This window comes from Soonwooa sp. T0.1_25 (assembly GCF_057652215.1).
Genome location: NZ_JBYFBZ010000002.1, coordinates 230,687 through 288,357 on the forward strand (window position 1 = coordinate 230,687; position 57,671 = coordinate 288,357).

At 34.7% G+C, this 57,671-nt stretch carries 50 protein-coding genes (1 of these 50 cut by a window edge); 18 read left to right on the forward strand and 32 right to left on the reverse strand.

The annotated features are described in order from the left end of the window. From gyrB to AC23MB_RS04200, 4 genes are all read right to left on the reverse strand, one after another. On the reverse strand, positions 1-1,464 hold the 5' portion of the coding sequence (gene gyrB, locus AC23MB_RS04185; protein WP_487786592.1) for a DNA topoisomerase (ATP-hydrolyzing) subunit B. The gene continues 471 nt to the left of window position 1, outside the view; only the first 1,464 of its 1,935 coding nucleotides appear in the window; its start codon is at positions 1,462-1,464; its stop codon lies off the left edge, out of view. A 193-nt stretch (positions 1,465-1,657) separates the two neighbouring features. Next, the gene (locus AC23MB_RS04190) at positions 1,658-2,416 is read right to left on the reverse strand and encodes a LytR/AlgR family response regulator transcription factor (RefSeq protein ID WP_487786693.1); all 759 of its coding nucleotides are present in this window, start codon (positions 2,414-2,416) and stop codon (positions 1,658-1,660) included. After that, the gene (locus AC23MB_RS04195; RefSeq protein ID WP_487786593.1) at positions 2,409-5,252 is read right to left on the reverse strand and encodes a sensor histidine kinase; all 2,844 of its coding nucleotides are present in this window, start codon (positions 5,250-5,252) and stop codon (positions 2,409-2,411) included. Before AC23MB_RS04195 ends, AC23MB_RS04190 begins: the two co-directional genes overlap by 8 nt. A 352-nt stretch (positions 5,253-5,604) precedes the next feature. Next, complete coding sequence (locus AC23MB_RS04200) at positions 5,605-7,785, reverse strand: LamG-like jellyroll fold domain-containing protein (protein WP_487786594.1); 2,181 nt, start codon at positions 7,783-7,785, stop codon at positions 5,605-5,607. 344 nt (positions 7,786-8,129) lie between these two features. Here AC23MB_RS04200 and AC23MB_RS04205 point away from each other — a divergent pair, with 344 nt between their 5' ends. Both AC23MB_RS04205 and AC23MB_RS04210 read left to right on the forward strand, forming a co-directional pair. After that, complete coding sequence (locus tag AC23MB_RS04205; protein ID WP_165137298.1) at positions 8,130-9,473, forward strand: cytochrome ubiquinol oxidase subunit I; 1,344 nt, start codon at positions 8,130-8,132, stop codon at positions 9,471-9,473. Then, a complete protein-coding gene (locus AC23MB_RS04210) occupies positions 9,470-10,468 on the forward strand; it encodes a cytochrome d ubiquinol oxidase subunit II (protein ID WP_374330881.1) in 999 nt (332 codons plus the stop codon). The genes AC23MB_RS04205 and AC23MB_RS04210 overlap by 4 nt, the downstream gene beginning before the upstream one ends. Before the next feature lie 46 nt (positions 10,469-10,514). Here the strand turns inward: AC23MB_RS04210 and lysS are convergent, their stop codons facing one another. From lysS to AC23MB_RS04225, 3 genes are all read right to left on the reverse strand, one after another. Further along, positions 10,515-12,209, reverse strand: a complete 1,695-nt coding sequence (gene lysS / locus AC23MB_RS04215; RefSeq protein WP_374330879.1) for a lysine--tRNA ligase — start codon at positions 12,207-12,209, stop codon at positions 10,515-10,517. 87 nt (positions 12,210-12,296) lie between these two features. Next, positions 12,297-13,226 (reverse strand): 23S rRNA (adenine(1618)-N(6))-methyltransferase RlmF, encoded by a 930-nt coding sequence (gene rlmF / locus AC23MB_RS04220; protein WP_487786595.1) that lies wholly within the window; start codon positions 13,224-13,226, stop codon positions 12,297-12,299. 4 nt (positions 13,227-13,230) lie between these two features. Beyond that, on the reverse strand, positions 13,231-13,620 hold the full coding sequence (locus tag AC23MB_RS04225; protein ID WP_312322248.1) for a c-type cytochrome: 390 nt from the start codon (positions 13,618-13,620) through the stop codon (positions 13,231-13,233). A gap of 279 nt (positions 13,621-13,899) precedes the next feature. On the opposite strand from AC23MB_RS04225, the gene dusB reads away from it, so the two are divergent. From dusB to AC23MB_RS04240, 3 genes are all read left to right on the forward strand, one after another. Continuing rightward, positions 13,900-14,889, forward strand: coding sequence for a tRNA dihydrouridine synthase DusB (gene dusB / locus AC23MB_RS04230; protein WP_313027944.1), 990 nt, complete (start codon positions 13,900-13,902; stop codon positions 14,887-14,889). Between the two features lie 328 nt (positions 14,890-15,217). After that, positions 15,218-16,126, forward strand: coding sequence for an ABC transporter ATP-binding protein (locus tag AC23MB_RS04235; protein WP_487786596.1), 909 nt, complete (start codon positions 15,218-15,220; stop codon positions 16,124-16,126). A 21-nt stretch (positions 16,127-16,147) separates the two neighbouring features. Continuing rightward, complete coding sequence (locus tag AC23MB_RS04240; RefSeq protein ID WP_313027941.1) at positions 16,148-17,461, forward strand: ABC transporter permease; 1,314 nt, start codon at positions 16,148-16,150, stop codon at positions 17,459-17,461. A gap of 180 nt (positions 17,462-17,641) precedes the next feature. Here the strand turns inward: AC23MB_RS04240 and prmA are convergent, their stop codons facing one another. The 3 genes from prmA to AC23MB_RS04255 form a co-directional block, all read right to left on the reverse strand. Next, the gene (gene prmA, locus AC23MB_RS04245; RefSeq protein ID WP_487786597.1) at positions 17,642-18,469 is read right to left on the reverse strand and encodes a 50S ribosomal protein L11 methyltransferase; all 828 of its coding nucleotides are present in this window, start codon (positions 18,467-18,469) and stop codon (positions 17,642-17,644) included. Positions 18,470-18,665: 196 nt separating this feature from the next. Beyond that, positions 18,666-20,357, reverse strand: a complete 1,692-nt coding sequence (ggt, locus tag AC23MB_RS04250; RefSeq protein ID WP_487786598.1) for a gamma-glutamyltransferase — start codon at positions 20,355-20,357, stop codon at positions 18,666-18,668. 399 nt (positions 20,358-20,756) lie between these two features. Then, positions 20,757-21,317 carry a pentapeptide repeat-containing protein gene (locus AC23MB_RS04255; RefSeq protein WP_487786599.1) on the reverse strand — a complete coding sequence of 187 codons (561 nt, stop codon included), beginning with the start codon at positions 21,315-21,317 and terminating at the stop codon, positions 20,757-20,759. A gap of 117 nt (positions 21,318-21,434) precedes the next feature. Here AC23MB_RS04255 and AC23MB_RS04260 point away from each other — a divergent pair, with 117 nt between their 5' ends. Together AC23MB_RS04260 and AC23MB_RS04265 are read left to right on the forward strand one after the other, a co-directional pair. After that, entirely contained in the window at positions 21,435-22,745 is a 1,311-nt protein-coding gene (locus AC23MB_RS04260; RefSeq protein WP_487786600.1) for a glycosyltransferase, read from the forward strand. A 332-nt stretch (positions 22,746-23,077) separates the two neighbouring features. After that, a complete protein-coding gene (locus AC23MB_RS04265) occupies positions 23,078-23,314 on the forward strand; it encodes a YtxH domain-containing protein (protein WP_312324381.1) in 237 nt (78 codons plus the stop codon). Positions 23,315-23,365: 51 nt separating this feature from the next. Here AC23MB_RS04265 and AC23MB_RS04270 read toward each other — a convergent pair whose 3' ends face one another. After that, positions 23,366-24,070, reverse strand: coding sequence for a DUF1835 domain-containing protein (locus tag AC23MB_RS04270; RefSeq protein WP_374329030.1), 705 nt, complete (start codon positions 24,068-24,070; stop codon positions 23,366-23,368). A gap of 5 nt (positions 24,071-24,075) precedes the next feature. Further along, positions 24,076-25,434, reverse strand: coding sequence for a histidine--tRNA ligase (gene hisS / locus AC23MB_RS04275; RefSeq protein ID WP_374329031.1), 1,359 nt, complete (start codon positions 25,432-25,434; stop codon positions 24,076-24,078). A 179-nt stretch (positions 25,435-25,613) separates the two neighbouring features. Here hisS and AC23MB_RS04280 point away from each other — a divergent pair, with 179 nt between their 5' ends. After that, the gene (locus AC23MB_RS04280; RefSeq protein ID WP_312324379.1) at positions 25,614-26,021 is read left to right on the forward strand and encodes an acyl-CoA thioesterase; all 408 of its coding nucleotides are present in this window, start codon (positions 25,614-25,616) and stop codon (positions 26,019-26,021) included. A gap of 21 nt (positions 26,022-26,042) precedes the next feature. Here AC23MB_RS04280 and AC23MB_RS04285 read toward each other — a convergent pair whose 3' ends face one another. After that, entirely contained in the window at positions 26,043-26,372 is a 330-nt protein-coding gene (locus tag AC23MB_RS04285) for a single-stranded DNA-binding protein (RefSeq protein WP_079667109.1), read from the reverse strand. Positions 26,373-26,866: 494 nt separating this feature from the next. Between AC23MB_RS04285 and AC23MB_RS04290 the strand changes: the two genes are divergently transcribed. The 3 genes from AC23MB_RS04290 to AC23MB_RS04300 are packed head-to-tail and all read left to right on the forward strand — an operon-like array spanning position 26,867 to position 27,589. Further along, positions 26,867-27,034: a hypothetical protein gene (locus AC23MB_RS04290; protein WP_487786601.1), complete on the forward strand. Its 168-nt coding sequence runs from the start codon at positions 26,867-26,869 to the stop codon at positions 27,032-27,034. Next, on the forward strand, positions 27,006-27,200 hold the full coding sequence (locus AC23MB_RS04295) for a hypothetical protein (protein WP_487786602.1): 195 nt from the start codon (positions 27,006-27,008) through the stop codon (positions 27,198-27,200). Before AC23MB_RS04290 ends, AC23MB_RS04295 begins: the two co-directional genes overlap by 29 nt. Positions 27,201-27,205: 5 nt before the next feature. Next, complete coding sequence (locus AC23MB_RS04300; RefSeq protein ID WP_487786603.1) at positions 27,206-27,589, forward strand: GNAT family N-acetyltransferase; 384 nt, start codon at positions 27,206-27,208, stop codon at positions 27,587-27,589. Between the two features lie 114 nt (positions 27,590-27,703). On the opposite strand, the gene AC23MB_RS04305 is transcribed toward AC23MB_RS04300, so the two are convergent. The 3 genes from AC23MB_RS04305 to AC23MB_RS04315 form a co-directional block, all read right to left on the reverse strand. Continuing rightward, positions 27,704-28,225, reverse strand: a complete 522-nt coding sequence (locus AC23MB_RS04305; protein ID WP_487786604.1) for a hypothetical protein — start codon at positions 28,223-28,225, stop codon at positions 27,704-27,706. Between the two features lie 2 nt (positions 28,226-28,227). Next, on the reverse strand, positions 28,228-28,365 hold the full coding sequence (locus tag AC23MB_RS04310; RefSeq protein WP_312324650.1) for a hypothetical protein: 138 nt from the start codon (positions 28,363-28,365) through the stop codon (positions 28,228-28,230). Positions 28,366-28,645: 280 nt separating this feature from the next. Then, complete coding sequence (locus tag AC23MB_RS04315) at positions 28,646-30,295, reverse strand: dipeptidyl-peptidase 3 family protein (protein ID WP_487786605.1); 1,650 nt, start codon at positions 30,293-30,295, stop codon at positions 28,646-28,648. A gap of 154 nt (positions 30,296-30,449) precedes the next feature. On the opposite strand from AC23MB_RS04315, the gene AC23MB_RS04320 reads away from it, so the two are divergent. Genes AC23MB_RS04320 through AC23MB_RS04330 form a run of 3 tightly spaced genes read left to right on the forward strand, consistent with a single transcriptional unit; the run spans position 30,450 to position 35,947 of the window. Then, on the forward strand, positions 30,450-30,800 hold the full coding sequence (locus tag AC23MB_RS04320; protein WP_079665837.1) for a hypothetical protein: 351 nt from the start codon (positions 30,450-30,452) through the stop codon (positions 30,798-30,800). A 3-nt stretch (positions 30,801-30,803) separates the two neighbouring features. Beyond that, on the forward strand, positions 30,804-31,895 hold the full coding sequence (locus AC23MB_RS04325; RefSeq protein ID WP_487786606.1) for an MBL fold metallo-hydrolase: 1,092 nt from the start codon (positions 30,804-30,806) through the stop codon (positions 31,893-31,895). 47 nt (positions 31,896-31,942) lie between these two features. Beyond that, a complete protein-coding gene (locus tag AC23MB_RS04330; protein ID WP_487786607.1) occupies positions 31,943-35,947 on the forward strand; it encodes a DUF7948 domain-containing protein in 4,005 nt (1,334 codons plus the stop codon). Between the two features lie 63 nt (positions 35,948-36,010). On the opposite strand, the gene purF is transcribed toward AC23MB_RS04330, so the two are convergent. The 5 genes from purF to AC23MB_RS04355 form a co-directional block, all read right to left on the reverse strand. Next, the gene (gene purF, locus AC23MB_RS04335) at positions 36,011-37,399 is read right to left on the reverse strand and encodes an amidophosphoribosyltransferase (protein WP_312323210.1); all 1,389 of its coding nucleotides are present in this window, start codon (positions 37,397-37,399) and stop codon (positions 36,011-36,013) included. 139 nt (positions 37,400-37,538) lie between these two features. After that, entirely contained in the window at positions 37,539-38,258 is a 720-nt protein-coding gene (gene purC, locus AC23MB_RS04340; protein ID WP_312323207.1) for a phosphoribosylaminoimidazolesuccinocarboxamide synthase, read from the reverse strand. A gap of 61 nt (positions 38,259-38,319) precedes the next feature. Next, complete coding sequence (locus tag AC23MB_RS04345; protein WP_313027912.1) at positions 38,320-39,021, reverse strand: DUF3307 domain-containing protein; 702 nt, start codon at positions 39,019-39,021, stop codon at positions 38,320-38,322. Beyond that, on the reverse strand, positions 39,018-39,623 hold the full coding sequence (locus tag AC23MB_RS04350) for a SatD family protein (RefSeq protein ID WP_312322167.1): 606 nt from the start codon (positions 39,621-39,623) through the stop codon (positions 39,018-39,020). The genes AC23MB_RS04345 and AC23MB_RS04350 overlap by 4 nt, the downstream gene beginning before the upstream one ends. 137 nt (positions 39,624-39,760) lie before the next feature. Beyond that, the gene (locus AC23MB_RS04355) at positions 39,761-41,593 is read right to left on the reverse strand and encodes an endonuclease (protein WP_487786608.1); all 1,833 of its coding nucleotides are present in this window, start codon (positions 41,591-41,593) and stop codon (positions 39,761-39,763) included. 187 nt (positions 41,594-41,780) lie between these two features. Between AC23MB_RS04355 and AC23MB_RS04360 the strand changes: the two genes are divergently transcribed. The 4 genes from AC23MB_RS04360 to AC23MB_RS04375 all read left to right on the forward strand — a co-directional run bounded on the left by AC23MB_RS04360 (position 41,781) and on the right by AC23MB_RS04375 (position 44,719). Then, the gene (locus tag AC23MB_RS04360; RefSeq protein ID WP_374330764.1) at positions 41,781-42,920 is read left to right on the forward strand and encodes an acyl-CoA dehydrogenase family protein; all 1,140 of its coding nucleotides are present in this window, start codon (positions 41,781-41,783) and stop codon (positions 42,918-42,920) included. A 151-nt stretch (positions 42,921-43,071) separates the two neighbouring features. Next, positions 43,072-43,536, forward strand: coding sequence for a nucleoside triphosphate pyrophosphohydrolase family protein (locus AC23MB_RS04365; RefSeq protein WP_312322164.1), 465 nt, complete (start codon positions 43,072-43,074; stop codon positions 43,534-43,536). A 15-nt stretch (positions 43,537-43,551) separates the two neighbouring features. Further along, positions 43,552-44,124, forward strand: a complete 573-nt coding sequence (locus AC23MB_RS04370; RefSeq protein ID WP_313027904.1) for a TlpA family protein disulfide reductase — start codon at positions 43,552-43,554, stop codon at positions 44,122-44,124. After that, positions 44,111-44,719 (forward strand): DUF4230 domain-containing protein, encoded by a 609-nt coding sequence (locus AC23MB_RS04375; protein ID WP_487786609.1) that lies wholly within the window; start codon positions 44,111-44,113, stop codon positions 44,717-44,719. Before AC23MB_RS04370 ends, AC23MB_RS04375 begins: the two co-directional genes overlap by 14 nt. Before the next feature lie 53 nt (positions 44,720-44,772). Here the strand turns inward: AC23MB_RS04375 and AC23MB_RS04380 are convergent, their stop codons facing one another. From AC23MB_RS04380 to AC23MB_RS04430, 11 genes are all read right to left on the reverse strand, one after another. After that, positions 44,773-45,075, reverse strand: a complete 303-nt coding sequence (locus tag AC23MB_RS04380; RefSeq protein WP_487786610.1) for an ATP-dependent Clp protease adaptor ClpS — start codon at positions 45,073-45,075, stop codon at positions 44,773-44,775. Between the two features lie 31 nt (positions 45,076-45,106). Next, positions 45,107-46,453 carry a CNNM domain-containing protein gene (locus AC23MB_RS04385; RefSeq protein ID WP_409508219.1) on the reverse strand — a complete coding sequence of 449 codons (1,347 nt, stop codon included), beginning with the start codon at positions 46,451-46,453 and terminating at the stop codon, positions 45,107-45,109. 199 nt (positions 46,454-46,652) lie between these two features. Then, a complete protein-coding gene (locus AC23MB_RS04390) occupies positions 46,653-48,071 on the reverse strand; it encodes a hypothetical protein (protein ID WP_487786611.1) in 1,419 nt (472 codons plus the stop codon). Between the two features lie 43 nt (positions 48,072-48,114). Next, positions 48,115-48,591, reverse strand: coding sequence for a T9SS type A sorting domain-containing protein (locus AC23MB_RS04395; protein ID WP_313027892.1), 477 nt, complete (start codon positions 48,589-48,591; stop codon positions 48,115-48,117). 206 nt (positions 48,592-48,797) lie between these two features. Beyond that, positions 48,798-50,090, reverse strand: coding sequence for a cellulase family glycosylhydrolase (locus tag AC23MB_RS04400; protein ID WP_487786612.1), 1,293 nt, complete (start codon positions 50,088-50,090; stop codon positions 48,798-48,800). Positions 50,091-50,215: 125 nt separating this feature from the next. Continuing rightward, positions 50,216-50,956 carry a LytR/AlgR family response regulator transcription factor gene (locus AC23MB_RS04405; RefSeq protein ID WP_487786613.1) on the reverse strand — a complete coding sequence of 247 codons (741 nt, stop codon included), beginning with the start codon at positions 50,954-50,956 and terminating at the stop codon, positions 50,216-50,218. Beyond that, positions 50,949-53,858: a sensor histidine kinase gene (locus AC23MB_RS04410; RefSeq protein ID WP_487786614.1), complete on the reverse strand. Its 2,910-nt coding sequence runs from the start codon at positions 53,856-53,858 to the stop codon at positions 50,949-50,951. The genes AC23MB_RS04405 and AC23MB_RS04410 overlap by 8 nt, the downstream gene beginning before the upstream one ends. Before the next feature lie 208 nt (positions 53,859-54,066). Continuing rightward, entirely contained in the window at positions 54,067-54,927 is an 861-nt protein-coding gene (gene atpG, locus AC23MB_RS04415; protein ID WP_374330776.1) for an ATP synthase F1 subunit gamma, read from the reverse strand. An 82-nt stretch (positions 54,928-55,009) separates the two neighbouring features. Next, positions 55,010-56,587: a F0F1 ATP synthase subunit alpha gene (gene atpA, locus AC23MB_RS04420; RefSeq protein ID WP_487786615.1), complete on the reverse strand. Its 1,578-nt coding sequence runs from the start codon at positions 56,585-56,587 to the stop codon at positions 55,010-55,012. 17 nt (positions 56,588-56,604) lie between these two features. Then, on the reverse strand, positions 56,605-57,144 hold the full coding sequence (gene atpH, locus AC23MB_RS04425; protein WP_313215975.1) for an ATP synthase F1 subunit delta: 540 nt from the start codon (positions 57,142-57,144) through the stop codon (positions 56,605-56,607). A gap of 5 nt (positions 57,145-57,149) precedes the next feature. After that, complete coding sequence (locus AC23MB_RS04430) at positions 57,150-57,644, reverse strand: F0F1 ATP synthase subunit B (protein WP_313215974.1); 495 nt, start codon at positions 57,642-57,644, stop codon at positions 57,150-57,152. Between the last annotated feature and the right edge of the window lie 27 nt (positions 57,645-57,671).

The following is a 57,671-nucleotide window of genomic DNA, read 5'->3' on the forward strand; positions in this document are numbered from 1 at the left end:
ATCTTCCTCCGTACCCACGCTTACACCTAATGCTGTATAGATATTTTTAATTTCGTCGTTGTCATATACTTTGTGAAGCATCGATTTTTCAACATTCAAAATTTTACCTCTCAAAGGAAGAATAGCTTGGAAATGACGGTCACGACCTTGTTTAGCTGTTCCACCCGCAGAATCTCCCTCCACTAGGAATAATTCTGATTCTGCTGGATCTTTCGAAGAACAATCTGACAATTTTCCTGGAAGTCCAGAACCGCCCATTGGCGATTTACGTTGAACCATTTCACGAGCTTTCTTAGCTGCTTGACGTGCTTTTGCTGCCAAAACAACTTTCTGAACGATTGTTTTAGCTTCAGATGGGTTTTCTTCTAGGAAGTTCGTTAGCATTTCACCAACAATCTTATCTACAGCACCCGAAACTTCTGAGTTTCCTAGTTTCGTTTTCGTCTGACCTTCAAATTGAGGTTCCATAACTTTAACAGAAACAACTGCTGTAAGTCCTTCACGGAAGTCATCTCCTGTTACTTCTACTTTTTCTTTTGCTGGTAAACCAAGTTCATCAGCATATTTTTTCAAAGTTCTTGTTAATGCTCTACGGAAACCTGCTAGGTGTGTTCCTCCTTCGTGTGTATTAATATTGTTAACATACGAGTGAAGGTTTTCGTTAAATGACGTGTTATAACGCATCGCCACTTCTACAGGAATCCCTTCTCGATCACCTTCCATGTAAATAACGTGTTCCATTATCGATTCACGATTTCCATCGATATATTCAACAAATTCTTTAAGACCACCTTCAGAATGGAAAACTTCATATTTGAAACTTCCATCTTCTAAAACTTGTCTTTCGTCTGTTAAAGTGATTGTAATTCCTTTATTTAAATAAGAAAGTTCTCTTAAACGATTTGCTAATGTATCGTAATTGTAAACCAAATCAGTGAAAATTGTATCATCCGGCTGGAAGAACTGCATTGTTCCACGCTTGTCTGTATTTCCTACTTGCTTAACATCTTCTAGAGCTTTTCCTCTTTGATAATGTTGTTGATACACATTTCCGTCACGGAAAACCGTCGTAATCATGTCGTTAGAAAGTGCGTTAACACACGATACCCCAACACCATGTAAACCTCCCGAAACTTTATACGAATCTTTATCGAACTTCCCTCCTGCTCCAATTTTGGTCATTACAACCTCCAAAGCTGATTTTTGCTCCTTTTCGTGAAAATCAACTGGAATACCACGACCGTTATCGGTCACCTCAATTCCGTTGCCTTCTTTGATGGTTACCGTAATTGTATCACAATAACCTGCCAAAGCCTCATCAATAGAGTTGTCCACTACTTCATAAACCAAATGGTGAAGACCTCTCGTGCCCACATCACCAATGTACATCGAAGGACGCATACGTACGTGCTCCATTCCTTCTAATGCCTGAATACTACTTGCTGTATATTGTTTTTGACTCATATAAAATTTTTAATTTTTGCGCTGTGCAAAGACCTACAAATATCGTGAAAATTTTCGGGTTTTGAAAGTTTTTAGCATCCAAAAATTAGTTAAATAATATAGTCAACTTGCATAAATAAATTATATTTTAATAGATGAAATTTGACTTCAAAGTTATTCGATAATACCTTAAAATATCCCTTAGCATTATAAATTATTTCTTCATGAAATTCACTTTATTTAGTATTTCTTGTAACTTATCATTAGCAATGGGAATCCAATCGCCATTCAGAAATTCGATATATGCACCATCTTTTTTTCCCAAACTTCCTATATGGCTAAGATTAGCAATATAAGACCGATGGACACGCATCAAGCTGTTATTATCTTTAAAAAAGTCTTCAAAATATTTAAGATTACGGGAGACCAACAAATTTGTTCTGTCAGTTTTATTAATTGTCGTATAAGCTCCATCCCCTTTTAGATAGAGTATATCTTCGATATTCATAAAGATAATTTTTCCGGAAACTGGAATTGCAATCTTGTTATTAAAAGAATGTTCTAAATTGGTTTTGAGCGCAATCAAATTATCTGTTTGATTTTTTCGTTTCTGAAATAAAGCAACGGCGTTTTGCAAATCTTGCGGATTGATTGGTTTTAGTAAATAATCTACAGCCGATAATTTGAAGGCATTAATGGCGTAATTATTATAAGCAGTCACAAAAATAATTGAAAAATTAACTTCGGATTCATTAAAAAAATCTAAAAGTTCTAATCCACTATGACCAGGCATTTCGATATCTAGAAAGACCAGCGCAGGATTTTCTTTGCGAATAGTTTTCACACCTGCGGAAAGGCTTTTACATTCGGCAAGAATTTTAATCTCAGGACAGAATTCTTCGACTAAAAGTTTTAGATTCATCCGAGCCCTTTCTTCGTCGTCAATTATTATTGCATTAATATCGTTACACATCACTTGATTTTATTTTTAAAAGGACTATGGTTCCTCGATTGTCATTTTTGTCAATATATTGTATGTTAATTTGGTATTGCTCGCTATGGTTAATCAACATTATTCGCTCTTCTAAGGATTGTGTTGCAAAAGATTTATGGTTTTTATTTTTTATAGCATTCAGTTCCATACTTCTTTTTCTTCCAATTCCGTTATCCTCAATTTTAATCATTAACATATCATTAAATTTATCAAAAGTAACTTCTAAATTCTTATTCGCATTTTTGTGTAAAAGCCCATGTTTTATGGCGTTTTCTACATAAGGCTGAATAAGCAAGGTAGGAATTGTAACATCTGAATTTTCCAATTGCTCATCTACAAAAATACTATACTGAAAATCATTATCGAATCTAGCTTTTTCCAAATCGAGGTAGACTTTTAGAGTTTCAATTTCTTCTTTTAAGGAGATGTTATCTCGGTCACTCATATCAAGGATAGATCGAGTTAATGTTGAAAATTTAGACAGATAGAATACGGCTTCCTTCTTTTCATTAGCCACAATATAAGATTGTAAAGTATTGAGTGCATTAAAGAAAAAATGAGGATTCATCTGGGATTTCAGAGATTTAAGTTTATTCTGATTGACTAATTTTTCTAAGTTTAGTTTTTCTATTTTTTTTGAATTTTCTAAGTTGATTCGTTTAATAATTGTTTTAAAAATGAAATAAATTCCAAAAATCAAAGCTATTCCCAAAAGTGCCAAAAACCACCATGTAAGATAAAAAGGAGGCGAAATATAAAATGAAATCTCTTTGCTAATAACTTCAGAATCTCGAACTATTTTTAAAACAACGTGGTGTTTGCCGCTAGAAATCGATGAAAAAACCAGACGTCTGTTAAGATTAGAAATCTTTTGCCAGTTAGAGTCGTCCATTTTATAATAAATTTCATATTGTGCATTGGGTGCTTCTGACTGAATATCAAAATTAATTTCAATATTATTTTGAGATGATTTCAGTTGGTCAAAATCCTTGTTGTGGATAATTTTGCCATTTGCCGTTATGTTATTTACAAATAATTTTAAAGGTTGAAAACCAAATGTATTAGTATAAGGAATATGAATAATCCCTTTATTAGTCGAAAAAAATAAACGATGCTGGAACTTTGCAATATCATTAATTTCTACATCTTTTGGGATGTGTAACGCCGGAATTATCTTTTGTTGTTGTGGCAAATAATTATAAACCACATTGTCTTTTATTAAATAAATGCTATCATCAATAATTTTAAATTTCTGAATTTTCGCATTTTCAAACTTATTAGGAAGTTTAATTTTATGAACTTTTCCTGAGCTTAACTCATATAAATTTTCATTTTGAGAAAGTAGATAGATTTTACCATCCAGATTTTCCATTTGGATAAAAACACTCTTAGTATCATTCGGAATATCTTTGGTAATGCCTTTATGATAACGTCTTATACCATAATTAGTCAAAAAATAAATGCTATTGTCTTTAGTATCTACAAAACAATTTTTACCGTTTTCTGAAGTCACCAATGGTATAAAGTAGATCCCATCTTGCGAATGTTGCTTTAATGCTCCGAACTCTTTGTCCCACTCACTTTTAAGTTTTGGATCGGTATAGATGATGCCATTCCAAGTACTGGCGCTAATCACATAATATTTGGCATCCAACTGCGCAATTTGCTTTACCGCAATAATATGTTCTAAAGTAGCGTGTTGAGATTTAATTATAAATTTTGAAGATGCAAAAAGAAGTCGGTTATTATTACGATCAACAAACAAAGGTGAAATCACATGATCTGTCTTACCTTTATAAATCCTTTGCACATTAAACAATTCATCTACACTAAAAATCTCATCGCGATTGGAGGAAAACAACAAGTTGTTTTTCTCATTTACCAAACGTATAGGAATCGTTGGTGTTGCAATAAAACCAGAGTTAAAATCCTCTACATACAACGCACCATTGGTTAATGTAGAAATCCAGAAATTACCGACTGCCGTTTTGGTAATAAAAGATATATTTGTTTCTGAAAAATAGTGTTTATAAGTATTATTCTGAGGATTGAATCGATATAAACCTTTGGTAGAACACAGCCAAATATCCTGATCGATAACATTGGCGTTTTGAGTAAATACGACATTAAAAGGCAAAGTCTTAAGACTATTTTCTCCGTTATTAATAACTAAATAACTTGGATCAAATTTAGAAAAAACATAAAGCTTTTTCCCATCTGTTGTGATTATTGGAGCTGTAATCTTTTTGGTGTAATCTGCGGGCAAAGTCAATTTCCTTAATTGATTTTGTGGATTAACCACGTGGATTTCTTCTCCAATCGTATAAAAACTATCTTCCAAAGCAACAGTTTGGATAGTTGTATGAAGATCTAACGGAATCTCTTTAAGCAACCGAAAACTGCTAATATCATAAATCCTAATGCCTTTTTTTCCCGCAATGTAAAGTTTATCATGAATTAGAGCGTACTTAAGAAAACCATTTGCTTTATAAGCCTTAAAGCTCTGTATCCGATTATCCTCTACAAAGAAAATATTGCCGTTAAAATCTTGAAACCAAATTCTTCCTTTTTTATCTTGATTAATATTTGAAACCGATTTTACCGTTACATCCACACTAGTAAAAGATTTGACCTCAACACCGTCATATCGAAAAATGCCTTTGGCAGTCCCCAACCAGATAAAACCTTGCCTATCCTGCTTAACATCAAACACCATATCTGATGGCAAACCAGAGATTTTGTTGAGCGTAAAAGCATAAGGATTGGATTGTCCAAATAAGTATAAGGAGCAAAACAGAAAAAATAGAAATTTCAAGGCAATTGTTTTTCTCAAAATTATGAATTTTACTCAAACTTGATGGGATGATAATTTTAGGCTTAAATTAAATCTTTTTTTAGAAAAGACTGTTCAACTTTCGTTGGACAGTCTTCCAAAAAATATAAAAAAGTTATTAACTATTACCCGTTGTGCATTTTGAGGTGTTTTCGTCACTTCGAGTAGATTTTTTTAAAAAAATCGTATCGAGAAGTTTGTAATTTTGAAGATAAATCTATTCTCGATACATTTTTTCTCCACTCTGTTACGAAAAAACACTCGAATTGACGAATCAAATATTAAAATGTTTCAAAATGCACAACGGGTTAACTATTATTAAAGTATGATTAGCTTAGTCTTTAATAATTTTTATTAGTTTTTCAGACGTTTTAGTTTTAATAAAATAAACGCCACTTTTCAGATATGTTAAATCAACTTCTTTGGTTTTATCTTTTGTCAGAATTAATCTTCCGCTAGCGTCAAAAACCTGTATATCTGCAACTTCGCTTAATTGTGCAATTCCTTTTGTCGGATTTGGATACACTGCTATTTTTGCTTTTGATCCGATATTATTAGTTCCTAATGTAGAGCTACAATCTTCACTGAAATTAGCAATGCTGTCTTTTATGTAAGAAGTAGGATCTGTCCAGTTTGCATTACTGTAAGCAACATTATCAACTTGAACGCAGGTAAGATTTGGATTATTTTGAATGTAAAGATCTGTTATGATGCTGTTATTTCCATTCGCTAAATTTAAACTTGATAATTGCGAATTCTTACTGTCTATAACATATAATTGTGGATTTGAACTTAGATCTAAACTTGTTATCGGATTATCACTTGTCACCAATATATTTAAGGCTGAGTTTGCGCTTAGATTAATTTGGCTGATTTGATTTCTCGAAAAACCTAGATTGGATAACGCTGTATTTGAACTTACATCTAAATTGGTTAAATTATTATCGTTCAAAACCAAATTGCTTAATCCCGTATTTGCACTTACATCTACACTTGTTAATTGGTTCTCTTGAATGTACAAATTCCTCAAAGCTGTATTCGTACCCAAGTTAATGCTGGTTAATTGATTACGTGAGCAATCAACATTTGTCAAAGCTGTATTCGCGCTTAGGTCTAAAGTTGTTAAATTATTATCACTTAAAAATAATTGTTTAATATTTTTAAAAGCTTCAATTCCTGTCATATTGTTGATGCCTTTTAACGAAAGTGCTAAATTTTCAGTAACTGCTTCCGCTTCCGTACATTGTATTTTGCCATCACCATTGGTGTCAATTGTAGGAGTATGGTTTAATAGTGCAAATTTAAAATTACCATCAGGAATATTCACCTCACAAGTAGCTGGTGCGCAATTGGTACTGTATGAAGCTCCCGCAGGAATGCTAAAATAAGTTCCTACCCAACTGGCTTGACTGTAATTAGGATTATCTACCTGAATGCACGTAAGATTGTTATTTAACCCCGCTAGCATTGCAACAAAATTCGTGTTGTTTCCGTTGGCAACATTCAAAGAAGTCAATTGATTACCTGACACCCAAATTTCATTCAATCTTTTGTGATTGCTTACATCCACTTTGGTTAAATTGTTTTCAGCAACCTGCAGTCCACCAAGATTTTTAAATGCCTCCAAACCTGTAAGATCGCTAATGTATTTATTATTGATTTTAAGGATCCCTTGAAAAGCTTCCGCTTCCAAACATTGAATTTTTCCGTCGTTATTAACATCTATTTTTGGAGTATTATAATTTAATAATGCATTTTTGAAATTAGCATCAGGAATATTGACTACACAATTGGTAGGAAGCTCAGTTGAAAATAGTGATAAAATCTGTGCGTCCGAAAGTTGTTCAGTATATACTTTAATTTCATCGATGCTGCCGTAAAGCGAACTAGGGAAATTAGCATTAAATCCTGTAAAAAAAATGTCCGACGATGATGTAGATGGAAGACCTTGGAATGGACTTTTAGCATTGATCACTTCAACACCGTTAAGGTAAACTTTCATCCTATGACTAGAACTCGGTCCATTCGTCCAACTGATTGCTATGTGATTCCAACCCGAAGTTGGGAAGTTGATAAAACTTTGTCCATACGCAGAATTATTTGCATTGTTACCAAGATAAGACAAAAGCTGAATTCTTCCAGCGCTATTGAGCCCTAACATTATTCCTTCTGAATAACTGTATCCACCATTGGACCAAAAAATCAGAGGTTTGTTAGTTCCAAAAGCACTTTGTCCTGTGCCTTCATGCTTGTACCAAAGCGATATAGTTCCGTTGGATAATAAAGCATTTTTTTGAGCAGTTGTTAAAGTAACTTTAAAAAAATCATGACCAGCAGCTAATTTGGCAGCTTTTGCTGCGTCATAACTTCTGTCTTCATCTAAACCAATTCCATTGTTTCCCATAGAAAAACCTGGAGAAACCAAAGTATTCGTAAATGAATGACTTAAAGCAGGAATTTGAGCCAAGGACATCTGCGCCAAGCAAGATCCAAAAATGAGTAATAGTTTTTTCATTGTTAAAATGTTTTAAATTTTGCCACAAAGAAAAAAACACCCTTACTATTTTATGCTTGTCACTTTACGAATGTATCATTTTATTTCACTAAACTAAGAAAAGAATTCACGAAGCATTTTTGAATTTATATTTTTTACTCTTTCATTATACAAAAACATAGAGATATGGAAAAAATATCAGATTTTGAAAGTTTTTAGCATTAAAAAATTAGTTAAATAATATAGTCAACCTGCTTAAACAAATTAATTTTTAATAGATGAAATTTATCATTAAAATTAACCATAATAATGTAAGTATGAATAAGTTATAATTCTTATCTTTAATCATTCAAAACAGTAACAGGATGGATGATTTTATCGCGGCTCGGTCGCAAATGGCTCTATCATTAGGTTTCCACATCATATTCGCTTGTGTTGGGATGGTAATGCCTTTTCTTATGGCCTACTCTCATTGGAAATATCTAAAAACGGGAAGCGAAATCTACAAAGGCCTCACCAAAGCTTGGAGTAAAGGTGTTGCAATACTTTTTGCGACAGGTGCAGTTTCAGGGACGATGCTTTCTTTCGAGTTAGGTTTATTGTGGCCAAAATTTATGGAACATGCAGGTCCCATTTTCGGCATGCCTTTCTCACTTGAGGGAACGGCATTTTTTATTGAAGCCATCGCTTTAGGTTTCTTCTTATACGGTTGGGACCGATTAAACAAATGGTTTCATTGGGTTTGCGGACTAATTGTTGGGATTAGCGGTTTAGCATCAGGAATTCTTGTTGTAGCCGCCAATGCTTGGATGAATAGTCCTGCTGGTTTTGATTTTGTGAATGGTGAATACATCAACATTGATCCCATAAAAGCGATGTTTAATGAAGCTTGGTTTCCGCAAGCTTTCCACATGACTGTTGCTGCATTTTGCGCGACTGGATTTGCGGTTGCTGGTGTTCATGCTTATTTAATTTTAAAGAAGAAAAATATCGAGTTTCACACCAAGGCGTTCCGAATTGCAATGGGATTTGCATTGATTGGAGCTTTTGGAGCGCCGTTAAGTGGTGATATCGCGGCGAAGTCAGTTACCAAAAGACAACCTATCAAACTAGCCGCGATGGAAGCTCATTTTGAAACTGAAAAAGGTGCCGCCTTCGTTTTGGGTGGAATTCCTGATGAAAAAACGGGTGAAGTAAAATATTCCGTTAAAGTTCCAAAAGTTTTAAGCTTTCTCGCGACAGGCGACTTTAATAGTGAAGTTAAAGGTTTGAATGACTTCCCGAGAGACTTGTGGCCGCCGGTTGCCGTTGTTCACTACGCTTTTCAGATTATGATTTTCTTTGGTGTTGTGATGATGTTGATGGGAGGAATTTATCTTTTCACTTTGTACAAAAAGAAAGAATGGATGACCAAAAAATGGTTTCTTAAAATGTTTTTTATTGCAACTCCGTTCGGATATATCGCTCTAGAAGCAGGCTGGACGGTAACCGAAGTTGGGCGACAACCATGGATAATTTATGGTGTCATGAAAACTATTGATGCCGTAACACCGATGCCCGGAATTCAGTATTCATTTTACTTTTTCACGTTTATTTTCGTGACTTTAGCGATGATTTTAGCGTTCTTATTGTCAAGACAAATTAAAATGGTTCCAAAATTATACGACCCAACCGATCCAAATTATTCACCTAAAACTAAAAAGTCATGATCTACGTAGTTATCGCCTTTTTATGGCTTTCAGTTTGTTTGTACGTCGTTTTTGGAGGTGCGGATTTCGGTGGTGGAATTGTCGAACTTTTTGCTGGAAAAAACACGAAAAAGAAAGTTCACGACATTATGCACGATGCGATTGCGCCCGTTTGGGAAGCCAATCATATGTGGTTGATTATCGCAATTGTGGTTTTATTTGTAGGTTTTCCGCAGATTTATGCTGGAATTTCAACCTATCTTCATATTCCGTTGGTATTGATGTTGGTCGGAATTATCGCTCGTGGAACGGCTTTTACATTCCGGAATTATGATGCAGTAGAAGATCAATGGCAGGTTTTGTATTCCAGAATATTTTATGCGGCAAGTCTGTTGACGCCTTTCTTTTTAGGCATTATTGCAGCAGCAACCGTTTCATCATCAATTAATCCTGATGCAACCAACTTTTTGGATCTCTATATTTTTAGTTGGCTCAATCTTTTTGGGGTCGCTGTAGGACTTTTCACGATTGCTATTTGTTCGTATTTGGCTTGTATTCTTTCCATCCGAGAAAGCCGAAGTGATGATGAAGTAACGATGATGATTGGAAAATCTAAAAAAGCAATGGTCTTAATTGTTTTAACAGGAACGTTGGTTTTTGGCGCAGCATATTATTCAGGAATTCCATTATTTCAGTGGATATTTTCGAAGTCTTTAGGAATTGCAGCCGTTGTTGTTGCAACGATTTTGTTAGGTTTAATTTTCTATTGCATGAAGATACGAAAACTCCTTTCGATTCGATTATTTGCTGGATTGCAAGTGGTTTTAATTTTGGTTGCAGCAACGTATCAACATTATCCAGATATTGTTTTATTAGGAAACGGAAACCATTATTCTTTAATAGAACATGCCGCACCAGAAGCAACTATCAATGCATTGGCTTGGGCGCTTTTAATTGGTTCCATATTCATCCTACCCTTTTTGTTTTATTTAATATACGCGATGAGAAGGAAATAAAAAAAACGAACCGAAGTTCGTTTCTTAATATATCATTAATATTATGTTAAGCCAATTTCATCAACAGAACATCATCTATTTTCTCCACTTTTACCAAGTTGTTTTTGGTTAAAGTTTTTGATGCTTTGTCCCATTTTTTTCCTGAGAATTTGGTTTGCTCCTTTACATCATTCAAAGGCATTTGCTCGCCAGATTTTAGGATTTCTAAAATCAATTTTTCATCCTCTCCTAATTCGATTGTTGGAACTGTTTTTTCTGGCTTCATTTGAGGGAAGAACAATACTTCTTGGATTGACGGATTATTCGTCAAGAACATAATTAATCTATCCATTCCGATTCCTAAACCTGAAGTTGGTGGCATACCATACTCTAAAGCTCTTAGGAAATCTTGGTCGATAAACATCGCTTCATCATCTCCTCTTTCTGATAAAGCCATTTGCGCTTCAAAACGCTCTCTTTGGTCGATTGGGTCGTTCAACTCCGAATATGCGTTTGCAATTTCTTTTCCGCAAACCATCAATTCGAAACGCTCTGTAAGACCTTCTTTACTTCTATGCTTTTTGGTTAAAGGCGACATTTCCACAGGATAATCTGTAATGAAAGTCGGCTGAATGAAGTTTCCTTCGCATTTTTCACCGAAAATTTCATCAATTAATTTTCCTTTACCCATCGTTTCGTTTACTTCAATTCCGATAGATTTTGCAAAATCGAAAAGTTCTTGTTCAGATTTTCCAGTGATGTCGAAACCTGTATATTTTTCAATCGCTTCTTGCATAGAAACTCTTGGATAAGGCGCTTTCCAGCTAATTTGATGTTCACCAAAAGTAGATTCTGCAGTTCCATTAACCTGTGTTGCACAGAATTCTAACAATTTCTCCGTGAAATCCATCATCCAATTGTAATCTTTGTACGCAACATAGATTTCCATTGCAGTAAATTCTGGATTATGCGTTCGGTCCATTCCTTCGTTACGGAAGTTTTTCGAGAATTCATAAACGCCATCAAAACCACCAACAATTAATCTTTTAAGATACAATTCGTTTGCAATTCTTAAATACAAAGGAATATCTAAAGCATTGTGATGTGTGATGAACGGCTTTGCAGCTGCTCCACCTGGAATCGATTGTAAAATTGGCGTTTCAACCTCAAAATATCCTGCATCGTTGAAAAAATTACGCATCGCCGTGAACAATTTTGTTCTCTTCACGAAAATTTCTTTCACGTGCGGATTCACCACTAAATCAGCGTAACGCTGTCTGTAACGCATTTCTGGATCGGTAAAACCGTCATGTACATTACCATCAGCATCCACTTTTGGCAATGGCAAGGGACGCAATGATTTTGTTAAAAGAATAAAATTCTTAACATTAACGGTCATTTCGCCAACTTGAGTTTTGAACAAATCACCTTCGATACCGATGATATCGCCGATATCTAAAAGCTTTTTGTATACTTCGTTGTATAAATCTTTATCTTCTCCCGGACAGATTTCATCACGGTTAAAATACACTTGGATACGACCTTTAGAATCTTGAAGTTCCGCAAAAGATGCTTTCCCTTGGATTCTTCTGGACATTAATCTACCTGCAATCTTCACCTGTTTACCCTCTGCAAAATCCTGTTTTATAGATTCTGTAGTATCAGTAATTGTGTATTCTTCCGCTGGGAATGCATTGATCCCCATTTTGCCGAGCTCTTCTAACTTTTGTCGGCGGATAATTTCCTGTTCAGATAATTGCATTGTCTTATTTTAAATAACGTGCAAAATTAGTGAATTTAGAATTGATGGTCAATTGCTTTGCTGAGATTTTTTTTAAACTGAATTAAATTAATTCGTCAAAGAATTTCTTTCGTTTTTCGAAATAAAAGTCCAAGCCAAAATCCGACTTACTTTTTGACCTTGCGCCATATCGATAACTTTAACATCGATGGCACTTATCTTTTTTAAATTTTCTAAAAGTTTCGGAAGATGTTCCTTTTTAGAAATCAAACATGTGAACCATAAAACTTGCTGCGCAAAAGTTTTACTTTCTGTAATCATTTTTGTATTAAAAGCCAATTCGCCACCGTCACACCACAACTCAGATTGTTGACCACCGAAGTTAAAATTAACTTTTGGAGTTTTGTTTTTATTAAGATTTTTAGTTTTTCGAGAATTGCCTTTTATCGCTTCTTCTTCAGATTTATGAAACGGCGGATTACACATTGTCAGCGTAAACTTATCTTCTACCTGAATTATATTTTTAAAAATGAAATTAGGATTCGTTTGCTTTTTTAATTGAACTAAATTGGAAAGTTCAGGATTAGCATTTAATATTTTTTGCGCATTTTTCAGCGAAGCTTCATTAATGTCAGTTCCTAAAACTTGCCATTGATAAGACTGACTTGCGATAATTGGATAGACCATATTAGCGCCAACGCCGATATCTATTAGTTTCACGCTTTTATTTTTGGGAATATCACCAAGATCTTCCGCTAACAAATCTGCTAAATAATGTACATAATCTGCTCGACCAGGAATCGGCGGACAAAGATTGGCGTCGGGAATATCCCAATCTTTAATATGATAAAACTTCTGAAGCAAAGCTTTGTTCAGAAGTTTCACCGCTTTCGAAATACTAAAATTAATGGTTTTTGCACCAAATTTATTTTCGAAAACATAATGTTTAAGCTCTGGAACTTCAATAATTAAATCATCAAAATCGTAAGCTTGTCGATGAAGATTTCTAGGATGTAGATTTGATTTTTCGTCTGACATCAAATTACTTCTTCAAGCTTAGAACATAAGACGCCATCAACTTTGCATTCTCTTTGCTAAGTCCAGGATGTGCAGCCATAGGGACATTTCCCCAAACACCAGAACTTCCTTGGATAATTTTTTCGGCAAGCGCATCAATATTTTCGGGTGTATTTTCGTATTTCGCAGCCACTTCTTCGTAAGCAGGGCCGATCATTTTTTCATTAACTTTATGACACGCCAAACAATCCGCACCTTCAACTAAGGATTTCCCTTCTTCCAAAGGTGTCAGTTTTGCTTCTTCTTGTTTAGGTTCTTCGATAAGTGTTGTTGACTCTTTAGAATCTGTTGCTTCAGCTTTCTTTGAACAAGAAAAAGCTAACAAACCAACTGCTACTAAAAGGATTTTTTTCATAATCTTACTTTTCAACAAATTTAATCAAAGTATCTTGAACAAAAAAAGAGAATATCAATGACATTCTCTTTTTTAATTTGCTAAACTTTCATCGGTTTTAATCAATGATCATTTTGCGTCCCAATTTTATGTGTGTTTGCGTTTTTGTGTTTGCAAATCTGCAAAAAGGATTTTAGTGAAAAAATACCTATTTCGGGGTATATTCCAACTTTTTTAATACTAAAAATCACTCTTAAAAATGTGTGAAAATAAAATTTTAAAAATGCGTATTTTTGCAGCATGGTAAAAATTGGCAACATAGAACTTCCTGATTTCCCGCTTTTGCTAGCGCCAATGGAAGACGTTTCGGATCCACCTTTTAGAAGACTTTGCAAAATGCATGGTGCAGATTTGATGTATTCAGAATTTATTTCTTCGGAAGGACTCATTCGTGATGCTATAAAAAGCCGAAAAAAACTTGACATTTTCGATTACGAAAGACCTGTCGGTATCCAAATTTTTGGTGGCGACGAGGAAGCAATGGCTATGTCAGCAAGAATTGTAGAAACTGTAAATCCAGATATTGTTGACATCAACTTTGGCTGTCCTGTTAAAAAAGTCGTTTGCAAAGGTGCAGGTGCAGGCGTCCTAAAAGATATTGATTTGATGGTACGTTTGACGAAAGCTGTTGTTGACTCAACGCATCTTCCTGTTACCGTAAAGACGCGTTTGGGTTGGGATACGGATAGCATTAATATCGATGAAGTTGCCGAAAGACTACAAGCAACAGGCATCAAAGCCTTGACAATCCACGCAAGAACGCGCGCCCAAATGTACAAAGGCGAAGCGGACTGGCATCATATTTCGAGAATTAAAAACAATCCAAATATTGAAATTCCGATTTTTGGAAATGGTGACATCGACTCGCCTCAAAAAGCTTTGGAATATAAAAATAAATTCGATTGCGATGGTATTATGATCGGTCGTGGCGCCATTGGTTATCCTTGGATTTTTAATGAGATAAAACATTATTTTGAAACTGGTGAAATCTTACCAGAACCAACAATTACAGATCGACTTGAGGCGGTTAAAAACCATGCCGAATGGTCTGTAGAATGGAAAGGCGAACGTCCTGGTCTTATGGAAATGCGGCAACATTACAGCAATTACTTCCGTGGTATTCCGCATTTTAAAGAGTTTAAAACTAAATTTTTACAAGCTGTTACTTTAGAAGAAGTTGAAAACTTGATTGAAGAAACGAAAGAATTTTACGATGCTAAAGTTTTTTAATTATGAGAAAAGAGAGAACATCATAATGTTTTCTCTTTTTTCAGTTTTAAAAGCAATCAGTGCTTATTTCATTAATGCCCAATTTTCATTTCTATCATTTGTTATTTCTAACGAATTCTGTAACATTTCAGGAAAGTTTATACTAATTTTATAGATTCAAAAAAAATCAATAAAAAAGGACAAACTTTCTACGGATGAGAAATCCCTAGCCACGATGGAAGCGGCATCCTTTGGGTTGGAGTGAGGCGGCGGAGCGCAGCGGAGCCGACCGAGCGACAGGCCCAAAGATACAGCGGACAGCGTGATAAAGCTCCTAAAAAATAAAATTATGCTAAGAGCAGAACACATCAAAAAAACTTACAACGCCGGAAAAAAAGTTGCTTTGCAAGATTTCAGCATCAACGTTCCTACCGCGAGTATTTATGGACTTTTGGGCCCTAACGGCGCTGGAAAAACCTCCTTTATACGTATCATTAATCAAATTACGCAGCCAGACGAAGGTCAAGTTTGGATCAACGATCAACCGCTCAACCCAGAACACATCAAACAAATTGGCTATATGCCCGAAGAGCGTGGACTTTATAAAAATATGACGGTTGGCGACCAACTTTTGTATTTTGGTGAGCTGAAAGGCATGACGCGTCAAGATGCTCGGGAACAAGCAAAATACTGGTTCGCGCAATTGGAAATCGACCAATGGTGGAAGAAAAAATTAAGCGAATTATCGAAAGGTATGGCGCAAAAAATTCAGTTTGTGGTGACGGTTTTGCACCGCCCAAAATTGTTGATTTTGGATGAGCCATTTTCTGGTTTTGACCCTGTTAATGCTAATTTGATAAAAGATCAAATCCTAAAACTTAAAGAAAACGGAACCACGATTATTCTATCGACACACCGCATGGAAAGTGTTGAAGAGATGTGCGATTATGTTGCGCTAATCAACAATTCTCGCAAAGTCTTGGACGGAAAAGTTTTTGACGTTAGAGAGCAGTTCAAACAAAATATTTTCGCTGTGACTTTATCAGATTTTGATAGTTCGAAATTCGAAAACTTCCGCAACCTGCATCAATTGCAAGATGTTAAAGAAGAAAATGCTTTGGTATCTTTTGATTTTGAAAACGTTGAAAACAGAAATCTTTTGCTTCAAGATTTGATGAACATCGGAAACGTGAGAAGCTTTAACGAAAAAATACCGAGCATGAACGAAGTTTTCATCAACGCTGTGAAATCTAACTAATCTGCATTAATTTTTGATTAAATGAAAAATATTATACTTATCACTAAAAGAGAATACTTGACGCAGGTTAAGAAAAAATCTTTTATTATTCTTACGATTTTGGCGCCTTTGCTAATGATTGGTTTTGGCGTTTTGGTTGCTTTTATGTTCAAAGCTAACGAGTCAGAATATCACTTTAACGTGATCGACAAAAGTGGCATTTTTACTAAGCAACTAAAATCGACTAAAGACATTACTTATACTTTCGTACCCGAATCTACTGAACGTGCACTGACAAGTACCTTGAAGGAAATGGAAGGCATCGACGGATTGTTGATTATTCCGAAAGTTCAGAATCAAAATTTTAATTCGTTGGAAACTTCGACCAAACTTTTGACGAACAAAAAAATCGGAATGGACACCAAATCTTCGATAAACAGTGACCTAAGCGACATTCTAAAAAAAGAGAAAATAAAACAACTTGGACTTTCCGAAACGCAAATCGTAGATCTTAATTCTGGTTTCAAAATTACAACGCAAAATATTGCCGAAAACAACAAACCCGACAATGACATGGCTTTCGGTATCAAAACTGGACTAAGCATGGTTTTGGTGTACGCCACTTTTATGTTCATCATCATCTACGGCGTGCGTGTGATGCGAAGCGTTTTGGAAGAAAAAAACAACCGCGTTGTCGAGATTATCATTTCGTCGGTTAAACCCTTCGAATTGATGATGGGAAAAATAATCGGTGTTACATTGGTTGCTTTAACGCAGTTTATCATTTGGATTGGGATGTTTGTCACTTCGGCTCTTTTCTTAAATACAGGATTTATGGCTATGCAACAAAATATTCCTGCAGAAGCAAGCGAAACCATGAACAAAATGGATATCCAGCAAATTATCGGACAAGTATCGCACACATTATTGGACATGAATTTCGGATTGATTATCGCAGTTTTCATCGTGTTTTTCCTTTGCGGATATATCTTCTACAGTTCGATGTACGCCGCAATTGGTTCTGCCGTTGACAACGAAACCGAAACACAACAATTTACTTTATTTGCAATCATGCCATTGATGTTGGGCATGTACGGAAGCTTCACGATCTTCAACAATCCAGATGGACCTTTAGGTTTTTGGTTATCGATCATTCCGTTCACATCGCCTGTTGCAATGGTTGCAAGAATTCCGTTTGGCGTTCCGATGTGGCAGATTTTATTATCAATTTCATTGCTGATTGCTTCTACTCTTTTCATGGTTTTTGTCGCAGCAAAAATCTACCGAATTGGTATTTTGATGTACGGAAACAAAGCTACAGGCAAAGAACTTTGGAAATGGATTCGCACTAAATAATATTTTGGGCGTGCCCTCAAAACACTACGGCGCGGACGACAAAGTCGTCCGCGCCGTAGTGTTTTGAGGTCGGTCTGCGCGCAGTCGCTGTTATGTTCGGACGGCTCCGCTACGCTCCGCCACCTCACATCACGAGCTCCAACAATGCGCTTCGCCCTCACGCAAGGACGTGAGAGTTGACTATTTTTTCAAAAGAAGACTTACCCACTCTTCTCTTTGCAACTGTCTTTCTAAAGTTAAATTCTGAGCTTTACAAACTTCCAAAATATCATCAACATCGAAGAAGCAAAGTCCTGACAACAACAGTTCGCCACCATCATTCAAATCTTTAACATAAGTCGGAATATCCGAAATCAAAATATTACGATTGATATTCGCCAAGATAACATCAAATTTTTCTTTACCAAGATTTTCGGCAGTTCCCAATTCAATTTTTAAATCTACATTGTTACGTTCTGCATTTTCGTGAGAGTTTTCTACAGACCATTCGTCGATGTCAATTGCTAAAGTTTCGCCAGCACCTCGTTGTTTAGCAAAAATCGCCAACACCGAAGTTCCACAACCCATATCCAAAACTTTCTTGTCTTTGAAATCCATATCATACATCTGCTGAATCATCAAATGCGTTGTCGCATGATGTCCTGTCCCAAAAGACATTTTTGGCTGAATGATAATTTCGTAAGGAAGATTTTGACTTTCATGGAATTCTGCTCTTATCAACACTTTGTCATCAATATTAATTGGTGTAAAGTTTTTTTCCCATTCTTCATTCCAATTAATATTTGGCATTTGTCGGGATTCGTAAGAAATTTCAACATCTGGAGAATTAAGTAAGTTAAGGTCTTTAAGCGCTTCTTCACTATACAAATCCTCTTGGATGTAAGCCAAAATCCCATCATGTTCTTCTGTAAAACTATCGAATCCAATACCGATAAGTTCTGCCATTAATATCTCGCTCCAAGGTTGTACCGGATTTATTTTGAATGTAAATTCTAAGTAAGAAGTCATATTTTTATTTTAATAATGCAAAAATAAGAATTATGCTTTTAAATAAGTTATGAGTTGTAAGTTATAAATCATGAATTTTAATAAAACACAAACATTAAACTTAAAACCCCTAATCTTGAAACTCATCGGAGTTTTAATAAAAAAAAGAGCTCAGATCTCAAATCCAAACTCCTTTCAAAAAATATTTAAAAAAAAACTATTCCACGCCAACAGAGTCGTCACCACGGCCATCAGCCACCGCATGAATGTTTTTATTATCGTCAACAAGGATAATTTCTGTTCTTCCGATTTGCTCACGACGTTCGATTTTGTAACCCATTTTCTCTAAAGATTTTACCGTTGTTTCTGGGAAGTTTTTTTCAACAGCGACCGTTTCTGGCAACCATTGGTGATGGAACTTCGGAGCATTAACTGCAAAGTTGGCATTTAATCCAAAATCTACAACATCTACAATCGCTTGGAAAACCGAGGTCGGAATTGTCGTTCCTCCAGGTGTACCAACAACCATTTTCACTTTGTTATCTTTCATCAAAATGGTTGGCGCCATGGACGACAACATTCTTTTTCCTGCTTTAATAGCGTTAGCTTCTCCACCAACTGCGCCATACATATTTGGCACGCCAGGTTTTACAGAAAAATCATCCATCTCATTATTTAAGAAAAAGCCAGCACCCGAAACGACTGTTTTACTACCATAAAGTCCATTAAGTGTCGTCGTCACCGAAACCGCGTTTCCTTCTTTATCCAAAATCGAAATATGTGTCGTCTCTGTACTTTCCTTTCCTTGCTTTATGATTTTACCAACTTCACTACTCGGTGTCGCTTGATTTGGATTGTAAGATTTCCAACGGTTTTGCAAATACGCGTCGCTTACTAATTTTGTCGTTTCATCTTTAATAAAATCTGGATCGCCCATATATTCGGCGCGATCCGCATAAGCACGACGCTCAGCCTCAACCATAGGCTGTACAGTTTCTATCGCATTTTGTTGTGGATTTTTAACATCAGCATAACTGTACATTTTTAACATTTGTGCTAACAAAATTCCACCACTTGATGGTAAAGGCATAGTAACAACTTCATGACCTTTGTAGTTAAAAGTCATTGGTTTTCTTTCCTTCGTTTTATAATTTTTAAGATCGGCTGCAGTAATAATTCCGTTTCCGAGTTTCATCTCGTTAACAATCATTTTTGCTGTTTCACCTTCGTAAAATTCTTTTTCACCATTCTTTTGAATACGTTTTAAGGTTTCTGCCAATTCTTTCTGAATCAAAATATCACCAGCTTTCCATTTTTCATTTTTTATAAAAACAGGAACATTTTTGTTATGTTTCGTGAATTCTTCTTTATGCATATTAAGAAGTCCCGCTTCTTGCTCAGTAATCGCAAAACCTTTTTCCGCTAAATCTATCGCTGGCTGAATTAATTTATCAAAACTTAATTTAGCATAAGGCATCGTCGCAAACATCCCGGAAATACTTCCAGGAATACCAACCGCTAATCTTCCATTCTGTGACAAATCGGTATTTGCATTTCCTTTTTTGTCCCAATACATATCGAATGTAGACTTTGCTGGTGCCGTTTCGCGATAGTCAAGTGCTATTTTTTTCCCATTATTGGTTGTAGCAACTAAAAATCCGCCACCTCCAATGTTACCCGCTTGTGGATAAACTACCGCCAAAGCCAATTGTGTAGCAATAACCGCATCAAAAGCATTTCCTCCTTCTTTAAGGATTTTAGAACCAGCTTCACTAGCTAAAGGATGTGCCGAAACAATTACACCTTTTTGTTTGACCTTAACTTCTTTAACAATATTAATATCTGTGTATTGCGCTGTAATATTACCAAAAGCCAAAACTGTGGCAAGTGCGAGTAGTTTAATTTTCATAGTATAATTCAATAAAAAAGCAAAGTTAAAGATTAAAATTCGAGTATGTCAACATTCCATAAAAAGATTAAAATTCAATTATTTTTGGTTCAACTTTAGTAAGTTTTCAAAAAATCATCACTCTATTTAAATTTTTATTAGTTATATTTATAAGATAGAAAGAATATATCCAACTCATTCTACAAGCATTATTAATTCTACATTCTTACTTTATTAAGTTAAAATGTTTATTAATAAACTTTAGCTTTTTTTGAATTTTGAGTTTATATATTACAAAAAATGGGAAAACTTAATAACTAAATAAGTTCTTTATGAACAAACTCGACTACGGTAAAAACGCAGGTTAACCACAAAACTTTAAAATTAAACGAATTAATTACCGACTTCGCGTCGGTTTTTTTATTCTATATTAATATCAAAAACATCTAAAAGTCCCGAAATGTTTTCTCTAGAAAATTTGGATTTTTTAATTGAATTATCAACGGGATTAATCGAAAATCCAGACGCAGAGCGAAAATCCGCAGCTTCCAAAATACTTCTCTCAAAATGAGCGTGATCGAATCGACAATCTGCCAAAATAAGCCTTGAAAGATTAGCTTCTGCAAACTCACACTCGTGGAAATCAACATTTTTAAACTTTGACTTTCGCAAATCGACCTGATAAAAAGAAGAATGATTGAGCACTGAATGCTTGACATCTATCGAAAATCCGAAGTCATAACAATCTTCAAAATGAAGTCCTAACATTTTACACTCCACAAATTCCACATCGCGAAAAGCCGTATCTCCCAACTTCGCAAGACTCCAATTACAATTGACAAAACGACTTTCAGAGAATTTATAGCCTGAAAAATTAAAATCTGAGAAATCACAATTTTCGAATATACATTGGTCAAAATCGCCTTTTTCGATTTCGGAAAAGTTGCTTGGACTAAATTGTTGGTCAAAAAAGGATTTCATAATTAGAATTTAAAAGTTTATTAAAAAAGAAAAGTTTTATTTTCAGTTTTAAATTAGGGACAATATTAAAAAACGGGTAAATTTACAGAATCGATTTTGATGACGAAAAGCGCTTGAATGAAAACCTCGAAAAAAGTTTTAATAATCTCTTATTATTGGCCTCCAGCTGGTGGTCCAGGTGTACAACGTTGGTTAAAGTTTGCGAAATATCTTCCCGATTTTGGTTGGGAACCAATTATCTACACACCCGAAAATCCGAGTTACCCGATTGTTGACGAAACGCTTCTTAAAGAAGTACCTGAAAACATAAAGATTGTTAAAACCAAAATTTGGGAACCTTATCAACTTGCTGAAAAATTCAGTAAAGGCAATAAAAAATATAAAGCTGGACAATTTGATGTTGGTAAAAATCAATCTATGATGTCGAAGCTTTCTATTTTTGTGCGAGGCAATTTTTTTATTCCTGATGCACGAAAATTTTGGGTAAGACCTTCCATAAGTTTTCTAAAAAAATATCTGAAAGAAAAAAACATCGATGTTATTGTGACAACGGGTCCACCACATTCTTTGCATTTAATTGGACTTGGATTAAAAAAAGAAATTCCTAATCTAAAATGGATTGCCGACTTCCGTGATCCTTGGACAGAAATATCTTATTACAAACATCTAAAACTTACAAAATCTTCTGACCAAAAACACCGCAATCTCGAAAAATTAGTTTTTAAAACAGCTGATTTGACTTTGGCAACGAGCTACACCGACGCTGAAAACTTTAGAAAAATGGGCGCCAATTCGGTTTGTATCACTAATGGTTTTGACACGAGTAGTTTTGTTGAAGCTGATAAATCTAAAAGCGACAAAAAAAAATTCAGTTTGAGTTATGTTGGGGTTTTGGAACAACTGCGAAATCCAGAAAATCTTTGGAAAGCCATCAACGAACTTCTGGCAGAACATCCAGATTTTGAACAAGATTTCGAAATGAAATTTGTTGGTCGTCTCGATGATAAAATTCTCGAAAATCTAAAGGCTTCAAAAGTTGGAAAACATTTGCAAATCCTGGGTTATCTTGCTCACGGCGAATCTTATCAGGAAATGAAAAATTCGGATTTGTTATTGATTACAAACTTTCCAAATGATTCGTCAAAAGGTATTATTCCAGGGAAATTGTTTGAATACTTGTCAACTGGAAAACCTATTCTTTCTTTTGGTCCAAAAGAGGCTGATGTTTCAAAAATTTTGGAGGAAACGAAGGCTGGAAAACATTTTGATTATTCGGAAATTGAAAGTTTGAAATCTTATATTCTGCAAATTTATCAACATTGGAAATCTGGAAATAACAATTCTGAAAACGCCAATATCGATGCTTTTTCGCGAAAAAATCTGACAAAAGATTTGGCTGAAAAACTGGATATTCTTATTACTGAATAATTCTTCTTTTTCATTAAATTTTAATCTTTCAAAAAAATAAAATTCATTTTTCTAAATTTTCTAATTATCCCGCATCTGCGTGAGGGCGAAGCGCATTGTTGGAGCTCGTGATGTGAGGCGGCGGAGCGCAGCGGAGCCGTCCGAGCATCACAGCGACTGCGCGTAAACCGACCTGAAGCGCGAACGAGGGCGACGCGGAGCGTCGAACCGAGTGAGCGCAAATGGGCACGCCAAAATTTAACTTTTTATTATGAATATAGATTTCTTTTTTGGCACGTTATTTCCTTCTATAGATACAAAATCAAATAGTTAATAATTAAAAAAAATAAATTATGGGATCTAAGAAAAATGGCCTTTTGGCATTGTTAGGATTGGGCGCTTTAGCATATTGGAAGTATAAAAAATCGACGCCAGAAGAGCAACAAGCGGTGAAAGATAAAATCAATACAGCGAAAGATAATTTGACGAAATTCGGCAACGATTTGAAGTCGAAAGCAAATGACGCACTTGATCAAGCAAAAAATAAAGCAGGAGAATTGAAGCAAGACGTTGAAAACGCTGCTAAATAATTTTTCTTTCGAGAAGAAGTAAAAAAGACGGCTTATGCCGTCTTTTTTTTGTTATTTAATAAGGTTTTTGACTTGTAAATCTCCAAATCCAAAAACGCCATATTTTAGTTTTACTTCTTTGCAAAGATCTTCAAAGTTTTTATAATTTTCTGAAAGATATTTTAATTCAGATTTTGTTTCGCCAGATTTTAAATCTATAATTGAATCTACTATTAAATGCAACTTTCGAAAGACTTTTGAGTTTTCGGAAGAAAGACTTTTTAATTCTTCTAAATCATTATCTGAAAATGCTTTCCAAAGTTTTTTCGCCAACGCAATATCTCGTTCTGAAATTTCGATCGCAGTTTTAATTTGATTTTCAAAATCTGTTGCTTCAAGATTTGCAAAACCGTCCCAAGATTCTTCTTTTGGAAAAACACGGAAAAGCTTTAAATCTTTTTTGACTTCGCTGAGTAAAAACCAAAAATTGAGTTGACAAAATACATCGTCTTCAAACCAAAAATAAATTGCAGAACCTTCTTCGATATTTTCAAACTTTTGAAATTCTGAAAGTACTTTTTCCTGATAGCCTATCTCAGATTCAGCGTAAGTTTGAGCAATAAAATATTGACGGTTTATCCAAAAATTCTCTTCTTTAACAGGTCCTTCGATAAGGCATTCTCTCCAAATTATCATTTGAGATTTATCGACAACTTTGTCAAGCGTCGCAGCGAGACAATCGCCGTTAAGAATATGAAAAACCTTTGAATTGGTCATTTATTTTATAATTCAATATTTAAAAAATCATCTTGACGAATAGTTCTTTGCTCGCCGGTTGTAAGATTTTTAATTGTCAAGGTTTCGTTTTCAATTTCTTCTTGACCAAGAAAAACAAGACTCTGAATTCCTTTTTTCTCAGCATAAGTAAATTGTTTTTTTAGTTTTGCCGCGTCTGGATAAAGTTCTGCTGCTATGTTTTTATCTCTAAGTTTAGAAATGATTTTATAGGCTTCAATCGCTTCTGCATCACCGTAATTTGCAAACAAATACTTAACTTGATTGTCATTAAAATTTGGGAATAAATCCAATTCTTCTAAAACCAAATAGATCCTATCCAAACCAAAAGAAATCCCTATTCCAGGCATATCTTTAACGCCAAAAACTTCTGTCAAATTATCGTAACGACCGCCGCCGCCAATAGAACCCATCTCAACGCCATCTGCTTTAACCTCGAAAATTGCGCCTGTATAATAATCTAAACCACGAGCCAAAGTGATGTTAAATACCAAACTTTCTGCTTCAATTCCTAAATCTCTGGCTTTTAAAATGACAAATTCTAACTCGTCAACACCTTGAAGACCAATTTCAATGTTAGCAAAACGTTCTTTCAATTGAAGTAAATTTTCTAAAGCATCGCTTCCTTGTTCAAAAAGGAAATCCAGCTTTACGATGGCTTCTTGAGAAATGTTTTTCTCCAACATTTCTTTAACCACGCCATCTTTACCGATTTTATCTAACTTGTCCAAAGCCACCGTAAAGTCAATCAACTGATCCGAAATTCCCGCATATTCTGCCAAACCTGAAAGAATTTTACGGTTATTCATGTGGATTGAAACAGGCAAATTAAGATCCGAAAATGATTTAAAATACAACTTCAACAACTCTACTTCTTGCCAAAGACTTGTACTTCCCACAACATCCGCATCACATTGATAAAACTCTCTGTAACGTCCTTTCTGTGGACGATCAGCACGCCAAACGGGTTGAATTTGATAACGCTTGAACGGGAAAGTCAACTGTCCATTATTCATTGCTACAAATCTTGCGAAAGGCACTGTCAAATCATAACGAAGCGCTTTTTCAGAAATCTGAGAAACTAATTTTTGAGAATTTTTCGCAGACCAATCTTCATCATTAGTTTTGGAAGCATAATCTCCAGAATTCAAAATTTTGAAAATTAAACGGTCGCCCTCTTCACCATATTTCCCAGTTAAAGTGGCAAGATTTTCAAAACTTGGTGTTTCTAAAGGCTGAAAACCAAATAGTTCAAAATTCTTTTGAAGTTTATTAATGATATATTTTCTACGAAATACTTCTTGCGATGTAAAATCTCTTGTTCCTTTTGCTAAACTCGGTTTCATGCTTTGAAAAATTCTTCTTTTTGATAAAAGCAAAGTTACTAATAATCTAAGAATTTTCAATTTTGATTTTTAACACAGATATTATCAGTTTTAGAACTTATGAGAATAGATTAACTTCATCAAGAATCGTCCAGAAAATCTGCATAAATACTTAGCTTTGTCATCAAAATAATCTCGCAATGAAATACCACACAAGAAAATGGGTAAAACCAGAAGACCTCAACCCAAATCATACACTTTTTGGAGGAAGACTTTTGGAATGGATTGATGAAGAAGCCGCTCTTTATGCTATTATCCAGCTAGAAAATCAAAAAACTGTAACCAAATATATGTCCGAAATTAATTTCGTAAACTCCGCCAAACAAGGCGACATTATCGAAATAGGACTTTTGCCAATCGGATTTGGACACACTTCTCTCACCCTAAAATGTGAAGTCAGAAACAAGATGACACATCAAACCATTATCACCATTGATAAAATTGTGATGGTTGCTTTGGGTGAAAACGGAAAACCAGTCGCTCACGGCAAAACGCAAATCGAATATGTTGATGATCGCTTAAAAAATCAAAATAACACAGAAGATTAGTTCTGTGTTATTTTTTTAAGATCAATTACTTAATAATAGAATCTCTTCAATTCGGATTTCGGTTATTTGTCGTTTTACCCCATCTTTATCTTCGTAATTACGATACATGATTTTGCCTTCAATGGCAATTTCTTTTCCTTTAGGAACATATTTTTCTAAAATGTCAATTATTTTTCCATAACCAACTAAGTTATGCCATTGGGTTTCTTCCACTTTTTCTCCATTTTGGTTAATATAAAAATCAGATGTTGCAAGGCTAACATTTGCTCTTTTTGTACCACTTTCGAAAGTGTGGATTTCTACTTCTTTTCCTGTGCGACCGATAAGTGTCACGCGATTTCTTAAAGACATAATTTTAAAATTTTAATTATACAACTAGATTCTGGTCGTCATTTCTTTTCCTGAATCTCTGTGACAAAGTTGCGAGAATAAGAAAATATTAGTCGGTTATAAAATATTTAAAATCGTTTGTAGTCGTTTGTAAACGAATAAGTATTTGAAATACAATTTTTTGTAGATTTAGTATTCAAAAACATAAAAATGAAAATTTCTTTTCTAGTAATTATTATTTTAGTTTTTACAAATTTTCACTCTTTTCAGGAAACACAAAAGTTTTCGGATTCTAAAACTGTTATTAAAAATAATCACTACAAATTGGATGTTGTACAAAAAAATCTTAATGAAGAGGCTTTGGTTAGTTTTTCATTGTTTAAAAAAATAAATAAAAAATGGATTAAACTTAAAGATTATCGTTTTCAAAAAAAAATTTCGTTCTCTCTGTTGACACAAGTGAAGACCTCAACAATGATGGCTACAAGGATGTCAAGATTTCGTTTGCACAGGCAGTGCGCGGCGCCAAAGAAATTAATCGGTTATTTGTTTTTTATCCAAAATCGCAGAAACTTATCGATGGGGAAAACTCTGCGAATTATCCCAATTTGCATTACAACGAGAAAAGAGATTGTGTAACCTCAGACATTTTTTATGATGGAAGCGCAACTTATTTTTTTTAAAATTAAGAAAAATATATTAGAACCTTTCGGAAAAGTTGAATTTTATGATGACAGTATCTCTAGCTACAAGATTGTGAAAGGCAAAGAATTTTTATTAAAAAAACAAGCCTATAAGTCTGATGAGGGCGCGACCTTCTTTTCTAATTTTGATCCAGTTGAGGAATAATTTTTATGACAAATATTTTATTAAAAACATTTTCGGAAGATGATTTTGAATTGCTAAATAATTGGATCACAACTAATGAAGATCTAATGCAACTTGCTGGTTCAGCTTTAGTTTTTCCGTTAACTAAAAAACAATTTATTGAAGATTTAAAACAAGAGAATCGCTATGCTTTTTCAGTTTTTAAAAATGAAAAATTAATAGGTTATGCTCAAATTTTGGAAAAAGAAAACAGCTTTCTTCTTGGCAGAATTTTGATTGGCGAAAAAGAAAATCGCGGACAAGGTTATGGACAGATTATTATTGAAAGACTTTTGGATTTTGGTTTTAAAAAATTTAAAAATAAAACCGCCGAACTTAACACGTCTTTGACTGGAATACATCAACAATAAAATGTTACGAAAAAATAGGTTTTAGAATAAATCTAGACTTAAAAAAACAAGTCCAAATCAATAAGAAAATTTGGACTTCGGTTAATATGACTATGGGAAAACTAAGTGACTTGCTTATTTCTTAGACAATCTAGTTGAAAAATCGCTAATCACATTTTGATATTTTCTAAGCACACGATCCCAATCACGGAACTGTTCATCTGCCTTTACACTGGTTCCACTAGCACCAGAATATTCGCTATTAAGTTTAACTTTAAAAGTTAATGGATTCGATTTTGATAACTTAACAATAAGCCTAGTACGGATTGTATTTTGTTGAAAGGATTGAATACTCCAAGCTGTTCGCAGATAAGAAGTTTCTTTGTCGCTAACCTCGATTGCGTCAAAATAGTCTGTCACAATTTGGGTAGTCAACTTCCACGCGTCAGAAATTGAAAGGTTTGGATTTACAGCAATTTCGAAATCAATATTAGCCTGATCCGTTTTAATAGATGCTTCTTCGGAGTCATCCGTTTTCATATTGAAAAACAAAGTTTTAGGTGGCTCTGGTCCTGCTTTCTTTCCACAAACGGTGGCTTCATATTTTAAAAATTCTGTTTTCTGCTCCTTAACATTATAACATTCACTTTTATCCACTTTCAAAAGATAAGTTCCGGACCAACCAATTGTCCATTGACAATAATACTAGCATCATTTTCAGATGTCGACACAGTCACTTTTTGAGCTGTTACATTCGTAAAAGCAAAAATTGTACAAAGTAAAAATAGAGTTTTCATAGTTAAATACTTTTTATTGCTCACACAATATTAGACTATGTTTTGGACTTTTTAATACCTAGTTCTAGGTATTTTTACAAAAATTCTGCTTTTTTCAAACTGCTTTTTGACACTATATTTTTCGATAAGAATGCTTTTTTAGTTTTAATGTATTATTAATATTTTTTATTATATTATAAAACTAAAACACTGACTAACAACCACATTATAGATTAAAAAAATCTTTGAAAAAACAAAAAAAACAGAAGCTAAAAATAACTTCTGTTTTTTTATTATTAAATTATTTCAAACCTAACATTTGAGGACCTTGTTCAAAAACAATATCGACAGGAATATTATGTGTTTTTAGCTTGTCAAGATCTTTTTGTAAATCTGCTGGGATAATACCTTTTTCGGCATACAATTTTTTAACGCCGTCATAATCGCCGTTACCTTGTAATGTTAAAACCAGTTCTGAAAGGCCATTCATCGCAGCTTCCATCTTCGGAACATTAACTTTATATCGTCCGTTGGCTGACTTTTCGAAAGCGCCTTTTTCAGCAAAGTAATTAAACGCAATCATATTCGCAGTGCCGTGCGCCGAACTTGCCCCGAATCTCACCGAACGGAAAATCCCAGCTAAAAATGTTACGAAATAATCTTCTTTACTTCCCGACAATTCGCCTTTTTGTAACAGTTGATTAACCATATAAAGTCCTAGGATATCCGCTTTTCCTTCTTCCAAAGCTGAGTTAGCTTCCTTCAATGCTTCGCGAACAGAGCCTCTGCCGTTAACTGTATTTTTAATGCCTAAGCCGTGCGCCACTTCATGGAACATCACGTTAGAAAAGAACGAATCAAATTTGATATTCTTCTGTTGACTTTCATCGATAAGCGAAGTTGCAATCGGAACCAAAATTTTATCAAACTTAGCTTTCATCGCATTTTTAAGTTGCAATCTTCTCGTTCCTTTTTCTAATTGAACTTTCTCATCATTTGGTAAGTTAATAGCAATGGTTTTTCCAGCTGCGTTGCAATCCCCAGCATAAAATACGACATCATAGGCATTAAGATCCGAATCTGTCCCTGGAACTTCCTTCTTATATTCTGCTTTTACAGGAAGATTGGTTTGCAACTCGGGAAGATATTTCACAAACTTCGCCAACTTGTTACTCCACTCCACATCTTTCACCAAAACATAAGCTTCAAAAGATGATTTGTAACCAAACATTTGGTCTTCATAATTTTCGATTGGGCCAATAACCAAATCCAAATTTGAATTTTTCATGTCCATCCAAGCCAAATCACTCGGATAATAATTATCTGTCATTAAAGCTTCTGCACGAAGTTTCAAATATTTTTTAAGACCTGCATCTTCCGCAATTGCTGACGCTTCATTCAGATAATTTGCAGCTTCTTGCAATTTAGTTTTAAATTCTACCGAATACGGCACCGCATATAATTTGCCTTTCGCATCTCTTTTAACAACAGAATAAGCCGATTTTCCGTCTTTAACATCAGCCTTTTCAAACTCAGCTTTTGTCATGTTAGTTGGATAGTAAGTCGCACCTTCTGGTTTTGCACCAACGCCCGCTACGAATGGCTTTTCGTTATTAAGACGATCCCAAGGTCCATAATTAATGATAGCATAATCTTTCGCTTCACCAGATAATTTGGACAACAATTTAGTTTTGTCACCGTAAGCTTGTTGCCAAAACAAATCGTCCATCACTTTTGCAGCTTTGAACATTAATTTCAAAACTTCTTTTTCTTTTGTTGTTAAATGGGAAATATCGGTTGTTAAATCAACTTTCGCGTATTGTTGAAAAGGATAAGACTCTTGCATTTTTGTAGTTTTTGCCTTTGTTTTAGTAGTTTTTTTCTGAGCCGAAAAATTGGTCAACAAACCCGAAACTGCTAATAAGCCAAGTATAATTGTTTTTGATTTCATTAGAATTAATTTGTGTAAATTTAGTTATTAATCTTCGGAGCAAGTCTATTTTCTTGTATTAAAACATGATAATTTTGATTTTAAAACCAGTCAAAAAGAGCATTTTTATTGAAAGGAATAGTTTTTGATTCTTCCGAAACTGAATATTAACACCATGCAAACTTGTCCAGAATGTGGCGAAAAAATCGTTGGTCGCTCTGATAAAAAATTCTGTTCTGATGCTTGTCGCAACAGTTACAATAATCGAATCAATAAAGATACGACCAATCTGATGCGAAATATTAATTATCAACTTCGCAAAAACCATCGTATTTTGACAGATTGCAATATTGACGGTAAAACCAAAATTTTAAAATCCAAATTGTTGGCTTTGGGATTCAGTTTCGAGTATTTTACGCAGATGGTTGTCTACAAAAACGCTTCGGAATACAGATTTGTCTATGACCAAGGTTACAAATTTTTGGAAGATGATTGGATTTTGCTGGTCAAAAACATTTCGAATTAAATTATGTATTTTATACTTATTATCGTTTTAGCAATCGCTACTACAGTCTTTCTGTTTATGCAACAACCGATTTTTGGTTCTAAATCTAGAGGTCGTCGCCTCGAAAGAATTAAAAAATCTGCAAACTTCCGAAAAGGACGTTTTCAAAATATAGAACATACGCCTAACTTCGGAGAAGGCTTTACACCCAAAAAAGTTATATGGGATTTTTTAACACAGAAAGTTCCTAATAAAACGCCAAAACAAGCCATTCCTTCAAAAAAAACTGAATTAAAATCTCAAAATTCGGATAACGAATTTTTAGTTTGGATGGGACATTCGTCTTACTATTTTCAGGTTGATGAGACAAAGTTTCTTGTAGATCCAGTCTTTAGCGGTAACGCATCACCAATTGCAGGTACAACAAAGGCTTTCAAAGGTTCGGATATTTATCAATCTGATGATTTTCCGGAGATCGATTATTTGATTATTACGCATGATCATTACGATCATTTGGATTATAAAACTTTAAAAAGTTTAAAACCAAAAATTAAGAAAATCATTTGTGGATTGGGTGTTGGTGCACATCTCGAACGTTGGGGATTTGCAGAAAACCAATTGATAGAACTCGATTGGTACGAAGATGCGGTTTTAGAAAAAAATATCCATATCACTTCTACCCCAGCCCGACATTTTTCTGGACGAGGCCTGAAAAGAGATATCAGTCTTTGGTCTTCCTTTGTGCTAAAATCTAATCGTCATAACATTTTTGTTGGTGGCGATAGTGGTTACGGAAAACATTTTAAAAACATTGGTGAAAAGTTCGGTCCTTTTGATTGGGCAATTCTCGAAAATGGACAATATAACGAGCGCTGGCATTACATCCACACTTTACCGTCCGAAACTATAAATGTTATCGAAGATCTACAAGCCGAAAATGTTATCCCTGTTCATTCTTCAAAATTTGCTTTAGCCATGCATTCTTGGAAAGAGCCTTTAGAGAAAATTACAGAAAATAGTCAAGGCAAAAACTTTAAAATCTTCACACCAATGATTGGCGAAAAGGTGGATTTAAATAATAAAAATCAAGAATTTGCAGCTTGGTGGGCTTCTTAAAATTTTGTTAAAAAAGATTATCTTTGCCGAAATTTACAAAAAGCTCGATGAAGAGAATTTTTACTATTGTTTTTTTAAGTATTGCTACGTTTCTACTGGCTCAAAATAAGTATCAAAATCAATATTATTTCTACGAAAATAAAGGTCAAATTATTGACCAAAAGGCAAAGCCAAATCCTGAGGTTAAGTATCTTTTTAATTCCGCGGGATTAAATGTCCAAATCAAGAAAACTGGTTTTTCTTATGATGTCTATGAAGTTGAAAAAAAAGTATCAAAAAAGAAACAAGCAACTTCTGAAAATACCATTAATCCTAAGCTTCAGAAAAAGCAAAATCAAGAGGTCGAATATACTTCTAAATATCATCGTATCGACATCAATCTCGTTAATGCCAACACTAATGTCCAAATTGAAGCTAACGGAAAATCGCCAGATTATGAGAATTATTACAATCTAGAGCACAACCCAAAAGGGGTTGAAAAAGTGCATCGTTATGAGCGAATTGTTTACAAAAATATTTATAATAATGTTGATTTAGTATTTTTTAAACCTGAAGATTCTACAAAAACCGTAGAATATAATTTCTTAGTTCATCCAGGTGGAAAAGTATCAGACATCAAAATGAAATTTGAAGGTGCCAAAATCAAATTAAAAGATGGCAAACTCGCTATGGCACTCCGTTTTGGAGAAATGCAAGAAAACATTCCTAACTCTTGGATAGAACATTCTAATTCAAAACAAAACATTGTTGTTAATTTCAAAGATTTAGGAAATCAAACATTTGGTTTTGATTCTGAAGTTAACATTTCTGATAAAACCATTGTTATAGATCCTGTGCCAACAAGGATTTGGGGGAGTTTTTTTGGTGGAGATAATGATGATTCTGCTAGTTTTATGACAAAAGATCTTTTTGACAATGTAATATTTACTGGACTAACCTATAGTAGATTAAATCTTGCAACCACCGGGTCTTACATTAATAATCATTGGTCTACAAATCCGCATATATTTGAAGTTGATGGCTATTTGACGAAATTTGACAAAGATGGACAACGCCTATTTAGCACCTATTTGAGAAGTACAACAAATCGTGTAGCAATAGATAAAAACAATGACATTATTGTAACAGGGTCAACAACTTACGAAAACCATGGTACACCTGGAACATACAAAAGCGCTTTACCAGCCTCTGATGGATTTGATGGATTCATTATTAAGCTTAATCCTGGAGGTACAAGAATATGGGGAACCTATTATGGGGGTGAAGATGCCGAGATTTTATCAGCACTTTCAATTGACCAAAATAATGATATTGTAATTGGAGGCTCAACCAATAGTAAAACGAGAATATCAACAAACGGAACAAATGCAGGAAACGCCAGCAATCAGGTTTATGATGGTTTCATCGCAAAATTTTCTACAAGCGGACAGTTAATTTGGGGTTCATACTTTGGAGGAAGTTTACAAAATAAAATCACAGATCTTACAACTGACGAAAAAAATAATATCTACGCGGTTGGAACGACATTTAGCAATGACGGGATTAGTTTTGGAAATAGCTATCAAACCACTAAAGGCAAAGACTTTGATGCTTTTTTAGCATCCTTTTCATCCAATGGAAATATAATTTTTGGTACATATCTAGGAGGTGATGGAGAAGATGTCGCCTACAATATAAGTTATGGTAATGATAAAGTATTGTTATCAGGTATTACTTATAGTAAGACAGGTATTGCTACTTCTGATGGAGAGTATCCTCAATATCAAAATCAAGCTCCCAATGGTTATAATTCTTTTTATACACTATTTAGCACCAATGGTAGTATCATTAGAAGTTCATATTTTCCATCAACAATTACAAATGTAAAATCTTTATCCAATGGAGATTTCTATCTCGTAGGAATCGCAAGGAATGATGAGGTAAGATTCTCAACTACAAATGCTTATCAAAGAATAGTTTTAGGTTATAGCGATGCCTTCATTTCAAAATATAATGGCTTAAATTTTTCAAAAATATGGGCGACTTATTTTGGAGGCTCATCAACTGACTCAGGAAGTGATATTGCAATCAGTGAAGCATCAAAAACAATCTTTCTATGCGGATCAACTAGCAGTTCTGATCGAATTGGTACACCAGGAACATACATGCCAACTAACACTGCTTCCGCAGGAAAAGCATTTATTTCGAAGTTTAGTGATTGTATTAATAATCCTTTTGTCTCCTCAAATTCTCCAATTTGTGTTGGTAGTGGCATCGAACTAAAAGCGTCTGGCGGGACAAATTTTTCTTGGACTGGTCCTAATGGTTTTACATCCAGTCTGCAAAATCCTATTATCCCAAATGCTACAACTGCAAATTCTGGTGTATATTCTTGTGATATTAAAGGAAGTGGTGGTTGCGATGGTACTTATACAGTTAATGTTTTTGTTGGTGATGTTGAAAAACCAATTCCTGACAATCCTAATCTTCCAAAATTAACTGGTGATTGTAATTTTGTAGTGACACCAATTCCGACTGCGACAGACAAATGTGCAGGAAAAATTACAGCAACAACGACAGATCCTTTAAGTTATAGTCTTCCTGGTCTTTATACAATTACTTGGACATACAATGACGGAAATGGAAATACCGAAACACAAACCCAACTAGTAGAAATTACCGATCAACCGAGACCTACTGGAAATCCTCAACAGAATTTCTGCGCAATAGATCAACCAAAAATTTCAGATATCCAAGTTGTTGGGACTAACCTAAAATGGTATGACGCGAGTGGTGCGATTTTACCAGTAAATACAGCCTTGGTTGATAATAAAAAATATTATGTCACACAAAATAGCGCCGGTTGTGAAAGTTCAAAACTAGAAATCTTGGTTAAAATTTCAGATCCTGTGGCACCATCTGGAAATTCCTTTCAAAACTTTTGTATTGGACAACATCCGACCTTAGCAGATATTGCACTTACAGGACAAAATATCAAATGGTATAATGCATCAAATATTTTATTAGCCCAAACAACTTCACTTATTGATGGCGAAACTTATTATGCAACACAAACAATTTCTAGTTGTGAAAGTATTAATAAATTAGCTGTAAAAGTTGCCGTTAATAATAGTAGTATACCTGCTAAAAATTATGTTGAACCTACATTTTGTAATGATACAACAGATGATTTTAAATTTATTAATTTAAACGATTATAGAACTAAATTAATTACTAATATAACCAGTTTACAATTCACTTTTTATGATAGTAACCATCAATTGGTGCCTGATTTTACAAAAGCCAAACTCAATATTGGGCATAACCTTTTTAATGTCGAAATTAAAAACACAGTTGGTTGTTCGCAATGGTTTACATTAGAATTTAATTTAAATAAAAAACCAAAACTAAGCCTTCCTCCCGAAGTTGAATTTTGTAGTGGCATCGATGCAGAACTTAATGCTGGCGACTGTGCAGGATGTACTTTCTCATGGAATACTGGCGAAACAACTCAAATTATTAAAACTCAAACTGAAGGCACATATTCGGTTACTGTCACCACTGAAAAAACTTGTCAAAACTCGGCATCAGTCGTTGTTAAAAAAGCAAAACTTGCAACGATTAAAAATATCCAAATAGAAAATAATTTAGTAACAATTATAATGTCCGAAGCTGGCAATTATCTATATTCTGATGATAATATCAACTGGCAAACCTCTAACCAATTTAAATTAGAAAACGGAAATTACACCATCTATGTTAAAACAAAAGCGGGATGCATAATCGACCAACGTACAATTAGTATTTTCGAAATCCCGAATAATTTTTCCCCGAATGCTGATGGTATTAACGACACTTGGAAAATTAAAGGTTTAGAAAATTATAAAGATTCTCAAGTCATTGTTTTGGATCGATTTGGTAAGAAGCTTTTCGAAACCAAAGTTAATGGCATTTTTGAATGGAACGGAAAAATCAATGGACATCCATTGCCAACAGATACTTATTGGTATATCATTAATGTTAGTGATGACCGAAGTTTCAAAGGATTTTTGGTTTTAATAAATCGAAATTAATTTTAATTAAAAAAAACAGCGCCTCAAAATTGAAGCGCTGTTTTGTTATATTTCTGAAATTTATTATTGGAATAAATCTTCTTCTACTGGTTTTTCAACAGGATACTTTTCTGTGAAACATCCAAAACAATGATTCTTAGATCCTAAAATATCTTGCAAATTAGGAACAGACAAAAACTCCAAACTATCAACTTCTAGATAATCTCTAAGTTCATCTTTGGTCATATTTGCTGAGATTAAATCATCTTTAGTCGGCGTATCGATTCCTAAAAAACAAGGCGCAATAATTGGTGGGGAAACACTTCTAAAGTGAATTTCCTTAACACCTGCTTTTTTAAGTATTTTAACCAAACGCTTTGACGTTGTTCCTCTAACAATCGAGTCGTCGATAATCACAACACGTTTGTCTTTAATTTCGGAAACAATTGGATTTAATTTAAGATTAACATAATGCTCGCGCATCTCTTGCGACGGAATAATAAATGATCTCCCGATATAACGATTCTTGATCAACACTGGACGGAAAGGGATTCCCGAAGCTTTCGCAAAACCAATTGCAGCAGGAACACCAGAATCTGGAACACCAATCACTACATCCGCTTCAACAGGCGCTTGTTCCCAGATTTTCATACCTGATTTCTCACGAACTTCGTGCACATTGATGCCTTCCAACATCGAGTCGGGACGCGCAAAATAAATATATTCGAAAGAGCAAATTCTGTTTGTGCAATTTTCTTTAACCAAATAAGATTGAAGTCCTTTTTCGTTATCGCTTGTATAGACGATTTCGCCTGGAAGAATATCACGCACATATTGTGCACCAACACCATCCAAAGCACAAGATTCTGATGCCACAACAAAAGTTTTTTCGTCAATCGCTCCTAAAACCAAAGGTCGAATACCGTTAAAATCACGGAACGCAAAGAATTTATTTCGAGTAACACCAACTACAGAATAAGCACCTTCAATCTTTTCCATCGTCGCTTTAATCGCACCACGAAGTCCAAGATCTAGGTTTTTCTGAATTAATCTTAAAATAACCTCAGAATCCGAAGTCGCACGGAACACCACACCTTCTTCCTCCAACTCTTTTTTGAGTTGTTTGGCGTTGGTCAGATTTCCGTTGTGCGCGATGGATAAGATAATTTGATCATATTCGTTCTTTGCAAAGAAAGGTTGATAATTGTATTTTTTTTTGTCGCCCGCTGTCGTGTAACGCGTGTGACCGATAACACAATTTCCCATGAAAGTTTCGGGATTTTCGATGGTTTTAAAAACATCCAAAACCAAACCTTCATCTTTTATAGAATACATTTTCCCATCGTTACCAACGGTAATTCCGCAAGCTTCTTGCCCACGATGTTGCAATGCAAAAAGTCCAAATTGTGATAACGAAAATGTGTCTGTATTTTCGTCGGAAACCAAACCAAAAATCCCGCATTCTTCTTCCATTTTGTCAAACGGATAAGCGCCAGCTTCTGGTTCTTGATTTTTTAATTCTTCGAATTCGTTATAGCGATTCTGAAACGCATATTTTGATAACGAACTGAAGTTTTGAAATTGTAAATTCATTTTTTAATTTCTATAGAACTTATGAATTAACTGCTTTTTGTAATCGATCATATATCTCTTCATAAGCTTCTGTAACTTCTCCAAGATCTCTTCTGAAACGGTCTTTGTCCAACTTCTTCATCGTATCTTTATCCCAAAGACGACAAGTATCTGGTGAGATTTCGTCTGCTAAAACGATTTTTCCGTCCGAAGTTTTTCCCAATTCGATTTTAAAATCGACAAGGATAATATTCATTTTATCAAATAGCGCAATCAACAATTGGTTGATTTTGTCCGTTAAAGCGTACATTTCTTTAAGTTCATCATAAGATGCAGCGCCCAAAAATACAGCGTGATGATCGTTGATTAGCGGATCTCCTAACTCGTCTTTTTTGTAGCAAAGATCAAAAATAGTCACTGGCGATTTAAGACCTTCTTCAACACCAAGACGTTGCGCCATACTTCCCGCAACATAGTTACGCACCACCATTTCCAACGGAATAATGTCCACTTTTTTCACCAATTGCTCGATATCACCAAGCTTTTCGATAAAGTGTGTCGGGATTCCATTTTTTGCTAAATATTCGAAAATTAAAGTTGAAATAGCATTGTTTAATTCGCCTTTTCTAGCGAAAGAACCACGCTTTTGTGCATTGAAAGCTGTTGCATCATCTTTGTATCTTACAATAACCTCATCTGCTTTGTCTGTTGCGAAAACCTGTTTTGCTTTACCTTCATAAAGCATTTCTTTCTTTTCCATTTATTCTTTTTACTTTTTTACTTTTAATTTATTTCTATACAAATTTACGGAAATAATTGGTTTAAATCTGAACCAAAATTCCCGTTAAGATTGCGATTCCAAAACTTAATAAAGTCCCTATTAATACATATTCTGTCAGTTTCCGTTGTTTAGCTTGTGCCAAATCGCTAAATCTAAAAACCGACTTCGCCGCAATCATAAAACCCACACCTTCCCAATGATTAACAACTATAAAAACGAAAACCATTAATCGTTCCAAAATTCCAATATATTTGCCTGCGTTGGCTAAAGAATCTGTCTGAACGGAATCTTTATCTTGCGGATTGGGCGTCCAAAAACTTATCATTAATTTAATAATAATCGAACAAGGCGTCGTTAGGAAAACAGCTGCTGTAAAGAGTTTGAGATTGATTTCATTAAAGATAATACTCCAATCTATATTTTGTTGAATGATTAAACTTAAAGCAATTATTACTGCAATATGTAAAAATTGGTCGATGAAAAACCATAATCGTTTATTTTTAGGTTTTTGAAACTGAAGTTTCGCGGCATCAATTACAAAATGTGTCGCGCCAACAACCAATGCAATCCACCAATAATTGAGATTCCAAAGAAATACGAAACTCAAAATTGTGTGCACCAATACATGAATGTACAAATATAGACTTGCTAATTTTTTTTGCTCTTTATCGTTAACCCACGCATTTGGCTGGAAGACGAAATCTCCGAGTAAATGAGCCAATATGAGTGGTAAAAAAATCATTTTTGCTGAGAGATTAGTTGTCGATAATAAGCTTCGGTTTCCATCAAAAGATCGTAGTTAGCGCGTTTTAGACGTTGGCTAATGGAGGATTGTGTCAAGTTAAGTAACTTCGCAGCTTCGTCTTGGTTGATGTCTTTTTTATTTAAAAACAAATCAACGATTTCTGCCGACATCACACTCCAACTATCAACGGTTAAACTCACCCATTTAAAAATCAGATTAAGTTGAGCATCGAGTTCTGGCTTTTCTGACGCGATATGAAGATTTATTTTTTCGGCTTTTATACGTTCAAGATTACGTCCAGAATTGACAAAAGCGCTGCCGTTACTTTGTGACACTTTATCAGCGACAAAATTTTGATCTCCCAAACCAATCGAAATACGAACGTCTAAATCCTGGATTTTTTTGATGCCAGCTTTTATTTTTAAAAACTCTAGAAAAGCATCTTCAGCATTTGGAATAAGATACTGAAACTCGTCGCCGCGGTAGTTTTCCCATTCTTGCGAAGTTTTCCCTTCAAAAATCTCTTGCAAAGCTTTGTACCAAACTTCTGCCCCGAATTTTTGAGAGTCAATAATATCGCCTGTGATTACCGCTTTCATAATGCAAATATAATAAAAATCGCTAATATTTTAAAATATAATACAAAAAGCTTATAAATTAAAACATTAGCGAAAAACATTATAATCAATAAATATTAGCAAAATAACTTATATTTATAACATATTAGCGAAATAGCTTATCTCTTAATAAACTGCTGAACTTTGTCATCCAATTTTAAGAAATACACACCAGCAGACAGATTAGCGACATTTAAAGAAGCATTTTTAGCATTCAAAGTTCCTGATTTCACCAATCTTCCCATAGAATCTAAAATCTGGAAATTAGCAATAACATGATCTGATTTAACATTCAAAATATCTGAAACTGGATTTGGATAGATGCTTGTGTTCGCCAATAAACTAACATTTTGTGATGCCAAGGATCCTAAATTTTGACAATAATCTTTTGGATAAGATTGCCACTCTGCGTCATCATAAGTTTTGGTCGGATTTTTAACACTTGCCAAACGGTATAAAGATTTATCCGTATTCGTATTATCCATTCCTTTATTACCAATCGCATCAACAGGAAAATTTTTGTAGTTAAGCTCTACATAATTATAACCCGAAAATGTCAAAGCTGGCGACGCCGATTGGAATCTTGCATTTTCTGTTGGATAACACGACAAAGTGGCATTAGGATTAATTGCGACAAAACTTTGACCATGCGGCAGAATTCCTTCTAATTCTAGTGGCTTTTCAAAATAATAGTTTGTACCACTTTTATATTGCGCAGATAAACGATAATTTTTGAGATCGATATCGTGTCCAGTAAGGTTTTTAATTTCTAAAGCACGATTATTAGACGTCCCCTCGATATATTTATCAATCATCAAATCGCTCGCATAGGCATCATTTTCCAAAGTCGTTATTGACAGCATATTACTTTGAGAACTTTTCAAATAAGCATTATTATATGCAATAACGCTGAAGTTATAAGTCGTTAACGGTGTTAAACGATCGGCAACATATTTATTAGAAGAAGTTTTACCGATTAAAGTTCCGTCTTGGTAAACTTCGTAACCGATAACCGTTGGATCTTGACTTGGTGTCCATTGCAAACTAGCAAAATACGCAGAAGTTTTGGTTGTTACTAAATCCGAAACCGCTTGTGGCGCAGTTGTCGCAATAGTTTGATTCCAAATTGAATTAACCCATTCTGGGTGATCGATAAAAGGATTTCTATTTTTCTGAATTTGATAAACGTAATTGTTACGATCAATTTCTTTTTGCGAAACAGGATCTAGATTATGCCAATTAATCAACATCTGGATGTACCATTTTTCGAAAGCTTGCTCCTCGCTACCATTCAAAGGGTTTTGATCTTTTGTAGGATCTGCGGTTGTATCAAAATTAAAACTGCCCAACTTACCTTCATAACGAACAGCAAAATAAAGTAAAGACCTAGCTATATCACCTTTAAACTCGTTAATTGGTTCGTAAACTCGACCTGTATAAGTTGCGTTTGGTACTGCAATATTACCAATTTTTGAAGTATTCGTAAAAGTATGAAAAATTGTTGATCCCACTGTTCCGTACGGATAATTACTTCTCAACTGATTGATTCTTGCATCCGTCGGAATCACAAAAAATAAATCCGAATACATTGGATAATTGCTATTGAAGGAACTTTGAGGCATAACATGCTCACGATTCCAGCCAAGACCTTCGGCATTAGCGGAGCCAATCATTTGACTAAAATTGTATGCATAAGCATCTGGACCAGTCGGGATTTCAGAATACATATCCAATAAACTTCCATCATTTTCATAATAACGATCGACGTCGGTTGTTGCATAGAAAGTTTGCAAATCACCATAATTCCAGCTAATAGGTTTGGCAGAAATAATGTCGTGTAATTTAGACTTCAACTGGTAACCAGAAAGATTTTCGGTACCGCTGTAATAACCACCTGTTTGACCAAAAAACAAACTTGGTAGAATTAATAATCCAAAATAAAGTTTTTTCATACTCTAAAATTATAAAGGCGTTAAAGATAATTAATTATCTTTTTAAAAATTGAAATAGATTATTAATATATTATTAAAAGCTAATAAATTAACTATTAATAATTTAACAAACTAAAACCCGATCATTAAAAAGAAAAATTTTGTCTCCTTTCTAAATTGAGTTATATTTGGAACTCAATAAATTAATATGGACAGCACAACTATGGACAACTTAAAAATGGTCGCTGAAACGGCTAGAGAATTTGCAGAAAAAAATATCCGCCCAAACATTATGGAATGGGACGAAAGTCAAACTTTTCCAATAGAACTATTCCACCAATTAGGAGAAATGGGTTTTATGGGTATTGTTATTCCTGAACAATATGGTGGTTCTGGACTTGGATACCACGAGTATGTAGCAATTTTGGACGAAATTTCTCAAGTTGACCCATCCATTGGACTGTCTGTAGCGGCCCACAATTCACTTTGTACTAATCACATCTACGAATTCGGGAACGAAGAACAACGTATGAAGTGGCTTCCACAACTAGCATCTGGTAAAGTTATCGGTGCTTGGGGACTTACAGAACACAACACAGGATCTGACTCTGGGGGTATGTCAACAACTGCGGTTAAAGATGGTGACGAGTGGGTTATCAACGGTGCTAAGAACTTCATCACACACGCTATTTCTGGTGATATTGCTGTTGTTATGACAAGAACAGGAGAAAAAGGCGCTAAGAATAATTCTACAGCTTTCGTTTTAGAAAAAGGAATGCCAGGTTTCTCTTCTGGTAAAAAAGAAAACAAGTTGGGAATGCGCGCATCAGAAACTGCAGAGCTTATTTTTGACAATGTACGTGTACCAGATTCTCACAGATTGGGCGAGGTTGGAGAAGGCTTCAAACAAGCGATGAAAATCTTGGATGGTGGTAGAATCTCTATTGCTGCTTTATCTTTAGGAACTGCGAGAGGCGCTTACAAAGCAGCTCTTAAATATGCCAAAGAAAGACAACAATTCGGGAAATCAATTTCAGAATTCCAAGCGATTAATTTTATGTTAGCTGACATGGCAACAGAAATCGATGCATCAGAACTTTTAATCCAAAGAGCTTCAACTTTAAAAATGGCTAAACAACCAATGACTAAAGAAGGTGCAATGGCAAAACTTTACGCATCGGAAGCATGTGTAAGAATCTCTAACAATGCTGTACAAATCTTTGGAGGTTACGGTTACACGAAGGACTTCCCGGCTGAGAAATTCTACAGAGATTCTAAACTTTGTACCATTGGTGAAGGAACTTCAGAAATCCAAAGATTGGTAATCGGAAGAGATATCACAAAATAGAAATACATTTATGATCGACGCGTTTTAATTTATGATTAAATAATTGTAGACAAGAACCAAAAGATTTTAAATAAAAATAAAGACCGGAAAATTGTTTCGGTCTTTTTCTTTGCACCTTAATCATTATATTTGCTTAAACTTTTATAAAAAAATGGACAAAATAGATAGCTTGAACCAAGTAGGAGAATTTCATAAAACCTTTAAAGCACCAATTCTGGATACGCCACAAATCCCATCTAAGGAACGTTGCGATCTAAGAGTCAGTCTTTTGCAAGAAGAACTTAACGAGCTAAAACAAGCGATTGCAGATAATGATTTGGTAGAAATTGCAGATGCACTTTGCGACCTTCAGTATGTATTGTCTGGCGCGGTTTTAGAATTCGGGATGGGTGACAAGTTTGTAGAACTTTTCAACGAGGTACAACGTTCTAACATGTCAAAAGCTTGCTCTACAGAGGAAGAAGCAGAAGCAACAGTCAAAAATTATCAAGACAAAGGTGTTGATGTTTTCTTCGAAAAATCGGGCGAAAAATATAATGTTTATCGTAAAGAAGACAACAAAGTCTTGAAAAGCATCAACTACTCCCCTGCTGACCTTAAGTCTATTCTGTCTTAATTAAAAAACAAAAAGATGATAAAATCAATTTCAAAACTAATGTTATTTGGCGCTTTAGCATTAAGCATACAAAGTTGTATCGCACAAAAAGTTGTCGTTAACCGCGAAGTCGACACACAGTCTGACGGCAAAATTTTATTAGGCGAACAGACTTTGGAACAGTTTAAAAAAGAACCATTTTCGGATTGGTATGACAAAGAATACAACGATTACAAAATAGATGAAGAAAGCTTAAAAGCGCTTAAAAAAGAGAAGGTTTCGGGTTATTCTTACATCGTATTTTTAGGAACTTGGTGTGGCGATAGTCATCGAGAATTCCCTCGTTTTATGAAAATTATGGATGCAGCGGGTGTTAATCATAACAAAATCCAAATTATCGCTGTTAATCGCAAAAAGGAATCTCCAAATGGTGAAGAAGGACTTTTTAACATCCAAAGAGTACCTACTTTTATCGTTAAAAAATATGGAAACGAAGTTGGCAGAATTATTGAATATCCTGAATCTGGGTTCTTGGAAAAAGATCTCTTAAATATTTTAAAAAAGAAAGGTCAAACCAAATTAGCACCAGAGGTTAATGAAAAATATTAATACAATATTATCTTTTGTGGTTGGAATTCTTCTAACCATTTTTTGTCTATTAGCGTGGAAAGGCTGCCACAAAGAAGAAGCGGCGGTCATCAATAAAGATTATTATCTACTAACCAACCAAATCACCAAAATGAACAAAATGGTGGTTATGGAACAGGATTTTTCTAGCTTCCAAACGCATAAAAGCAAGGCTTTTTCGATTGGTGGTTATGATGTTCTTCCAAAAGAAATGGTGCTTTACACCACTGCAAAAGCGCAGGTTTCTTACGACTTAAAAAAGATGAAAATAGATGTCGACACTGTTAATAAAAAATTGGTTATCGATGCGCTTCCACAAGCGGATATAAAAGTTTTTCCTGATGTTAAAATCCACTTTATGGACGATTATGCGATCAACAGATTTAGCCAAGCCGACATCAACGGCATTATGGATTCTGCTAAGAAAAACATGGAGAAAAACATTGATTACACCAAACTAAAACAGGAAGGAAACAAACAATTAATCGATAACCTTAACGAGATTTTTGTTCTCGCAAAAGCTCTCAATTATAAAGTTGAAGACCGAACTAACACGATAAAACTTCCTGATTTATAAAACAAAAAGTCCCGAGCTATTCGGGACTTTTTTATGTGTTAAAGTTAAATCTTTTATAAAATTTCGCAGGTTAATCCACGTTCGGACAGCATTTGATTCATTGGTTTTAATAAATCCAAATCGCCTGTCTTCACAGTACATTTTCCTTTGTAATGCACCAACATTGTGCATTGTTCGGCTTGTTCTAATGTATGTTTACAAATGTCTATCAAACAATCGATAACAAAATCAAACGTGTTGACATCATCATTGTACAAAACCAGTTTGTAGACTTCGTCTTCTTTTTCCAAAACCGAGACATCTTCTTCGTGTTGTCGTTGTGGCTTGTCAAAATAATCGTGATTATAAATTCTCATTGATTTTAATTTAAAATTATGAAACTTTTGGTTAAGCTTCCACGTCAAAATCGGGTTCGTGCGGGGTATAGATCAACTCGACAACTTCCACACTTTTGTTTTGCATTTTAAGAATTTTGATGTGATAATCGTTGCAATCAAACTCTTGATTTTCTTCGGGTATATCTTCCAATTCTTTAAGAATAAATCCAGCCAAGGTATTATACTCCGACTCGTCTGACAAAGGAAAAGTTTTTGGCAAAAACTCATTAATCTCTTCCAAAGGTTGCGTTGCTTGTACCCAGTAGACATTTTTAGCAACTTCGTCAACGATTTTTTCTTCTTCGTCTTCCTCATCTTGGATCTCTCCAACCAGTTCTTCCAAAATATCTTCTAACGTGATAATACCTTCTGTGCCACCAAACTCGTCGATAACAACTGCAAGATGTTGTTTTTTCTGTTGAAAAATTTTAAGCAAATCCGATATTTTTTTGCTGCCCACCACAAAGTAAGCTTCACGCATCAATCGTTTAAGATCATCATGAGACAGCTCGCCTTTGCTTTTGATATATTCGCGGATAATTTCTTTAGTGTAAAAAATACCAATAATATTATCGATAGATCCTTCGTAGACTGGGATACGAGAATATCCACTCTCCATCAACTGGTTGATAATATCTTCTCGATCATCTTCTATATCAACAGAAACGATATTCTGTCTTGGGATCATAATTTGCTTTGCATTGTGATCTGTAAAATCGAAAGCATTCTTAATAATTTCGTAGTTTTCTTCTTGTATCTCGCCACTGTCTGCACTTTGTTTCACCAACAATTGCAGTTCTTCGGTAGAGTGTATATCTTGATCCGTAGCAGGATTAATATTAATCATTCTTAAAAAACCATTTGATAATGAATTCATCAACCAAATAAATGGTTTGAAAACATTATAAAACAAACGAAGTGGTGTTGCAATAAAAAATGTGGTAGGCTCAGACTTACGAATGGCAATCGACTTTGGCACCAATTCTCCAAAAACAATATGCATAATTGTAATTAGTAAAAAGCTACATACCACAGAAATTGTGGTAATGGTTGTCTGGGAACTGCTTAAGTTAAAATAGTGAAAGGCATCTTCGATTATATGATGCAGAGCACTCTCTCCAACCCAACCCAAAGCTAGAGATGCTAGGGTAATACCTAATTGTGTGGCTGACAGATACTCATCAAGATGTTTGATAATATGCTCTGCTTGTTTTGCCATTTTGTTACCCTCAGCCGCTTTTAGCTGAATCTGTGAATAACGCACTTTAACGATTGAAAATTCTGCGGCTACGAAAAAGCCATTGAGTAGCACTAATAAGAGCGCAATAAGAAGTTTGACTAAACTATCGGGGTCCATTTAGAATTTTAAAAATATTTTGGCAAAGATAGTTAAAAAATTGATTGTAGAAGTTTTGAAACCAAATGGTTGATGAAATTAAATTTCAACTCATTATGGTTTTTTTTAGAACTTAACAAAAATTCAGAGCACAATAAAAAAAGGAATCCGTTTCTCAACGAATCCCCTTTCATTATTATGTAAAAAACTTCTCAAAATACTAATTGATACTTTCTTTGCCGGTAGTTTTTGCTTTGTTCTGAACAGATTTTGGTTTAGGTTGTTCAAGGCTGCCTCCAGAATTTTGTACAGCTTTTTGATTTGCTGATACTTTAGTTTTTGAACTCAAAGATCCTTCATCACTCTTCGAACTGTTAAAGTTGATTCCTCTGTTTTCAGGAAATTTATAGGCTTTTGGTTCGATGTATTTCCCAATCATGTTCGCAGGCTTTGCTTCTTCGGCTTTCAAGGTATTAACATTATGCATGTAAGGATCGTTTCGTACCCCCTTCACTTCCCAGCTTACTTCGACATTAGGTTGATTGGTACTGATTTCGAATTGGTTGTCGGATATTTTTTTAGAAATAATTGCCTGTGCAAAAGTTCCGATCACTGTTAACTGATATCTGAAATCCTTATTGATGGTACCAAAATAATCTGGTAATTTTACGGTTGCTTTCCCGTTTGCATCAGTTTTTGCATTTCCACTGTAGATATTCAGAACTTCGTTGCTCTCTATTGAAAAATGGCGAAGAATTTTGTTTTCAGGATCTAATGGGTGATCAATTGTAAACGCTTTTACTCCTGTTGCTGTGAAATTTCCTCCCACATGAAGACGAGCAGTTGGTGTACTCATGTTAATTCCCACATTTCCCGTGGTATTTTCAATAGTTAATCTTTCACCACCACCTTCTAATTCAAAAACTTGCAGGTTGTCGTTTGCGGGATTATTTCTAATATTCCATTGTCTTACACCATTTTTTGCAAAACGCAGTGCTGCATCTCCATTAAAAGCATCAATATCTATTAAAGAGTAACTTGAGGTGGATTTGTTTCTAATTCCGGTTAAACCTCCATGTACAACATCTAGTTTATAGCTTGGTAAATTCGTACCAATACCAACTGCGCTGCCATCATCACTTATTTGTGAATCTCCCAGCTGTGTTCCAGTTGGTGAAAATTTAGAAATTTTATTCACGGTTCCCGAAATTCCTGCAACAGATTGTGCAGTTTTTGCGCTCAATGCATAAGGAACACTTAATAGTTGAGAAGTTGATATAAGTGAATAAGCAGTTCCGCCGTTCGGATCAATTTCCGTTTTTACAAAATAGGGACCTGTGTTCCAGTTAATTCCAGCTAAAGTGCCGGTAATTGGAGTTCCAGAACCAATTTGCAAAGTAAGTAGACCGTTTGCATTTGTCGTTGGATTTGGGGTGAATGATTCCTGGTAAACCACAGTTCCAGATGCGGAAGTTTGCAAAATGCTTACTTTCACCCCGATACTTTTATTAGCGGCAAGTGCATTTCCTGCGCCTCTTACGATCGCTTGATAACTAATGAGATTCGGTGATTGCGCATAAATTCCTTGGAAAAGCAAAAGAATAAAAATCGCAAGCACTTTAAGAGTAAAATTTTTCATGGTTATGTTGTTTTTAGTTGTTATTTTTTAATGATTTGGTAAATTACTTTTTGATGATTTTAAATGTTTTCAACACGACATTTTCAGCTGAAACTTTCAAGATATATATTCCCGAAGGACTTTGCTGCAAATCAATTTGTGACTCTTTGCTTTGAATTTTAGCATTTCTAATCATTTTTCCAGACGTGTCGAAAAGTTCATAAGAGGAACTTCTTTTGGCAAAATCTGCAAAATTCAAGAATAGAATGGATGAGGTGGGATTGGGATAGACTTTCATTTCTAGAACAATCGAAGGATTATCGTCAACGCCCAAATTCGAAATTTCGTAAGCTTGATGAACGCCTTCCGTTGCAGAAAAGGTGCTTGTAAAAGTACTTTTAGTAAAAGCTTGACCAATCGAAAAAGCGATACTTCCAGATGCGCCATTGGTACTGCCACCACTAGCGTTGAACGATTGTTGCGCAATTCCTTTAGAAGAAATCAATAGCACAATCATTATTAATAATTGTTTTTTTTTCATGGGTTAATTTTTAAAAGTTTAAATAAATTCTAGCATCTTTCATCCTTTTCACAAACCTGAATTGATTGTTGAAATTTCATTAATGAAAACTCGTAGAATGATTTAGAAAGTCGCTGCAGATTGAGATTAAACTATTTTTCAGCTTTAACTTAACCGCTTCTGCAGCGACACACAATAGTCGAATCCGAAGACTCATAATGAAAACATTACTTCTCAATGATTAACTTCTTCGTCACTTCGCTGCCGTCTTCTAGTTTTATTTTTAGATTAACGACACTTGTAGAAGCTTGAATCTTGAATTCATGGTTATCAGTTGTTTTTAGTTTTAAAAGTTTCCCGCTAAAGTCAAAGGCTTGAACAGACAATACTTTTTTGTCAGACTCAATTTTGAAATCATCTTTAACAGGATTCGGAACGATACGAACGCCTTTCATATCCAGCATTTGGTTACCTACGGCTAACGTACTGTAACAAGTTGTTGACTTTAATCCGTATACAGAATTGTTGACAATATCATTTCCATAAGTGGTAAGGTTAGCAAACATACCTGTTGTTGTCACTTGACGTTGTGCTGCACAATCTTTATAATAACTCCACGCCAACCAACCGATGCCATATTCGCAGGCTTTTGTCAAAACTCGTTTATAAATATGATTGATATCCGTATCTCCACAAGCATTAGCATCCTGAATATTCGCAATTTCACCTAGAAAGAAATAATATGGACTATTTTTCATTTCCAACATTTTAGCATCAATTGCTGCATTGTTATTTGCATAACCTACCCAATAAGTGTGCGCAGAAAAAATGACATTTTTAAGATTATCGGCATTGTAAATAGTCGCTGCAGAATTGTTAACCAAGGTAGTAGACGCCATACCACAATCTGGCGCATCGATCATAATTGGGACTTTATAACCTTCTGTTCTTAAGCTAGCAACTGCTGCTGCATAATTGTTAGTAAAATCTGTTGTGTTACCACCCCAAGCGGTATCATTCCCAAACTCGTTGGCGATGTTAATAATCACACGATCTTGGCGCGCATTTATAATGTTTTTAATGGCAGTTTGTTTCCAAAAACTCATAATCTTGTTGTTGAAAGTTGGCCAATCATTAGAACAAGTTAGATCATGAATTTCCAAAATTGTGTAAAGTCCTTTGCTTGTGCAATAGTCGATAAATGCTGCTAGTTTTCCATTGTCAATATAAGATTGTAATGTTCCTGGTGCATTTACATCTCTCCAATGCACACCATTGGTATTCCAAGGGATTCTTATGGCATTAGCACCAGTTTTTACAAATTCATTGATTTTGGTTTGATAAGTAGAAGGCACATTAAAGTCAACATCACCATCATCTAAGATTGGATAATTCATTCCTTTTAAGATGAGTGGCGTTCCGTTGGCTGTTTTTAAAGTTTTGCCTTCAACTTTTAGATATTGTGCTTGCGAGAATGCAAACAACATCATCGCTGCAAATAATGTAATTTTTGTTTTCATAATTAATGTTTTATTTGTTTTTTGATACTCCAAATGTCAACATTAATTAGTAACTCTTTGACAGCCAATTGTCGAATGGCGAGTTTCAGTTGTCGAATGGTGAGATTTTGCCCACCAATCTCATTTTATATCTTTTGGAAAAGATTGAGGAATTCTGTCTTTTTCGCACGGCTGATATTGACATATTTTCCGTCGTTCATTACGATTTCGCCGCCATCACCACGAATATATTGTTTAACAAATTTCAAATTGATAATATAAGATTTGTGCGCTCGGAAGAAATTGGGTTGATCGCTTAAGACTTCTTCAAACATCGAAATCCCTTTACTAATAAGATGTTTGGTTTGATCTTTCATCACGATATTACAATAAGAACCACTAGCTTCGACATACATAATATCTTCGATCATCACAAACAATAAGCCTTCTTGCACCGACAGCGCAATCCGATCTTGGATTTTATCTTTATCGAATTTATAAACATTACTCAGTTGTTCTTTTGAAACAAAAAGTTGATCCTGACGAAATCGTTCTATAAGTTCCTGAATATCTTCCACAGAAATAGGTTTTAGAAGATAATCTAGCGCACTCATTTTCAAAGCTTTAATCGCATACTGATTGTAAGCGGTCGTAAATACAAATTTAAAATCAAAAGATTCAAACTGTTCCAAAACTTCGAAACCTGTAAGATTTGGCATTTCGATATCTAGAAAGACGATGTCTGGTTTCAAAGTTTCTATTGCAGCTTTCGCTTCGCGGCTGTCTTGCAAAATCGCCAATATCTCGACATCATCAACCTGTTTAAGAAGATGTTCTAAGGTGATGAGGCAATGCTTCTCATCATCCAAAATAATAGTTTTAATCATGTCTATTCATTATTTTGATTAATACTTTTGTTCCTATCCCGACCAAATTGCTATCATACAAATCCAAAATCTCTACTTGATTTTTTTTGTCCAAACCAAGAATACGACCTTTCGTAATTTCTAAACCATAAGATTTGTGCGTCGAAGATTTTCTAATTTCAGCAGCTCTTTGCCGTCCAACACCATCATCTTCGATTTCGATATTAATTAAATCAAAATCATCAACATCGCGAAAAAATCTAATTTCTAAATGTCCTTTTTCATTCTTATGATTGATGCCATGCCAAATTGCATTTTCTAAAAACGGTTGCAAAATAAGTGGCGGCAGACAAATATCTTCGGGCTCAATGTCGTTAGAAATCATAATATTATAATCAAATTTATGTTCCATTCGTACTGCTTCGAGGTCAAGATAAAGTTTTGTCGCTTCTAATTCCTCTTTCAGACTAATCGATTCCTTTTGAGAGTTATCGAGAATCTTGCGCATCAATTTTGAAAATGATGTCAAATATCTACTCGCCTCCTTGTCTTTATTCTGAATGATAAAACTATTAATAGAGTTAAGCGAATTGAATAAAAAATGAGGATTCATCTGCGATCGCAACATTTTGTTTTCATTTTCTTTAGCGCGTTTTTTTAGAATACCTTTTTGTTTTTCTTGTTGAACTAAAAAATAAGTGAATCTAAATGTCATAATTGCCACCAACAAAAGACTTAACAACCAAAACCACCACGTTTTATAAAATGGTGCCGAAATATCAAACTTAAACTTCAAAGTTCTTGGTTGGATATTTCCGAGGTTGTCGCCCACTTGGACTTCGACAAGATAATCTCCCGCAACAGGCTTTACAAGGCTAATTTTTGGTTCGTTTCCGAGATAAGTCCATTCTTCATTGTTGATTCTGTATCGATAGATAAGCTTGTCTTTGTCAGCAAAATTTAATGCAGAAAAATGAAAATCCAATTGATTGAGTTCTTTTTCTTTAAACTTTAAAACTTCATTTTCTCCAAAATCTAAATTCTCGTTATTGGCTTTAATACTTGTCAATTTTAAAACATTGATTAACTCAGTACGAAGAATCGTTTTAAGATTAATTTTTTGAACATTATACTCGCTTGAAAAATACAACCAATCATTTTTTGTCAAATAAAAAGCTTGTGTAACGTCATTGGAAGCCAAACCATCAATTTTGGAAAGCCGAGTCGTCTTATCATTTTTTAGATTGAATTGATACAAACCTTCCCCACTTCCGAACCAAATATTGGCTTTAGAATCTTGTGCAATGCCTTGGATATTATCATTCCCGATTTTGAATTCTCTAGTGTTCATCGACTTTACAATAACGCCATCAGGATTAACGATATTCCAACCGCCGTAGGCCGAAAAAATCACATTTCCATTTTGCAAAAAAGCTACGCGATTGTAATAATCCGCAATAAAAGAATCATGATTATTTTTAATTTTAGTAATTTGTTGAAAAGCTTTCGATTTTTTATCAAAATAAGAAATCCCAAAATCCTGAGGCATCCAACTTGCAAGCCACATTTTATCGCCTTTTGTCACCAAATCATTAAATAAATTGATGCTAAAAAAGCTTTTATTATTATTTAAAAATGTTGGTAATTCTTTCAAACTCAACAAATCATAAACCCTAATTGGTCCAGAATCTGGAAGTACCCAAATTTTAGAATCCCAAACCTTAGCAAGCTTCGCTTTATAATTCTCACTCGTAATTATTTTTTCAAATGGCTCATTATCATTTATTTTCTTTCTAAAGATCCCAACATCCGTCGCAACATACAGCATTTGCCCCTCGATAGACAAACGTGTCGGCGTCCCAGAGATTGGAAAAGTCTCAATTTGCTTATCTATATTTTCACGATAAATCAACTGTTGTTGATCTGCAAACCACACTTGCCCGAGTGGATCTTCTACAATATCAGCGATAATTTTAGGTACAGGCTTGTTAAGATTAATACTCAGAATTTTGTTTTGTTCTTTAAAAACTTTAAGAAGTCCGTTGTTGGTTGACACCCAAAAAATTCGAGTTTCAGAATCGTAAAATACATTATTAATCGTTTCGAGACTTTGGACAATCGTCTGAGTTTTATTGCTTTTAACATCGAAAGTAGAGACTTGATGTTCATCATAAAAAGCCAACAAGTTATTAGAAATCGGCTGTTGGACAAACTTTGCAGAAGTCGTCAAAAGCACTTGCTTAGGAATAACGGATTGCTCATCAAGCTTTCCGAGCCAAGCGTCGGGTGACGTCACAAAAATATCGTTGCCTAATTGTGTTGCGCTATTGATATTTTGTCGTTTAACCAAAGATATTTTATCCAAAGATCTATCCCACTCAAAAATCCCAAACTTAGAAAACATCAACAAGCCTTTCTTACTTGGTATAAATTGAAAATTAAATTTTAAATCCTTATTTTTTTTATCAATTAAAAAGCTTTTTTGTTTTTTAGTTTTTAAATCAAAATATTTAACATGATTAAAATCTGTCGACCAAACTTTATCTTCATAATAAAAAATATTTTCGAAATGGTCGTTATTAGGATTACTATCTCGAAAATTAACTTGGCATAAAATCTCTAATTTACTATGGACATTATTTAGTTTTATTAAGCCTTTTCCAGATTCTTCCAAGAAAATACTTTGTTGATCGGTGCTTGCAAAATAGACCGATGACGAAATATCTTTATGTGGAACGAAGACATAAGCATCATAGACAGAAATCCCTTTTTGGGTGTAGATATACAGGAAATTATCTTTTTTGAAAGTACCAAACACTTTATCAGACGGCAATCCATCGGTATATTGTACCAACTCAGTCCGATAAACAGACTGAGATAAATAGAAAATCGGTATCAAGAAAAAAAATAATCTTGCTAGCATTTTTGTGACATAGGTGTTATCGTAAGGAAATTAAGCAATTTTTGCAAAATCTCAATTCTACTAAACAAATATCAACAATTGGCTTACACAAAGCGATGCCGATTGTCGAATGGTGAGTTTGGGTTGTCGTATGGTGAGTTTTGACCAACAAAAAACGCATCGAAGATTGCTCTCCGATGCGTTTTACCAAACTAACTATTAACTTTAATTAACTATTTTTAAGCGCTTCAGCTCCCGAAACGATCTCAAGGATTTCGTTTGTAATCGCAGCTTGACGAGCTTTATTATAGAATATTTTAAGCTCATTTCTCAAAGCTTCCGCGTTGTCTGTCGCTTTGTGCATCGCAGTCATACGCGCACCATGCTCAGAAGCTACAGAATCTAGAATACCTTTGTATACTTGCGTCTTGATAGACTTAGGAATCAAAGTTTCAAGAATCTCTTGTCTTCCGGGTTCGAAAACATAATCAACATTAATTTCTGATGTTTTCTCAGGCATTGCGATAGGAAGTACTTGCTCTGTTACAACCTCTTGAGTTGCTGCATTAATGAATTTGTTATACACTAGATAAACTTTATCAAATTTACCAGTCTTATATTCATCCATTATTTTTTGAGTCATTTTAGCAACATTCTCAAAAGAAAGGTTATCGAACAAAGAACTGTGGTTTTCGAAAACTGTTTTGTTTCTTCTAACCGCATCGTATACTTTTTTACCAATCGTGATAATCTCAACATTGTGATTTTGGTTGTTAGAAAGCTGATGGTTAAGTTCTTTAATAACCGAAGAGTTGAAAGCACCAGCAAGACCTCTGTTAGAAGTAACAACGATGTAAAGAACATTCTTCACTTCGCGTGCTACCGCATATTCCGAAACATTTTCGGAGTCAGAGCTAGAGCTAACGTTTTCTATAATTTCTTGAAGCTTTTCAGAATAAGGTCTTAACATTACGATAGCATCTTGCGCTTTTTTTAGTTTCGCTGCGGAAACCATTTTCATCGCGCTAGTAATCTGCATCGTAGATGAGATGGACGTAATTCTGCCTCTAATTTCTTTTAAGTTTGCCATTATTTTTTTTGTTTCAAGTTTTCATTGTTTCAGGTTTAAAACTTATTTAATTAAACTTTAAACCCGAAACTTGAAACTAATATTAATTATATTTTGCAGATAAATCTGTAGCAACTTGCTTTAACACACCAGTGATATCATTATCGATTTTACCAGCTTTAAGCGCTGACATTATTTCTGGATGTTTGTTTTTAAGGAAGTCAACGTACTCAACGATGAATTCTTTAACTTTATTAATTGGGATATTTTTCAACAAGTTTTCTGTACCAGCGTAGATCATCACAATTTGATTTTCTACTGGAAGTGGTGAGTTAACTGGTTGCTTAAGAAGCTCCACGTTTCTTTCACCTTTACCAATAACTGCAAGTGTAGATGCATCTAGGTCTGAACCGAATTTAGCAAAAGCTTCAAGTTCTTTGTACTGCGCTTGGTCAAGCTTCAAAGTACCAGATACTTTTTTCATTGCTTTGATCTGTGCATTACCACCAACACGAGATACAGAGATACCTACGTTAATTGCTGGACGAACCCCTGAGTTGAACAAGTCTGACTCCAAGAAAATCTGTCCATCTGTAATCGAAATTACGTTAGTTGGGATATATGCAGATACGTCACCCGCTTGCGTCTCAATAATTGGAAGTGCTGTTAAAGATCCTCCACCTTTTACTAATGGTCTTAGAGATTCTGGAAGGTCGTTCATTTGAGAGGCAATTGTATCATCAGCGATAACTTTTGCAGCTCTTTCTAACAATCTTGAGTGAAGGTAGAAAACGTCCCCTGGATAAGCCTCACGTCCTGGTGGTCTTCTTAATAACAAAGACAACTCACGGTAAGCAACAGCTTGTTTTGATAAATCATCATAAACGATCAATGCTGGACGACCAGTGTCTCTGAAAAACTCTCCAATAGAAGCTCCTGCCATAGCAGAATATACCTGCATTGGAACTGGATCCGAAGCATTAGCAGCAACAACAACTGTGTAAGCCATTGCACCTTTATCTGTTAATGTTTGTACGATTTGTGCAACTGTAGACGCTTTTTGTCCGATTGCAACATAGATACAATATACTGGTTTCCCAGCGTCATAGAATTCTTTTTGGTTGATGATCGTGTCAATAGCAACTGTAGTTTTACCAGTTTGACGGTCACCAATGATTAGCTCTCTTTGTCCTCTACCGACAGGAATCATCGAGTCAATCGCTACGATACCTGATTGTAACGGTTCAGTTACTGGTTGTCTGTAGATAACACCTGGCGCTTTTCTTTCAAGAGGCATTTCGTAAAGATCTCCTGTGATAGGACCTTTACCATCGATTGGGTTACCCAATGTGTCAACAACTCTTCCTAACATACCTTCTCCTACTTTGATAGAAGAAATAGTGTTAGTTCTTTTAACAGTATCTCCTTCTTTTACAAGTTTTGATTCTCCAAGTAGAGCCACACCTACGTTGTCTTCTTCAAGGTTTAATACAATACCTTCAACACCACTTTCGAATTTTACCAATTCTCCGTATTGTACGTTTTCTAAACCGTAAACACGTGCAATACCATCACCGATAGAAAGTACAGTACCTACTTCCTCTACGTTAGATTGCGTATCGAAATTTGCTAATTGTTGCTTCAGTATCGCGGATACTTCTGCTGGATTTATTTCTGCCATTTTATGGTTGTTTTTTCTTAATTAAGTTGAAATTCTTTCTTAATGTTATTAAGTTTTGTTTTCACAGAAGCATCGATTTGTTTATCACCAACTCTAAGGATATAACCTCCCAAGATTTCTGGGTTGATAATACTTTCTACTTCGAAATCTGTATTGTTAGGAACCAATTGAGAAGCCTTAAGGATGTCTGTAACTGTCTCTCTTGACAAAGCTGTTGCTGATGTTAGAGATACACGTTTTGTCCCTCTGATATCTTCAACTTTGTTGATAAATTCTTGAGCAATATTTTTAAGTTGAGACTCACGTCCCTTCTTAATGGTCAATTTAATAAGATTTTGTGCAACAGGTGAGAAAGCTCTGAAAACTTCTCCAGCAACTTCAATCTTCTTTTTAGCATCGATAAAAGGCGTATCCAAAAATTGGTTTAACTCTTTTGATTGAGACATGATTTTCACCACATCTTGCATCTCTGTGAAGACTGCATCAGTACTACCTGCTTCTTGTGTAAACTCAAGGAGACCCTGTGCGTATCTTTTTGCAACTTTAGATGTTAGCATTGTTCTTAGTTAAGGTTAGACTTGTTGATTAAGTTTTCAACTAGAGCAGTTTGAGCTTCGTTGTTATCTAACTTTTGTTTTAGAATATTTTCTGCGATGCTTACAGATAAAGTACCGATTTGGTTTTTGATATCTGCCATAGCTGCGTTTTTCTCTGTTTGGATAGAAGCTTTAGCGTTAGCAATCATCTTCTCTCCTTCTACTTTAGCAACATCTTTAGCATCGTTAACGATTTTATCCTTCATCTCTCTCGCTTCTTTTAAGATCGCGTCACGCTCTAACTTAGCTTCACGAAGAATTCTTTCGTTATCTTCTTTAAGTTGAGACATTTCTTGACGAGCTAATTTAGCTTGATTAAGAGCATCTTGAATATTATTTTCTCTTTCTCTTACAGCACTTAAAATTGGAGACCAAGCAAACTTAGCTAACAAAGCTAAAAGCAAAAGGAATACAACTGCTGTCCAAAATAAGTTACCAATTGAAGGCGTTAATAAGTCCATTATCTAAATGTATATTAAGTTATAATT

Bases quoted from the DNA above. Each gene is read 5' to 3' on its own strand.
- AC23MB_RS04190 (WP_487786693.1), bottom strand. From the start codon at position 2,416: ATGTGTAACGATATTAATGCAATAATAATTGACGACGAAGAAAGGGCT.
- AC23MB_RS04200 (WP_487786594.1), bottom strand. From the start codon at position 7,785: ATGAAAAAACTATTACTCATTTTTGGATCTTGCTTGGCGCAGATGTCC.
- AC23MB_RS04205 (WP_165137298.1), top strand. From the start codon at position 8,130: ATGGATGATTTTATCGCGGCTCGGTCGCAAATGGCTCTATCATTAGGT.
- AC23MB_RS04210 (WP_374330881.1), top strand. From the start codon at position 9,470: ATGATCTACGTAGTTATCGCCTTTTTATGGCTTTCAGTTTGTTTGTAC.
- lysS (WP_374330879.1), bottom strand. From the start codon at position 12,209: ATGCAATTATCTGAACAGGAAATTATCCGCCGACAAAAGTTAGAAGAG.
- rlmF (WP_487786595.1), bottom strand. From the start codon at position 13,226: ATGTCAGACGAAAAATCAAATCTACATCCTAGAAATCTTCATCGACAA.
- AC23MB_RS04225 (WP_312322248.1), bottom strand. From the start codon at position 13,620: ATGAAAAAAATCCTTTTAGTAGCAGTTGGTTTGTTAGCTTTTTCTTGT.
- dusB (WP_313027944.1), top strand. From the start codon at position 13,900: ATGGTAAAAATTGGCAACATAGAACTTCCTGATTTCCCGCTTTTGCTA.
- AC23MB_RS04235 (WP_487786596.1), top strand. From the start codon at position 15,218: ATGCTAAGAGCAGAACACATCAAAAAAACTTACAACGCCGGAAAAAAA.
- AC23MB_RS04240 (WP_313027941.1), top strand. From the start codon at position 16,148: ATGAAAAATATTATACTTATCACTAAAAGAGAATACTTGACGCAGGTT.
- prmA (WP_487786597.1), bottom strand. From the start codon at position 18,469: ATGACTTCTTACTTAGAATTTACATTCAAAATAAATCCGGTACAACCT.
- ggt (WP_487786598.1), bottom strand. From the start codon at position 20,357: ATGAAAATTAAACTACTCGCACTTGCCACAGTTTTGGCTTTTGGTAAT.
- AC23MB_RS04255 (WP_487786599.1), bottom strand. From the start codon at position 21,317: ATGAAATCCTTTTTTGACCAACAATTTAGTCCAAGCAACTTTTCCGAA.
- AC23MB_RS04260 (WP_487786600.1), top strand. From the start codon at position 21,435: ATGAAAACCTCGAAAAAAGTTTTAATAATCTCTTATTATTGGCCTCCA.
- AC23MB_RS04265 (WP_312324381.1), top strand. From the start codon at position 23,078: ATGGGATCTAAGAAAAATGGCCTTTTGGCATTGTTAGGATTGGGCGCT.
- AC23MB_RS04270 (WP_374329030.1), bottom strand. From the start codon at position 24,070: ATGACCAATTCAAAGGTTTTTCATATTCTTAACGGCGATTGTCTCGCT.
- hisS (WP_374329031.1), bottom strand. From the start codon at position 25,434: ATGAAACCGAGTTTAGCAAAAGGAACAAGAGATTTTACATCGCAAGAA.
- AC23MB_RS04280 (WP_312324379.1), top strand. From the start codon at position 25,614: ATGAAATACCACACAAGAAAATGGGTAAAACCAGAAGACCTCAACCCA.
- AC23MB_RS04285 (WP_079667109.1), bottom strand. From the start codon at position 26,372: ATGTCTTTAAGAAATCGCGTGACACTTATCGGTCGCACAGGAAAAGAA.
- AC23MB_RS04295 (WP_487786602.1), top strand. From the start codon at position 27,006: ATGATGGAAGCGCAACTTATTTTTTTTAAAATTAAGAAAAATATATTA.
- AC23MB_RS04300 (WP_487786603.1), top strand. From the start codon at position 27,206: ATGACAAATATTTTATTAAAAACATTTTCGGAAGATGATTTTGAATTG.
- AC23MB_RS04310 (WP_312324650.1), bottom strand. From the start codon at position 28,365: ATGAAAACTCTATTTTTACTTTGTACAATTTTTGCTTTTACGAATGTA.
- AC23MB_RS04315 (WP_487786605.1), bottom strand. From the start codon at position 30,295: ATGAAATCAAAAACAATTATACTTGGCTTATTAGCAGTTTCGGGTTTG.
- AC23MB_RS04320 (WP_079665837.1), top strand. From the start codon at position 30,450: ATGCAAACTTGTCCAGAATGTGGCGAAAAAATCGTTGGTCGCTCTGAT.
- AC23MB_RS04325 (WP_487786606.1), top strand. From the start codon at position 30,804: ATGTATTTTATACTTATTATCGTTTTAGCAATCGCTACTACAGTCTTT.
- AC23MB_RS04330 (WP_487786607.1), top strand. From the start codon at position 31,943: ATGAAGAGAATTTTTACTATTGTTTTTTTAAGTATTGCTACGTTTCTA.
- purF (WP_312323210.1), bottom strand. From the start codon at position 37,399: ATGGAAGAAGAATGCGGGATTTTTGGTTTGGTTTCCGACGAAAATACA.
- purC (WP_312323207.1), bottom strand. From the start codon at position 38,258: ATGGAAAAGAAAGAAATGCTTTATGAAGGTAAAGCAAAACAGGTTTTC.
- AC23MB_RS04345 (WP_313027912.1), bottom strand. From the start codon at position 39,021: ATGATTTTTTTACCACTCATATTGGCTCATTTACTCGGAGATTTCGTC.
- AC23MB_RS04350 (WP_312322167.1), bottom strand. From the start codon at position 39,623: ATGAAAGCGGTAATCACAGGCGATATTATTGACTCTCAAAAATTCGGG.
- AC23MB_RS04355 (WP_487786608.1), bottom strand. From the start codon at position 41,593: ATGAAAAAACTTTATTTTGGATTATTAATTCTACCAAGTTTGTTTTTT.
- AC23MB_RS04360 (WP_374330764.1), top strand. From the start codon at position 41,781: ATGGACAGCACAACTATGGACAACTTAAAAATGGTCGCTGAAACGGCT.
- AC23MB_RS04365 (WP_312322164.1), top strand. From the start codon at position 43,072: ATGGACAAAATAGATAGCTTGAACCAAGTAGGAGAATTTCATAAAACC.
- AC23MB_RS04370 (WP_313027904.1), top strand. From the start codon at position 43,552: ATGATAAAATCAATTTCAAAACTAATGTTATTTGGCGCTTTAGCATTA.
- AC23MB_RS04375 (WP_487786609.1), top strand. From the start codon at position 44,111: ATGAAAAATATTAATACAATATTATCTTTTGTGGTTGGAATTCTTCTA.
- AC23MB_RS04380 (WP_487786610.1), bottom strand. From the start codon at position 45,075: ATGAGAATTTATAATCACGATTATTTTGACAAGCCACAACGACAACAC.
- AC23MB_RS04385 (WP_409508219.1), bottom strand. From the start codon at position 46,453: ATGGACCCCGATAGTTTAGTCAAACTTCTTATTGCGCTCTTATTAGTG.
- AC23MB_RS04390 (WP_487786611.1), bottom strand. From the start codon at position 48,071: ATGAAAAATTTTACTCTTAAAGTGCTTGCGATTTTTATTCTTTTGCTT.
- AC23MB_RS04395 (WP_313027892.1), bottom strand. From the start codon at position 48,591: ATGAAAAAAAAACAATTATTAATAATGATTGTGCTATTGATTTCTTCT.
- AC23MB_RS04400 (WP_487786612.1), bottom strand. From the start codon at position 50,090: ATGAAAACAAAAATTACATTATTTGCAGCGATGATGTTGTTTGCATTC.
- AC23MB_RS04405 (WP_487786613.1), bottom strand. From the start codon at position 50,956: ATGATTAAAACTATTATTTTGGATGATGAGAAGCATTGCCTCATCACC.
- AC23MB_RS04410 (WP_487786614.1), bottom strand. From the start codon at position 53,858: ATGCTAGCAAGATTATTTTTTTTCTTGATACCGATTTTCTATTTATCT.
- atpG (WP_374330776.1), bottom strand. From the start codon at position 54,927: ATGGCAAACTTAAAAGAAATTAGAGGCAGAATTACGTCCATCTCATCT.
- atpA (WP_487786615.1), bottom strand. From the start codon at position 56,587: ATGGCAGAAATAAATCCAGCAGAAGTATCCGCGATACTGAAGCAACAA.
- atpH (WP_313215975.1), bottom strand. From the start codon at position 57,144: ATGCTAACATCTAAAGTTGCAAAAAGATACGCACAGGGTCTCCTTGAG.
- AC23MB_RS04430 (WP_313215974.1), bottom strand. From the start codon at position 57,644: ATGGACTTATTAACGCCTTCAATTGGTAACTTATTTTGGACAGCAGTT.